Source organism: Polaribacter sp. Z022, from assembly GCF_023555495.1.
Lineage (GTDB): Bacteria > Bacteroidota > Bacteroidia > Flavobacteriales > Flavobacteriaceae > Polaribacter.
Window position 1 is genome coordinate 461,253 of the sequence record NZ_JALCZO010000001.1, and the last position, 57,671, is coordinate 518,923.

60 protein-coding genes and 1 pseudogene (1 of these 61 only partly in view) are annotated in these 57,671 nt (G+C 26.5%); 30 read left to right on the forward strand and 31 right to left on the reverse strand.

Annotation, left to right across the window (positions count from 1 at the left end):
* Window positions 1-24 precede the first annotated feature (24 nt).
* Complete coding sequence (locus MPF13_RS02060; protein WP_249980649.1) at window positions 25-1,020, reverse strand: NAD(P)H-dependent glycerol-3-phosphate dehydrogenase; 996 nt, start codon at window positions 1,018-1,020, stop codon at window positions 25-27.
* Window positions 1,021-1,113: 93 nt separating this feature from the next.
* Between MPF13_RS02060 and MPF13_RS02065 the strand changes: the two genes are divergently transcribed.
* Genes MPF13_RS02065 through MPF13_RS02080 form a run of 4 tightly spaced genes read left to right on the forward strand, consistent with a single transcriptional unit; the run spans window position 1,114 to window position 3,011 of the window.
* The gene (locus tag MPF13_RS02065) at window positions 1,114-1,989 is read left to right on the forward strand and encodes an alpha/beta hydrolase (RefSeq protein WP_249980650.1); all 876 of its coding nucleotides are present in this window, start codon (window positions 1,114-1,116) and stop codon (window positions 1,987-1,989) included.
* Window position 1,990: 1 nt separating this feature from the next.
* Window positions 1,991-2,422: a dUTP diphosphatase gene (dut, locus tag MPF13_RS02070; protein WP_249980651.1), complete on the forward strand. Its 432-nt coding sequence runs from the start codon at window positions 1,991-1,993 to the stop codon at window positions 2,420-2,422.
* A gap of 5 nt (window positions 2,423-2,427) precedes the next feature.
* Window positions 2,428-2,808 carry a hypothetical protein gene (locus MPF13_RS02075; RefSeq protein WP_249980652.1) on the forward strand — a complete coding sequence of 127 codons (381 nt, stop codon included), beginning with the start codon at window positions 2,428-2,430 and terminating at the stop codon, window positions 2,806-2,808.
* Window positions 2,809-2,861: 53 nt separating this feature from the next.
* Entirely contained in the window at window positions 2,862-3,011 is a 150-nt protein-coding gene (locus MPF13_RS02080) for a PspC domain-containing protein (protein ID WP_249980653.1), read from the forward strand.
* Here the strand turns inward: MPF13_RS02080 and MPF13_RS02085 are convergent.
* Window positions 3,004-3,543, reverse strand: a complete 540-nt coding sequence (locus MPF13_RS02085; RefSeq protein ID WP_249980654.1) for a GNAT family N-acetyltransferase — start codon at window positions 3,541-3,543, stop codon at window positions 3,004-3,006. The two genes, MPF13_RS02080 and MPF13_RS02085, sit on opposite strands and share 8 nt — an antisense overlap.
* 152 nt (window positions 3,544-3,695) lie before the next feature.
* Complete coding sequence (gene recA / locus MPF13_RS02090; RefSeq protein WP_249980655.1) at window positions 3,696-4,703, reverse strand: recombinase RecA; 1,008 nt, start codon at window positions 4,701-4,703, stop codon at window positions 3,696-3,698.
* A gap of 113 nt (window positions 4,704-4,816) precedes the next feature.
* On the opposite strand from recA, the gene MPF13_RS02095 reads away from it, so the two are divergent.
* From MPF13_RS02095 to MPF13_RS02110, 4 genes are all read left to right on the forward strand, one after another.
* A complete protein-coding gene (locus tag MPF13_RS02095; protein WP_249980656.1) occupies window positions 4,817-5,608 on the forward strand; it encodes an aldose 1-epimerase in 792 nt (263 codons plus the stop codon).
* A 23-nt stretch (window positions 5,609-5,631) separates the two neighbouring features.
* Window positions 5,632-6,426 carry a serine aminopeptidase domain-containing protein gene (locus MPF13_RS02100; RefSeq protein WP_249980657.1) on the forward strand — a complete coding sequence of 265 codons (795 nt, stop codon included), beginning with the start codon at window positions 5,632-5,634 and terminating at the stop codon, window positions 6,424-6,426.
* A 159-nt stretch (window positions 6,427-6,585) separates the two neighbouring features.
* Window positions 6,586-8,613 carry a T9SS type B sorting domain-containing protein gene (locus MPF13_RS15635; protein ID WP_249980658.1) on the forward strand — a complete coding sequence of 676 codons (2,028 nt, stop codon included), beginning with the start codon at window positions 6,586-6,588 and terminating at the stop codon, window positions 8,611-8,613.
* Window positions 8,614-8,618: 5 nt separating this feature from the next.
* Window positions 8,619-9,185 carry a pseudouridine synthase gene (locus MPF13_RS02110; RefSeq protein ID WP_249980659.1) on the forward strand — a complete coding sequence of 189 codons (567 nt, stop codon included), beginning with the start codon at window positions 8,619-8,621 and terminating at the stop codon, window positions 9,183-9,185.
* 1 nt (window position 9,186) lies between these two features.
* Here the strand turns inward: MPF13_RS02110 and MPF13_RS02115 are convergent, their stop codons facing one another.
* The 4 genes from MPF13_RS02115 to rpiB all read right to left on the reverse strand — a co-directional run bounded on the left by MPF13_RS02115 (window position 9,187) and on the right by rpiB (window position 10,885).
* Window positions 9,187-9,453 carry a hypothetical protein gene (locus MPF13_RS02115; RefSeq protein WP_249980660.1) on the reverse strand — a complete coding sequence of 89 codons (267 nt, stop codon included), beginning with the start codon at window positions 9,451-9,453 and terminating at the stop codon, window positions 9,187-9,189.
* Window positions 9,454-9,749: 296 nt separating this feature from the next.
* A complete protein-coding gene (locus MPF13_RS02120) occupies window positions 9,750-9,926 on the reverse strand; it encodes a hypothetical protein (protein WP_249980661.1) in 177 nt (58 codons plus the stop codon).
* A gap of 3 nt (window positions 9,927-9,929) precedes the next feature.
* A complete protein-coding gene (locus tag MPF13_RS02125; protein ID WP_249980662.1) occupies window positions 9,930-10,370 on the reverse strand; it encodes a GNAT family N-acetyltransferase in 441 nt (146 codons plus the stop codon).
* A gap of 80 nt (window positions 10,371-10,450) precedes the next feature.
* A complete protein-coding gene (gene rpiB, locus MPF13_RS02130; protein WP_249980663.1) occupies window positions 10,451-10,885 on the reverse strand; it encodes a ribose 5-phosphate isomerase B in 435 nt (144 codons plus the stop codon).
* A 638-nt stretch (window positions 10,886-11,523) separates the two neighbouring features.
* On the opposite strand from rpiB, the gene MPF13_RS02135 reads away from it, so the two are divergent.
* Together MPF13_RS02135 and MPF13_RS02140 are read left to right on the forward strand one after the other, a co-directional pair.
* A complete protein-coding gene (locus MPF13_RS02135) occupies window positions 11,524-14,100 on the forward strand; it encodes a T9SS type A sorting domain-containing protein (RefSeq protein ID WP_249980664.1) in 2,577 nt (858 codons plus the stop codon).
* A 152-nt stretch (window positions 14,101-14,252) separates the two neighbouring features.
* On the forward strand, window positions 14,253-15,701 hold the full coding sequence (locus MPF13_RS02140) for a T9SS type A sorting domain-containing protein (protein ID WP_249980665.1): 1,449 nt from the start codon (window positions 14,253-14,255) through the stop codon (window positions 15,699-15,701).
* Window positions 15,702-15,704: 3 nt separating this feature from the next.
* Here MPF13_RS02140 and MPF13_RS02145 read toward each other — a convergent pair whose 3' ends face one another.
* Entirely contained in the window at window positions 15,705-15,878 is a 174-nt protein-coding gene (locus tag MPF13_RS02145; protein ID WP_249980666.1) for a hypothetical protein, read from the reverse strand.
* 172 nt (window positions 15,879-16,050) lie between these two features.
* Window positions 16,051-16,959, reverse strand: a complete 909-nt coding sequence (locus MPF13_RS02150; RefSeq protein ID WP_249980667.1) for a diacylglycerol/lipid kinase family protein — start codon at window positions 16,957-16,959, stop codon at window positions 16,051-16,053.
* 111 nt (window positions 16,960-17,070) lie between these two features.
* Here MPF13_RS02150 and rnr point away from each other — a divergent pair, with 111 nt between their 5' ends.
* The 5 genes from rnr to tatA all read left to right on the forward strand — a co-directional run bounded on the left by rnr (window position 17,071) and on the right by tatA (window position 22,195).
* The gene (rnr, locus tag MPF13_RS02155; RefSeq protein ID WP_249980668.1) at window positions 17,071-19,290 is read left to right on the forward strand and encodes a ribonuclease R; all 2,220 of its coding nucleotides are present in this window, start codon (window positions 17,071-17,073) and stop codon (window positions 19,288-19,290) included.
* Window positions 19,291-19,404: 114 nt separating this feature from the next.
* On the forward strand, window positions 19,405-19,728 hold the full coding sequence (locus tag MPF13_RS02160) for a YbjQ family protein (RefSeq protein WP_249980669.1): 324 nt from the start codon (window positions 19,405-19,407) through the stop codon (window positions 19,726-19,728).
* A 91-nt stretch (window positions 19,729-19,819) separates the two neighbouring features.
* The gene (locus MPF13_RS02165; protein WP_249980670.1) at window positions 19,820-21,151 is read left to right on the forward strand and encodes a T9SS type A sorting domain-containing protein; all 1,332 of its coding nucleotides are present in this window, start codon (window positions 19,820-19,822) and stop codon (window positions 21,149-21,151) included.
* A gap of 106 nt (window positions 21,152-21,257) precedes the next feature.
* Window positions 21,258-21,947, forward strand: a complete 690-nt coding sequence (locus MPF13_RS02170; protein ID WP_249980671.1) for a head GIN domain-containing protein — start codon at window positions 21,258-21,260, stop codon at window positions 21,945-21,947.
* Window positions 21,948-22,003: 56 nt separating this feature from the next.
* Entirely contained in the window at window positions 22,004-22,195 is a 192-nt protein-coding gene (gene tatA / locus MPF13_RS02175) for a twin-arginine translocase TatA/TatE family subunit (RefSeq protein ID WP_249980672.1), read from the forward strand.
* A gap of 196 nt (window positions 22,196-22,391) precedes the next feature.
* On the opposite strand, the gene MPF13_RS02180 is transcribed toward tatA, so the two are convergent.
* The 7 genes from MPF13_RS02180 to gltX all read right to left on the reverse strand — a co-directional run bounded on the left by MPF13_RS02180 (window position 22,392) and on the right by gltX (window position 28,122).
* Window positions 22,392-23,270, reverse strand: a complete 879-nt coding sequence (locus MPF13_RS02180) for a LytTR family DNA-binding domain-containing protein (protein WP_249980673.1) — start codon at window positions 23,268-23,270, stop codon at window positions 22,392-22,394.
* Between the two features lie 7 nt (window positions 23,271-23,277).
* The gene (locus MPF13_RS02185; RefSeq protein ID WP_249980674.1) at window positions 23,278-24,153 is read right to left on the reverse strand and encodes a LytTR family DNA-binding domain-containing protein; all 876 of its coding nucleotides are present in this window, start codon (window positions 24,151-24,153) and stop codon (window positions 23,278-23,280) included.
* A 2-nt stretch (window positions 24,154-24,155) separates the two neighbouring features.
* Window positions 24,156-24,473, reverse strand: coding sequence for a heavy metal-binding domain-containing protein (locus tag MPF13_RS02190; RefSeq protein ID WP_249980675.1), 318 nt, complete (start codon window positions 24,471-24,473; stop codon window positions 24,156-24,158).
* A gap of 1 nt (window position 24,474) precedes the next feature.
* The gene (locus MPF13_RS02195) at window positions 24,475-24,981 is read right to left on the reverse strand and encodes a hypothetical protein (RefSeq protein WP_249980676.1); all 507 of its coding nucleotides are present in this window, start codon (window positions 24,979-24,981) and stop codon (window positions 24,475-24,477) included.
* On the reverse strand, window positions 24,974-25,903 hold the full coding sequence (locus tag MPF13_RS02200) for an SPFH domain-containing protein (protein WP_249980677.1): 930 nt from the start codon (window positions 25,901-25,903) through the stop codon (window positions 24,974-24,976). The genes MPF13_RS02195 and MPF13_RS02200 overlap by 8 nt, the downstream gene beginning before the upstream one ends.
* A gap of 155 nt (window positions 25,904-26,058) precedes the next feature.
* The gene (locus MPF13_RS02205; protein WP_249980678.1) at window positions 26,059-26,598 is read right to left on the reverse strand and encodes a hypothetical protein; all 540 of its coding nucleotides are present in this window, start codon (window positions 26,596-26,598) and stop codon (window positions 26,059-26,061) included.
* A 3-nt stretch (window positions 26,599-26,601) separates the two neighbouring features.
* Window positions 26,602-28,122: a glutamate--tRNA ligase gene (gene gltX / locus MPF13_RS02210; protein ID WP_249980679.1), complete on the reverse strand. Its 1,521-nt coding sequence runs from the start codon at window positions 28,120-28,122 to the stop codon at window positions 26,602-26,604.
* Between the two features lie 264 nt (window positions 28,123-28,386).
* On the opposite strand from gltX, the gene MPF13_RS02215 reads away from it, so the two are divergent.
* Complete coding sequence (locus tag MPF13_RS02215; RefSeq protein ID WP_249980680.1) at window positions 28,387-28,944, forward strand: hypothetical protein; 558 nt, start codon at window positions 28,387-28,389, stop codon at window positions 28,942-28,944.
* Here the strand turns inward: MPF13_RS02215 and MPF13_RS02220 are convergent.
* Window positions 28,941-29,777 (reverse strand): hypothetical protein, encoded by an 837-nt coding sequence (locus tag MPF13_RS02220; protein ID WP_249980681.1) that lies wholly within the window; start codon window positions 29,775-29,777, stop codon window positions 28,941-28,943. The two genes, MPF13_RS02215 and MPF13_RS02220, sit on opposite strands and share 4 nt — an antisense overlap.
* Before the next feature lie 112 nt (window positions 29,778-29,889).
* Here MPF13_RS02220 and MPF13_RS02225 point away from each other — a divergent pair, with 112 nt between their 5' ends.
* Genes MPF13_RS02225 through MPF13_RS02240 form a run of 4 tightly spaced genes read left to right on the forward strand, consistent with a single transcriptional unit; the run spans window position 29,890 to window position 36,531 of the window.
* Window positions 29,890-33,282 (forward strand): DUF4175 family protein, encoded by a 3,393-nt coding sequence (locus tag MPF13_RS02225; RefSeq protein WP_249980682.1) that lies wholly within the window; start codon window positions 29,890-29,892, stop codon window positions 33,280-33,282.
* Between the two features lie 2 nt (window positions 33,283-33,284).
* The gene (ybeY, locus tag MPF13_RS02230) at window positions 33,285-33,698 is read left to right on the forward strand and encodes an rRNA maturation RNase YbeY (RefSeq protein WP_249980683.1); all 414 of its coding nucleotides are present in this window, start codon (window positions 33,285-33,287) and stop codon (window positions 33,696-33,698) included.
* A 44-nt stretch (window positions 33,699-33,742) separates the two neighbouring features.
* On the forward strand, window positions 33,743-35,620 hold the full coding sequence (gene mnmG, locus MPF13_RS02235) for a tRNA uridine-5-carboxymethylaminomethyl(34) synthesis enzyme MnmG (protein WP_249980684.1): 1,878 nt from the start codon (window positions 33,743-33,745) through the stop codon (window positions 35,618-35,620).
* A 53-nt stretch (window positions 35,621-35,673) separates the two neighbouring features.
* Window positions 35,674-36,531 carry a class I SAM-dependent methyltransferase gene (locus tag MPF13_RS02240; protein ID WP_249980685.1) on the forward strand — a complete coding sequence of 286 codons (858 nt, stop codon included), beginning with the start codon at window positions 35,674-35,676 and terminating at the stop codon, window positions 36,529-36,531.
* A gap of 144 nt (window positions 36,532-36,675) precedes the next feature.
* On the opposite strand, the gene MPF13_RS02245 is transcribed toward MPF13_RS02240, so the two are convergent.
* The 5 genes and pseudogenes from MPF13_RS02245 to panB form a co-directional block, all read right to left on the reverse strand.
* A complete protein-coding gene (locus tag MPF13_RS02245; RefSeq protein WP_249980686.1) occupies window positions 36,676-37,074 on the reverse strand; it encodes a DoxX family protein in 399 nt (132 codons plus the stop codon).
* Window positions 37,075-37,374: 300 nt separating this feature from the next.
* A pseudogene (locus tag MPF13_RS02250) lies at window positions 37,375-37,758 on the reverse strand (VOC family protein); the annotation flags it as partial.
* 3 nt (window positions 37,759-37,761) lie between these two features.
* Entirely contained in the window at window positions 37,762-38,220 is a 459-nt protein-coding gene (locus MPF13_RS02255; RefSeq protein WP_249980687.1) for an iron chaperone, read from the reverse strand.
* Between the two features lie 136 nt (window positions 38,221-38,356).
* Window positions 38,357-39,295 carry a 2-hydroxyacid dehydrogenase gene (locus tag MPF13_RS02260; protein WP_249980688.1) on the reverse strand — a complete coding sequence of 313 codons (939 nt, stop codon included), beginning with the start codon at window positions 39,293-39,295 and terminating at the stop codon, window positions 38,357-38,359.
* 9 nt (window positions 39,296-39,304) lie between these two features.
* Complete coding sequence (panB, locus tag MPF13_RS02265) at window positions 39,305-40,123, reverse strand: 3-methyl-2-oxobutanoate hydroxymethyltransferase (RefSeq protein ID WP_249980689.1); 819 nt, start codon at window positions 40,121-40,123, stop codon at window positions 39,305-39,307.
* A gap of 139 nt (window positions 40,124-40,262) precedes the next feature.
* Here panB and MPF13_RS02270 point away from each other — a divergent pair, with 139 nt between their 5' ends.
* The 4 genes from MPF13_RS02270 (at window position 40,263) to MPF13_RS02285 (ending at window position 42,423) form a co-directional block, all read left to right on the forward strand.
* The gene (locus tag MPF13_RS02270) at window positions 40,263-40,742 is read left to right on the forward strand and encodes a nuclear transport factor 2 family protein (protein ID WP_249980690.1); all 480 of its coding nucleotides are present in this window, start codon (window positions 40,263-40,265) and stop codon (window positions 40,740-40,742) included.
* A gap of 28 nt (window positions 40,743-40,770) precedes the next feature.
* Window positions 40,771-41,337, forward strand: coding sequence for a sigma-70 family RNA polymerase sigma factor (locus tag MPF13_RS02275; RefSeq protein WP_249980691.1), 567 nt, complete (start codon window positions 40,771-40,773; stop codon window positions 41,335-41,337).
* A 3-nt stretch (window positions 41,338-41,340) separates the two neighbouring features.
* A complete protein-coding gene (locus tag MPF13_RS02280; RefSeq protein ID WP_249980692.1) occupies window positions 41,341-41,604 on the forward strand; it encodes a hypothetical protein in 264 nt (87 codons plus the stop codon).
* A gap of 177 nt (window positions 41,605-41,781) precedes the next feature.
* Window positions 41,782-42,423 carry an O-methyltransferase gene (locus MPF13_RS02285; RefSeq protein WP_249980693.1) on the forward strand — a complete coding sequence of 214 codons (642 nt, stop codon included), beginning with the start codon at window positions 41,782-41,784 and terminating at the stop codon, window positions 42,421-42,423.
* A 1-nt stretch (window position 42,424) separates the two neighbouring features.
* Here MPF13_RS02285 and MPF13_RS02290 read toward each other — a convergent pair whose 3' ends face one another.
* Window positions 42,425-42,706 (reverse strand): Sec-independent protein translocase subunit TatA/TatB, encoded by a 282-nt coding sequence (locus MPF13_RS02290; RefSeq protein ID WP_249980694.1) that lies wholly within the window; start codon window positions 42,704-42,706, stop codon window positions 42,425-42,427.
* A gap of 92 nt (window positions 42,707-42,798) precedes the next feature.
* Here MPF13_RS02290 and MPF13_RS02295 point away from each other — a divergent pair, with 92 nt between their 5' ends.
* Together MPF13_RS02295 and MPF13_RS02300 are read left to right on the forward strand one after the other, a co-directional pair.
* Entirely contained in the window at window positions 42,799-44,064 is a 1,266-nt protein-coding gene (locus tag MPF13_RS02295; RefSeq protein ID WP_249980695.1) for a D-alanyl-D-alanine carboxypeptidase/D-alanyl-D-alanine-endopeptidase, read from the forward strand.
* 223 nt (window positions 44,065-44,287) lie between these two features.
* Entirely contained in the window at window positions 44,288-44,995 is a 708-nt protein-coding gene (locus MPF13_RS02300) for a redoxin domain-containing protein (protein WP_249980696.1), read from the forward strand.
* 444 nt (window positions 44,996-45,439) lie between these two features.
* Here MPF13_RS02300 and MPF13_RS02305 read toward each other — a convergent pair whose 3' ends face one another.
* Together MPF13_RS02305 and mutS are read right to left on the reverse strand one after the other, a co-directional pair.
* Window positions 45,440-45,895: an RNA methyltransferase gene (locus MPF13_RS02305; protein ID WP_249980697.1), complete on the reverse strand. Its 456-nt coding sequence runs from the start codon at window positions 45,893-45,895 to the stop codon at window positions 45,440-45,442.
* Between the two features lie 159 nt (window positions 45,896-46,054).
* Window positions 46,055-48,628, reverse strand: a complete 2,574-nt coding sequence (gene mutS, locus MPF13_RS02310) for a DNA mismatch repair protein MutS (RefSeq protein WP_502924068.1) — start codon at window positions 48,626-48,628, stop codon at window positions 46,055-46,057.
* 124 nt (window positions 48,629-48,752) lie between these two features.
* On the opposite strand from mutS, the gene MPF13_RS02315 reads away from it, so the two are divergent.
* The 3 genes from MPF13_RS02315 (at window position 48,753) to MPF13_RS02325 (ending at window position 52,103) form a co-directional block, all read left to right on the forward strand.
* Window positions 48,753-49,286: an RNA methyltransferase gene (locus MPF13_RS02315; RefSeq protein ID WP_249980699.1), complete on the forward strand. Its 534-nt coding sequence runs from the start codon at window positions 48,753-48,755 to the stop codon at window positions 49,284-49,286.
* 203 nt (window positions 49,287-49,489) lie between these two features.
* Window positions 49,490-51,436 carry an ATP-binding protein gene (locus tag MPF13_RS02320; protein ID WP_249980700.1) on the forward strand — a complete coding sequence of 649 codons (1,947 nt, stop codon included), beginning with the start codon at window positions 49,490-49,492 and terminating at the stop codon, window positions 51,434-51,436.
* Window positions 51,426-52,103, forward strand: coding sequence for a response regulator transcription factor (locus tag MPF13_RS02325; RefSeq protein ID WP_249980701.1), 678 nt, complete (start codon window positions 51,426-51,428; stop codon window positions 52,101-52,103). The genes MPF13_RS02320 and MPF13_RS02325 overlap by 11 nt, the downstream gene beginning before the upstream one ends.
* A 200-nt stretch (window positions 52,104-52,303) precedes the next feature.
* Here the strand turns inward: MPF13_RS02325 and mgtE are convergent, their stop codons facing one another.
* The 5 genes from mgtE to MPF13_RS02350 are packed head-to-tail and all read right to left on the reverse strand — an operon-like array spanning window position 52,304 to window position 56,759.
* Complete coding sequence (mgtE, locus tag MPF13_RS02330; RefSeq protein ID WP_249980702.1) at window positions 52,304-53,653, reverse strand: magnesium transporter; 1,350 nt, start codon at window positions 53,651-53,653, stop codon at window positions 52,304-52,306.
* A complete protein-coding gene (gene rsmA / locus MPF13_RS02335) occupies window positions 53,643-54,446 on the reverse strand; it encodes a 16S rRNA (adenine(1518)-N(6)/adenine(1519)-N(6))-dimethyltransferase RsmA (protein WP_249980703.1) in 804 nt (267 codons plus the stop codon). Before rsmA ends, mgtE begins: the two co-directional genes overlap by 11 nt.
* Window positions 54,447-54,452: 6 nt before the next feature.
* On the reverse strand, window positions 54,453-54,635 hold the full coding sequence (locus MPF13_RS02340; RefSeq protein WP_249980704.1) for a hypothetical protein: 183 nt from the start codon (window positions 54,633-54,635) through the stop codon (window positions 54,453-54,455).
* A gap of 2 nt (window positions 54,636-54,637) precedes the next feature.
* On the reverse strand, window positions 54,638-54,967 hold the full coding sequence (locus tag MPF13_RS02345) for a DUF4286 family protein (RefSeq protein ID WP_249980705.1): 330 nt from the start codon (window positions 54,965-54,967) through the stop codon (window positions 54,638-54,640).
* A gap of 22 nt (window positions 54,968-54,989) precedes the next feature.
* Window positions 54,990-56,759, reverse strand: coding sequence for a tetratricopeptide repeat protein (locus tag MPF13_RS02350; RefSeq protein ID WP_249980706.1), 1,770 nt, complete (start codon window positions 56,757-56,759; stop codon window positions 54,990-54,992).
* A 124-nt stretch (window positions 56,760-56,883) separates the two neighbouring features.
* Here MPF13_RS02350 and MPF13_RS02355 point away from each other — a divergent pair, with 124 nt between their 5' ends.
* The gene (locus MPF13_RS02355; RefSeq protein WP_249980707.1) at window positions 56,884-57,027 is read left to right on the forward strand and encodes a hypothetical protein; all 144 of its coding nucleotides are present in this window, start codon (window positions 56,884-56,886) and stop codon (window positions 57,025-57,027) included.
* A 66-nt stretch (window positions 57,028-57,093) separates the two neighbouring features.
* Here the strand turns inward: MPF13_RS02355 and serS are convergent, their stop codons facing one another.
* On the reverse strand, window positions 57,094-57,671 hold the 3' portion of the coding sequence (gene serS, locus MPF13_RS02360) for a serine--tRNA ligase (protein WP_249980997.1). The gene runs 697 nt beyond the window's last position; 578 of the gene's 1,275 nt are visible here — the last part of the coding sequence; its start codon lies off the right edge, out of view; its stop codon occupies window positions 57,094-57,096.

Below are 57,671 nucleotides of genomic sequence, written 5' to 3' on the forward strand. Positions count from 1 at the left end.
ATACGAATGTTCAAATTTAAACAATTAATCTAAATTATCTGTCAATTTTTTAAATTCTTTTTTAGGGTTTTTATGATTATATAAAATATTATAAACAGTATCTATAATAGGTGTTTTTGCTTCATTTTCTTCTTTCATTTTAAAGGCGCTTTTTGTTGCGTAAAAACCTTCAGCAATCATACTCATTTCCATTTGAGCAGATTTTACTGTATATCCTTTACCTACCATGTTTCCAAACTGTCTATTTCTACTAAATATAGAGTAACCTGTAACTAACAAATCTCCTAAATAAGCAGAGTTATTAATGTTACGTTTCATTTTATGTACTTTTTTAATAAAGCGTTTCATTTCTCTAATAGCATTACTCATTAAAACAGCCTGAAAATTATCTCCATAACCTAAACCATGAGCAATACCTGCAGCAACAGCATAAATATTTTTTAACATTGCAGCATATTCTGTTCCAATAATATCATCAGAAATTTTAGTTTTTATATACCAACTTTTTAAAGCATTGCTAATACATATTGCCTTTTCTTCATCTTGACATGCAATTGTTAAATAAGATAAACGTTCCATTGCAACTTCTTCTGCATGACAAGGACCAGTAATTACACCAATATTATTTAAAGGAATATTGTATTCTTTATTAAAATGTTCGCCAATAATTAAACCTGTTTCTGGTACTATACCTTTAATTGCAGAAAAAATAATTTTATTTTCTAAAGAAGTAGTTAACTTTTTTAATTCGCTAGTTAAAAAAGCAGAAGGTATTGCAAAAATTAATACATCGTAATTATCTATTGTATAATTAATATCACTAGACAAATCTAACTGATGTGCATAAACATCTGCAGATTGTAAATAGTTTGGATTGTGATCATTTTCTTTTATATGTTCAATTGCTTGTTCATTTCTCATGTACCAACCAATTGTATCTTTATTTTCTGATAACATTTTAACAATGGCAGTTGCCCAACTTCCTCCACCTAAAACTGCTATTTTCTTTTGTTCACTCATTAAAAAATTATTTTTATAAAATCAAAAGTAATAAAATTAGTATCTATTGATGAATGCTTTGCTAATTATTATATTTGTGATAATTCAATTCTCATGACAAAGAACAAAATATTATTATTTTTATGTGGTTTTTTCTTAATAATATCTTGTAAGATAGCACCAGTTAAAGTAGAAAAACAGTTGTTAAAAACTGAAAATAATAATTCTACAAAATCTGCAAATGTTTCTATTTTAAAAAAGGAATTTATAGTTGAAGGTTTAAACAATATAGCTCATAAAGTTTGGGTGTATTTACCTCCAAACTACCATTCTACTTCAAAAAAGTACCCTGTTATTTATATGCATGATGCCCAAAATTTATTTGATGTAACTACAGCTGCTTATGGAAAAGAATGGGGTGTAGATGAAACATTAAATCAACTTTATAAAAATACAGGTAAAGGTTTTATTGTAGTGGGAGTTGAAAATGGAGGTGATAAAAGAATTGAAGAATATACACCTTGGACACATCCAAAATATGGAGGAGGTAAAGGAGCAATTTACATAGATTTCTTAGTAAAAGAATTAAAACCTTATATAGATAAAAATTTCAGAACAAAAACAAAAGCAAAACATACTGCTATTGTTGGTAGTTCTTTAGGAGGCTTAATTTCTTTTTATGGTGGACTTAAATATCCTGATATTTTTGGTAAAATAGGGGCGCTTTCTACCTCTTTTTGGTTTTCTAAAAAAGTAAATAATTTTGCAAAAGAAAATGGAAATCAAAAGAAAATAAAACTCTATTTATTAATTGGTGGTGATGAAGGTTATACAATGTTACCTGATACTCAAAAAATGGAAAAATTATTAATTAAAACTGGTTTTCCTATAAAAAATTTAAAAACTAAAATTGTTCCTAAAGGACAACATAATGAGACTTTTTGGAATGCAGAATTTTTAGACACAATAACTTACTTATATAATTTATAAAATGAACGTACAAATAATTAACAAATCTAAACACGCAACTCCAAGTTACGAAACAGAAGGAGCAGCAGGAATGGATTTAAGAGCAAATATTAATGAAGCAATAACACTTAAACCTTTAGAAAGAGCTATTGTAAAAACAGGTTTATTTATTGCTTTGCCTGTTGGTTTTGAAGCTCAAGTTAGACCAAGAAGTGGTTTGGCTGCTAAAAAAGGAATTACTGTTTTAAACTCTCCAGGAACTGTAGATGCAGATTATAGAGGAGAAATTGGAGTAATTTTAGTAAACCTATCTAATGAAGATTTTGTTATAAATGATGGAGAAAGAATTGCACAATTAGTTATTGCTAAACATGAAAGAGCTGTTTGGAAAGAAGTTGAAGTGTTAAGTGAAACAGAACGTGGTGCTGGAGGTTTTGGAAGCACAGGTGTATAAATAAAATGGAAGAACCTAAATTACAAGCTTTAAGAATTTCTGCTAGTTGGCATGTAGAATGGAATCTTTTTTATGAAGTAGATCCTTCTAAAGAAACTATGGTTTATTTAGATTCTAGCTCTCTTTTACATTTAACTAATTATGCTTTAATGAGAGCTATAAATTTAGATTTTAGACCTGAAAATGATTTGAATGGCCATTTTTATTTAAGAGTTATAAATTTAACTGAAGTAATAAATAAAAAAGGTAATAAAATCTATGAAGGAGATTGGGAAAATTTATATTTTGAATTTAAATCTAAAAACAGATTAGAAATTGTTAACGAAATAGAACGATTGCTAATAGAAATTCCACCGTTTAAAAGTAAACTTTCACCGAAAAAATAATTTCTTTTTTTAGTCCTTCAATATTTTTGTTTTTTAATTAAAAAACAAAAATTATGATTTTAGGAGTTTCTGATTGGTTAAGTACAAAAATAAATGTTGAAGCAAAATTTATTAGAATTGGTTTTGTAGTAGCTGTATTACTAGCTGGTTTTGGTATTGGATTATACCTTATTTTATGGATTATAAAATTACTTTCTAAGTAATCCTTTTATAAACCTGACTCATCTTTCTTACTTTATCAAACAATAAATTATAAGGTAAGAAAGTATGAGAATAATACTTAAACCCTTGTTTTTTATAAAATAAAAAAGCTTGTGGTTGCTCATCCATAGTATCTAACCATATAATTTCATATTCTTTTTTAATAGCTTCTTTTTCTAACCATAAAAGAATATTTTTTCCTATTCCTTTACCTTGTGTTTTTTGATGCAAATAAATTCTATGTAATTTTACTTGTTTTTTATCTGCTAAACCTTCTAGTTTTTCATCCCAAATAATTCTTAAATTTCCTATAATTTCATCATTATATATTACAAAATAATAATCTGCATTTTCTTGAGATAATTCTTTTAAAATATGGTCTTTAGAATATTGAGAATTAATATACCAATCTCCTTTATCTTTCCAAAAATGACTGTAAGCTAAAGGATAAATTTCTTTCATTAAAGCAAACAAATCTGTATAATTTTGTTTGTTAATGTTTTGTAAAACAATTTGTTGCGTAATATTAATCATATATCAAAACTATTAAAGTTGGTTGGTTTTGTAAAAAAAACAGAAGTATTATACAATAAAAAAAAGTCTGTGGTATTTTATTGATAAAAAAAAACTGCTATAGATTGATTATTTCTATAGCAGTTAATAATAATAGTTAGAACTTTAAGTACTTATTCTTGATTTTCAATAGCAACTTTAATTTTTCCTTCTAGTTCTTCTGCTAATTCAGGATTGTCTTTTATTAATCCTTTAACAGCATCTCTACCCTGACCTAGTTTTGTTTCACCATAACTAAACCAAGAACCACTTTTCTTTACAATACCTAATTCTACACCTATATCTAAAATTTCTCCAACTTTAGATATTCCTTGTCCGTACATAATATCAAATTCTGCAATTTGAAAAGGAGGTGCAACTTTATTTTTTACAATTTTAACTTTGGTTGAGTTTCCAATAACTCTATCTCCGTCTTTAATTTGCGTTCTTCTTCTAATATCTAAACGTACAGAAGCATAAAACTTTAATGCATTACCACCAGTTGTTGTTTCTGGGTTACCAAACATTACACCAATTTTTTCTCTTAATTGGTTAATAAAAATAACAGTACAATTAGTTTTAGAAATTGTACCTGTTAACTTTCGTAAAGCTTGCGACATTAAACGTGCATGAAGACCCATTTTAGAATCTCCCATTTCTCCTTCAATTTCAGATTTTGGAGTTAATGCTGCAACAGAATCAATAACAACAATATCTATTGCTCCAGATCTAATTAAATTGTCTGCTATTTCTAACGCTTGCTCACCATGATCTGGTTGAGAAATAATTAAGTTATCTACATCTATACCTAAATTTTCTGCATAAAATTTATCGAATGCATGTTCTGCATCAATAAAAGCTGCAATACCACCCGCTTTTTGGGCTTCTGCAATTGCATGTAATGTTAAGGTAGTTTTACCTGAAGATTCTGGCCCGTAAATTTCAATAACTCTTCCTCTTGGATAACCACCAACACCTAAAGCCAAATCTAACCCTAAAGAACCAGATGAAATAGCATCTATATCTTCTGTTACTACATCTCCTAATTTCATTACAGAACCTTTACCGTAAGTTTTATCTAGTTTATCTAGAGTAAGTTGCAGTGCTTTAAGTTTCGCTGCTTTTTCTTTATCTTTCGCCATAAATCTTGCTTTTAAATTTTTAAAATAAGTGCGACAAGTTACAAAAATATAAGATTAATTTCCTAACAAAAAACAGTCAAATTTTTAGTATTTTTATACAAAGTACATGATCTATGAATTCTATAATTAATTTACAAAATAAAGAGTCTTTCGTTAAAATTGAAAATGGCGAATTAATTAGTTTTATTAAAAATGATAAAGAATATATTCATCAAAAAGGAAATAAAGGTTGGAGAAATTCTGACGATGAAATGTTTCCTGTAATTGGTCCAACTGTTAAAAATAATTTTAGAGTTCATACCAAAAATGGAGATGCTATTTTAGACCAACATGGTTTATTACGTGAACTTGATTATTCGTTAGTTTCTTCGGATGAAAATTCGGCTAAATTCATAAAAAAATATCTAAAAAACACTGCTGTTAAGAACAGTAAATTTCCAGTAAAATCTACTGAAGAAAATTTGTTTTGGCCTTTTAATTTTTCTTTTGAAAAGAATTTTACTTTAGAAAATAATATTTTAACTATAAAATTTATCATCAATTCTGAAGAAGGAATGCCTTTTATGTTAGGTTATCATCCTGCATTTATGTTATCTGATACAGGTAAAGAAACTTTAGAATCTGGGAAAGAAAAAATTACTTTATCAGATGTTTACAAAGCTGGTTCTAATGCTTTTCCGGTTTTAGGAACAAACAAAATTGTTTTAAAAAATATTGATAAAAACAATTTAGAAATAACCACAGAAGGTTTTCATAATTTTATGCTTTGGACAGAAGTTGATAATATGCTTTGTATTGAACCAATTACACAATATACTTCATATACAGATCAGAAATTTTCTGAAAAAAATATGAGTATTTCTAAAGGACAAAATATATTTACTGTAGCTATTAAAGTTTTATAATTTGATTAAAAATTTTAAATAAAATGATAAAATATACCTTAATTCTTAGTGTAATCTTACTTTTTTCTTGTAAAAACCAACCTACTAATAAAACAAAAATAGTTTCAAAAAATACTATAATAAAAAAAGAAAAGAAAATTTTAGAAAAAGAAACAATTACTTTTCCATCTAAAGATAATTTACCAATTACAGCAGATATTTATAAAATTAAAGAAACACCTATAACAATTTTATTGTGTCATCAGGCTGGTTATAGTAGAGGAGAATATAAAGATTCTGCTATAGAATTAAATAAATTAGGATATTCTGTATTAGCAATAGATCAACGATCTGGAAATACTGTAAATAATATAAATAACCAAACTGTAATAACTGCTAAAACAAAAGGTTTAGGTATTACTTACTTAGATGCTAAACAAGATATTGAAGCTGCTATAGATTATTTATATGAACAAAATGGAGGAAGAGAAATTTTGTTAGTTGGTAGCTCTTATTCTGCTTCTTTATCGCTTTTAATAGGTGTAAATAATTCTAAAGTTAAAGCAGTTGTAGCCTTTAGTCCAGGAGAATATTTTAAAAGTATAGATATAAATAAAAGTATAAGTAATTATAAAAAACCAATTTTTGTTACATCTTCTAAAAGTGAAAGTGCAAGTGTAACTACTTTAGTAAATAAAATAAACCCTATTTATTTAACGCATTTTATACCAAAAGTAAAAGGAATACATGGCTCTAGAGCTCTTTGGAAAACTACTGAGGGGAATGAAACTTATTGGACTTCTTTTAATAGTTTTTTATCTACTTTAAAAACTGAATAAATTGAAAGTAGAACATCGTCATTTTATTATTCACAAACCTTGGGGTATGATTTCTCAATTTGTAAATCCCCATTAAGTGGAAATAAATTTACAAGTTAAATGGTTTAAATTATATTACTTTGAAGGTAATTTTATTTAAAGTATTTTTGAAATAAAACTGTGAAAAGACATTATTACCTCTATTTATTATTTCTTTTTAGCTTAAATTTAATATCTCAAAACACTTACATCCCTGATAATAATTTTGAACAACAATTAATTAAATTAGGGTATGACTCTGGTCCATTAGATAATTATGTACCTACAAACAATATAAATGGTATTAAATATTTAAAATTAAACGTTGAAAATGTCTCAAATTTAACTGGGATACAAGATTTTATAGCCTTAGAACAATTTGAATTTACTTTAAGCAAAGTAACTGAGGTAAATTTAAAAACTTTAGTAAATTTAAAATACCTGTATTGTAGTGGAAATAATCTATTAAACATAGATATTTCAAACAATAAAGAACTTTTAAATTTATATATAGGAGAAAACTCTATTTCCGAAATTGATATTTCTAATAACATTAAATTACAAAAGTTAGACATCTCTAATAATAATTTTAAAGAAATCGATATTTCTAATAATCCAGAACTTGTATATTTAAATATTTCTGATAATAATATATCTGAATTAAATATAAACAACAATTTAAAATTAATTTATTTTTATTGTTTTAATAATAACATATCAAGCTTAGATTTAAAAAATCATAAAGATTTATTTGATATATCTTGTGGTAATAATCCATTAAATGCTATTTCTTTTTCACCTAATGGTAAACTAAATAACATAAATATTCAATCAACTTTAATTAATGAATTAGATTTGAGAACTCAACCAAATTTAATAACTCATATAGCATCATTTTTAAATATAGAAAATAACCCAAATTTAAAATGTGTTTTTGTAGATGATGTAAGTAGATTTAATACAGATATTTGGGATGCAATAAAAAAAGATGCACATAATACTTTTGTCTTAAATGAAACAGAATGTACTAAAATAACTTGTAATATTAATGTAGATATACTTAATGATGTTTCTATATGTGATAATTTTGAACTACCAACTTTAACAAATGGAAATTATTATACACAATCTAATGGAAATGGTACAAAACTAAATGCTGGAGATATTTTAACTTCATCACAAACTATATTTATTTACAATGAAGACCCTTCTAACAGTTTATGTTTTAATGAAACTAGTTTTATAATAACAATATCACAAACTCCTTTGGTAGATAGTTTAAGTGATATTACAGAATGTGAAAATTTTGTATTACCAAACTTAGTAAACGGAAACTATTATACACAATCTAATGGAAATGGTACACAATTAAACGTTGGTGATATTATAACATCATCTCAAACTATATTTATTTACAATGAAGACCCTTCTAACAGTTTATGTTTTAATGAAACTAGTTTCATAATAAATATTACACAAAAACCTTTAGTAGATAGTTTAAATGATGTTAATGAATGTGATAATTTTGAATTACCTAATTTAATAAATGGTAATTATTATACACAATCTAATAAAAATGGTACAAAACTAAACGTTGGTGATATTATAACATCATCTCAAACTATTTTTATTTACAATGAAGACTCTACTAATACAACTTGTTTTAATGAAACCAGTTTTAAAATAAATATTACACAAACACCTTTAGTAGATAATTTAAGTGATATTACAGAAATTAATAGTTATAGATTACCAAGTTTAACAAATGGTAATTATTATACAGAATCTAATAAAAATGGAACACAATTAAACGTTGGTGATCTTATAACTACTTCACAAACAGTTTTTATTTATAATGAAGATTCTTCTAATACAAACTGTTTTAATGAAACTAGTTTTAAAATAAATATTATTATAAAATTAGATATTCCAAATTATTTTACTCCTAATAATGATGGAATTAATGACTATTGGGTAATAAAAGATAACTATCAAATTAATGAAATTTTTATCTATAATAGGTATGGTAATTTAATAGCAAAACCAAATATAAATATAGGTTGGAATGGATATAGTAATGGAAAATTATCAATATCAAATTCTTATTGGTATTTGATAAATTTAAAAGATGGAACACAACAAAGAGGCTACTTTTCTTTATTAAAATAATGGTAATGAGTAAACATCGTCATTTTATTATTCACAAACCTTGGGGTATGATTTCTCAATTTGTAAATCCTGCAAAGCGTAAAAAAAAATTATTAGGAGATTTATACAATTTTCCTGATAAAACTATGGCTATAGGACGTTTAGATGTAGCTTCTGAAGGTTTACTTTTATTAACAACAGATGGTAAAGTTTCTGCAGAAATTAGATCTCAAAAATATGAGAAAGAATATTATGTACAAGTAGATGGAATTATAACTAAAGAAGCTGTAGAAAAATTAAAAACAGGTGTAGAAATTGGTTTTAATGGAAAAAAATATACCACAAAACCAGGAAAAGCCTTTTTAATAAACGATCCTAAATTTCCTTTAAGAAGTCAGAAAATTAGAGACGAAAGACATGGACCAACTAGTTGGGTTTCTATTATAATTAGAGAAGGTAAATTTAGACAAGTTAGAAAAATGACTGCTGCTGTGGGTTTTCCAACTTTACGTTTAATACGTGTTAGAATTGGAGAAATTAAATTAGATAATTTAGAAGTTAGTGAAGTAAAAGAAGTTACTACTTTAATGTAATTTATTTTTCTTTTAAATTGTATTTACTTTTTATATGCTTAATATCTTTAGCTTTTAAAATTGCATAAAATTTTCTAGGAGAAATTTTTAAATCTTTAGTAATATCACTTACTTTTTTCTTCCCTTTTTTATATAATTTTAAATTTTTATTTACTTTTTTATTAAAGTAAAATGCTTTTAATTTTTCTAAAACCTCTAATTCAGAAGTATTAGAATTATTCACATATTCTTTAATTTCTAATTTGATGTTAGATAAACTTTTTGCCATTTTTTTAAATTTTTAATTATTTTTTTTCTTTTTCAAATAGCAAAATATCTAAAAATATATTTTTAGATACATAATTATTAAATAGTTAACCAATATAATATATTTTTTATAAAGGATTACTTTTAATATTTATAGTGAATGTAACATTTATCACAAAATTAAATTTTGATTCTTTTTAATTTTGCTTTATGGACAATTCTAATACAACTTTATATATAGTAGCTGCAGTAATTATTTTACATTTTGTAGTTGGTTTTGGATACTTAGCTTATAAATTAATGAATAAGAAAAAGTAATTATTTTTCTTTCTTATTACTATAATTTTCAAAATACAATACACCTAATAAACTAGCACCAATTAAAATACCTCCTAAAGCATCAATTATTTTTTGACCTTTATAAATTGCATAAAAAGAAAACAATATTGATGCAATACTTATTATAATTATTAAATATTTTAATGGTTTACTCATAATTTACTTTTTATCCATTCTTATATGCGGAATTCCATCTTCTAAGTACTCCTCTCCTACTTGTTTAAATTGATGTGTTTCGTAGAATTTCTTTAAATATTTTTGAGCAGAAATAGTGATTTCATCAACATTAAAATGAGTTTTTATAGCTTTTATAGATGCAATCATAATTTTATGACCATAACCATACTTACGTTCAGAAGCTGCTACTACTACTCTACCAATACTAGAATTTTTAAAATAATCTCCTGGTTTAAAAATACGAGTATAGGCTACAATTTTATCGTTTTTATAACCAAAAATATGTAAAGATTTTTGATCTTTATAATCTACATCTTGGTATACACAATCTTGTTCTACAACAAAAACTTCAGATCTTAACTGAAGTATATTGTAGAGTTCTGTTGTATTTAATTCTGAAAAAGATTTTATAAAAAATTTCATTTAAAAAAGAGATTTCTCGATACAAATTTTCTCATACTTCGAAAATTTACTCGAAATGACATACTTAATAAATTTTTTATTTAACCAGCACAAGAAATTTTACCAACTCTGTTTTGGTGTCTTCCTCCTTCAAATTCAGTATTTAAAAATACATCTACAAAACCTATTGCTTGTTGTAAAGAAACAAAACGAGCAGGAATGGTTAAAACGTTAGCATTATTATGTTGTCTTGTTAATGCAACCAATTCATTATTCCAACAAAGTGCAGCTCTAATACCTTGGTGTTTATTAGCAGTCATTTGTGCTCCATTACCAGAACCACAAAGAATAATACCTAATGTTGCTTTTCCACTTTCTACAGCAACTGCTGTTGGATGTATTGAATCAGGATAATCCATAGAATCATTTGTATCGGTTCCAAAATTTAAAACTTTGTATCCTTTTTCTTCTAAATGTTTTATAATTTCGAATTTGTATTCTGTACCTGCATGGTCATTACCTATGGCAATTGTCATAATATTATAGTTTTATATTGTCATTTCAACTTTATGGAGAAATATTTATACTATTATAAATAGATTTCTCAATTCTACTACGTTTCGTTCGAAATGACAGCTAGTTACGTTGCAAAAATACAGAAACTAACGGTTATCAACAGTTATAAACAATCAAAAAAATAACTTTTTTAATAACCTTTTAATTTTTAGATAATTAGCAATATTACCTAAATGTTAAGAAGTATCAGTAAAGTTTTAAAACTATTTTTGGTAATTTAAAATATTATTACAATACAAGAAGTACTTTAACATATGCAACTTTTTTTATGAGTTTTTGATAAAAGTTTATCAACATAAAATTTACAATTTGTTTACATAGATTCAGTTATTAACTATTAAGAATTTTTGTTAATTTATGTTTATAACTATTGTTAATAACTCTAAATTTAAATTGATCTTTAAGCTTTTATGTTACTAATAAGTTGTCAATGATTTTTAATAACTCAAACAAAAAAATAAAAAGGTAAAATTTTATAGTAACTATTAACATACTATTATAACCATTATAGTTTTTTTAAATTTTTAAAAAGAAAAATAATTATAATATAGAATGTTGATAACTGTTAAAATAGTTAAATTTGTAGAAAAAATATATTATGAAAAAAATACTACTTTTTATTATGTGCCCATTCTTTCTTTTTGGGCAAACTCAGATAGGTGATAAAATTAATCAAAAATTAATTGGTGATAAATTTGGACAATCAACTAGTATATCTATAGATGGAAGTATTGTTGCAATAGGAGCTCCAGGTAATGATAGTAATGGTTCAGATTCTGGTCATGTAAGAATTTACAAAAATGAATCAGGAGTTTATACTCAAATAGGAGATGATATTAATGGAGAAGCTGCTGGAGATAACTCAGGTTTTTCAATCAGTTTATCTTCAGACGGATCTATAGTTGCTATAGGTGCTCCTGGAAATGATGGTAATGGATCAAGTTCAGGTCATGTACGTATTTATAAAAATATAAATAATGTTTGGACACAAGTAGGTTCTGACATTGATGGAGAAGCTGCTGGAGATAACTCAGGTTTTTCAATTAGTTTATCCTCAGATGGATCTATAGTTGCTATAGGTGCTCCAAATAATTCTAGTATTGGTTCCCTTGCTGGACATGTAAAAATTTACAAGTATAAATCAGGGGTTTGGACTCAAATAGGGAATAATATAGAAGGTAACTTACCGTTAAGTAAGGCAGGACAATCTGTAAGTTTATCTTCAGATGGAAGTATAGTTGCAATAGGTGCTCCTTTTAATTCACAACAAGGTTCTTTTTCAGGTTATGTAAAAGTTTATAAAATTGAGTCTGGAGTTTGGACTCAACATGGTAGTAGTCTCCATGGTATAGAAAATGATCAATTTGGTTGGTTTATTAATTTATCCTCAGATGGATCAACTATAGCTATTTGTTCTAATACTCAAAATTATGTAAAAGTTTATAAAAAAGAATCTAATGGTCTTTGGATACAAAAAGGAGAAACTATTAATGCTAATAATATACAAAATCAAGGAGGTTTCTCAATTAGTTTAAGTTTATCTTCAGATGGAAACATTTTATTATTAGGAGAACCTAAGAATAATAATTCTAAAGGAGATGTAAATATTTATAGATTTGAATCAGGAGTTTGGAATAAAAAAGGTAGTACTATTTCTGGAAGCTCGGAATCTGATAATTTAGGTTTTTCTGTAAGTTTATCAGAAAATGGAAATAATTTTATAACAAGTAGTATTAATTTTAATACAGATAAGAGTTATGTAAAAATATATAATTTAAATGATATTCCTTCTTATAATTATTATCCTTTTAATCAAATTGGTGCTTCATTAAATGGTGATAAAACTTTTGATAATTTTGGTACTAGAGTTAGTTTATCAGAAAATGGTAAAACACTTGCTATTTCTGCAGTTTTAAATGGTTTAAATGCTTTTAGTTATGTAAGAGTTTATAAAAATGAATCAGGAGTATGGACTCAAATAGGATCTGATATAAAAACAAATATAGAAGGAGATGGTGTAGGATTTAATTTAAAATTATCTGCAAATGGTAATGTTTTAGCTTTAAGTTCTATAAATAATACTGTTAGAATTTATGAAAATATTTCAGGTGAATGGGTACAAAAAGGGAAAAATATAAATGGTGATATTTTTACTCATTATACTCAAGATGGTATAGATTTATCTTTTGATGGTAATATTGTTGTTATAGGTGAATCAAGTAGTTATAATATAGATTTAGGTAGTGTAAAAGTATATAAATTTATTTCTGATACTTGGACACAGATTGGTAATTCTATAGAAGGAAAAGAAGGAAATGATCATTTAGGTTATAGTGTAAGTATTTCATCTAATGGAAATATTATTGCTATTAGTGCTCCTAATCTTTCACATGAAAATATTGGTTTTGTAAGAGTTTATAAAAATATTTCTAATTCTTGGGTACAAATTGGTAGTGATATTTTAGGAAATAATAATTGGGAATTATTTGGAAATAGAGTTCGTTTATCAGGAGATGGTAATGTTTTAGCATTATCTATTAATAATTATAATAATGATTTAGGACAAGTTAAAGTTTTTAAAAATGAATCTGATAATTGGGTACAAATAGGAGATAATATTAATGGAGAATTTACTAATGATAAATTTGGAAGTGATCTTAGTTTATCTGGAAATGGAAATATTTTAGCAATAAGTACTCCTTTAAATGATGGAAATGGTTCAAATTCTGGTCATGTTAGAGTATTTAAAAATGAATCAAATGCATGGGTTCAACAAAAAAATGATATAGATGGTATTATTGATAATGAAAAATCTGGTTCAAGTATAAGTTTATCTTTAGATGGAAAAACTTTAGCTATTGGTGCTCCAGGAAATAATATAATAGCTAATTTAGCTGGACAAGTAAGAGTTTATGATTTATCTTCAATAGTTTTATCTAACAATAAATTTCAAACAGAATTATTTAAAATTTACCCAAATCCTAGCTCTAAACAAATTACTATTCAAATAAATACTTTAGACTTTAAAAAAGCTAGCATTTATAACAGTTTAGGTCAGTTTGTAAAAAGTAGTAAAGAGCTAACTATAGATATTTCTAGTTTATCTAATGGTATTTATTTTTTACAAGTTGAAACAACACTATCAAAATCTAGTAAAAAGTTAGTTGTAGAATAATAAAATATGAATTTATAAAATGGTTTAATAGAAATGTTAAACCGTTTTTTTTTCAGCTTTAAAATATTTATTTTCTATAGAATTTTATTAATTATTTATATAATATTCTTTTATTTTTATTAAAAATAATATATTTATTAAAAATAAAAACTATGAAAGAAATATTATTACTTTTTATTTTATACCCTTTCTTTCTTTTAGGACAAACTCAAATAGGATTAGATATAAATGGAAAATCTGAATATAGCTATTTAGGTAAATCTATAAAGTTAAATTTTGATGGATCTAGAATAGTTATTATAGGTTCTGTTCTTAAAGATAATAATTTATATTCTAGCTACGCAAGTATTTATAAAATTGAAAATGGTAATTGGGTTCAATTTGGGCAAGATATTTTTAATAATTATTATGAAAGTGCTGGTTCTACGAGTACAATTAATTTAAATTTAAATGGAACTATTGTTGCTTTTGTAAATTCTTCAGATGTAAATGTATACAACAATAAAAATGGAACTTTAAGTAAAATTGGAGAAACATTAGAAATAGATATTAATTTAAATTATATAGGATTTCCTTTAGTTAGTTTTAACGAAGATGGTTCTTTATTAGCAATAAGAAGATTTTATAAAGAAGGAGTAGGTAGTAGTTCAATAATTAAAGGTATTATTAGAATTTATAAAAATAATAATGATAATTGGGTTCAAGTTGGAAATGACCTATATGGAGATTCTGATGTTTTAAATACTGGTTTTAATGTAAATTTTAATAATGAAGGTTCTATAGTAGCTATTAGTGCTATGAAAAATATAAATCAAGGTCAATTAGATTTAGTTCATGTAAATGTATATATAAATGAAAATAATCTATGGAAACAAATAGGAGAATCTATTAATATTAATGCTAATTATCCTCTAAATTCATCACTAAGTATAAGTGGAGATGGCAGTACTATTGCAATTGGAGCATATAATAGTTTAGATAAACCTAGAACAGGATACGTTCATGTTTTTGAAAATACACAAAATGAATGGATAATAAAAGGTAATGCTATTAATGGAGAATTTCCTCATGACCATTTTGGCTCATCAATAAGTTTAAATTCTGATGGTTCTATTATTGCAATTGGAGGAAAATATAATGATGAAAACGGAATAAATTCTGGTCACACAAGGATTTATAAATATAATAATAATTGGAACCAAGTAGGAGTAGATATAAATGGTGATTTTTCACAAGATGAATTTGGTAGTTTTGTAAGTTTAAGTTCCGATGGTAGTAAAGTAGCAATAAGCGCATTAAAAAATGATAGTAATGGTACTCATTCAGGTCAAGTAAAAGTTTATGATTTAAGTACAGTTTTATCAACAGAAAAAAATAGTATTTCAAACTTTACTATATATCCAAACCCAGCATCAAATCAAATAACTATTGAAATAAATAACTCTAATTTAAAAAAGTTATCTATTTATAATAGTCTAGGTCAGTTTATAAAAAGTAGTAAAGAGTTAACTATAAACACTTCTAGTTTATCAAAAGGAATATACTTTTTACAAATAGAAACAGAGAAAGGAAAAGCGTCAAAAAAGTTAATAATAGAATAAAACCTAAACCGTTTTCTTTTCAGCTTTTAAAAGGTATAAAGTATCTTTTTGAATATCTACCGTTTTTTCTGTAGTTTCAATTTTATTTAATGAAGTATTTACCGTTTTTACAGTAACTATAATTCCTGTAAGGAATATAACTGCAAATAAAACAATAATTTTACGTAGATTTTTCATCTTAATAATAGTAACTCTTTCTATAAAGACGCATCAATTTATAAAACGTTACAAATTTTTTAAGATTTTTTTAACTTAATGAGACTTAATTTTAAGAAGTCTTTATGACGAACTTAAAATTAAGTTTCATTAATCCTGATTTTAAGAGGGATCTTATCTTATTTTAAAGATATTAATTGATAATAAAGTTAATGGCTTTTTCTATAATTTTTACAGTTACTTTTCCTGTTCCAATTAATTCTCCATCTGCTTGAATAAATGGTTTTGTAGTTTGCGGAATTACAGTAATTTCTTTGGTTTTATAAGTTTCAATCTTTTTATGATGTACAATTTTACCAGAATATAATTTAGGTAAATTAAAAACCAAATCTAATAAATGTAATTTTTTTGCAATGGTTACATCAAATAAACCATCTGTAGAATTCACATTTTTTGTAAACTGCATTCCCCCTCCAGAAAATTTACAAATCCCAAAAATTGTCATTAAACAGTTGGTTTCAATTACTTTATCATCAAAAATAATTTTAAAAACAGATTTTTTATACAATAATAACCCTGCTAAACCACTTAATAAATACGCTATAGAACCAAAACGTTTTAAAGTTTTAAGTTTATTAACAATATAACCATCATAACCTAAACCAGCTACATTATTAAAATAAGAAACAGAATTATTATCAGTTTTTAAAACACCAATATCTTGTAAAATTGTTTTTTTCTGATGTATAATTTCTACTGCTTTTGCTACGTTATTTGGTATGTTATAGGTTTTTATCCAATCGTTTCCAGTTCCTTGAGGAATTACTGCAATAGTTATATCAGAAGTTTTTACATACCTTTGCAGCATTATTCCGTTAACAACATTGTGTAATGTTCCATCTCCGCCAACGGAAATAATATTTCTAAAACCATTTTGAATTGCTTTATCTACCAACTCAATTTCGTGTTTAGAAAACTGTGTAAAAGCAAAAGAAAAGTCAATTTTCTTGTTGTTTAATAATTGTTGAATTTCTTCCCATTGTTTAGAAAAGTTCCGATTTCCAGAAGTAGGATTAGCAATTATAAACCAAGAATTAGACATAAATAAAAATTAAAATTAAGCCAAAATACAATAATAGATTTATAACAATAATTTAATACATAAATCTAGTTTATAATTGTAATTTGGTAATTAAATAAGAAGTAAGAATTAATGACAAGAAAGAAGAAAAAAATATATAAAAAGAAAGGTAGAGTTATAAAAGACCTAACTAGAAACATATTTAAAATCTTAAATGAAGACAGCGAAAAGTTTTATAATTATAAACAAATTGCTGCCAAATTAAAAATTTCTGATACTGATGGTAAAACGCAAGTATTAAAGAAATTGGTAGAATTAACTGCTACCAAAAAAGTAAAAGAAATAGACAGAGGTAAATTTCAAATTAATGCAGACAGAAAATATTCTATTGGTACTTTAGATGTAACTTCTAATGGAAATGGGTATTTTATTTCTGATGATTATGAAGATGATATTTTTATACCAAATATTAATTTAGGAAAAGGTTTACATAATGATACTGTAAAAGCTTACGTTTATAAAAAACGAAATGGAAAAAAATTAGAAGCAGATGTTGTAGAAATTGTAGAACGTGCAAAAACTGAGTTTGTTGGTGTTTTACAAAAGAATAAAAACTTTGGTTTTGTTGTACCAGATAACAACAAAATGTATGCAGATATTTTTATTTCTAATAATAAAATGAATGGGGCAGAAGATGGAGATAAAGTACAAGCAACAATTACAGATTGGCCACAAAATTCTAAAAATCCTTTTGGAAAAATTAATAATGTTTTAGGGAAACCAGGAGATCATAATACAGAAATGCATTCTATTTTATTAGAATACGATTTACCTTATGAATTTGAACCTGAAGTAGAAAAAGAAGCAGAAGCTTTACCTATAGAAATTACCAAAGAAGAAATTGCAAAACGTAGAGACATGCGTAAAGATTTAACCTTTACCATAGATCCAAAAGATGCAAAAGATTTTGATGATGCTTTGTCGTTTACAAAACTAGAAAATGGTAATTATGAAGTAGGAATTCATATTGCTGATGTTTCTCATTATTTACAACCAAAAACTATTTTAGATGATGAAGCTTATGACAGAGCAACCTCTGTATATTTAGTAGATAGAGTAGTACCAATGTTACCAGAAATGTTAAGTAATGGGGTTTGTTCTTTAAGGCCTAATGAAGAAAAATTAACGTTTTCTGCTGTTTTTGAAATTAATGAAAAAGCACAAATAGTAGGAGAGTGGTTTGGTAGAACTGTAACCTATTCAGATCAACGTTTTGCATATGAAGAAGCACAGTCTATTATAGAAAATGTTAAACTTTCTAATGATATTAAATCATATACAATGCCATTAGAAACTTCAATTATTGATAAAGAATATACTGTAACTCCAGAAATTGTAGAAGCAACTTTACAATTAGATAAATTAGCAAAAATTCTTCGTAAAAAAAGAATGAAGCAAGGTGCAATTTCTTTTGATAGAGTAGAGGTGAAGTTTAATTTAGATGAAGAAGCAAACCCTGTTGGTGTTTTCTTTAAAACATCTAAAGATGCTAATAAATTAATTGAAGAATTTATGTTGTTAGCAAACAGAAAAGTAGCAGAATTTATTGGTCGTCATCAAGGAAAACCTTCAGGTAAAACATTTATTTACAGAGTACATGATGAACCTGATGTAGAGAAATTAGCTTCTTTACAAAACATCATCAGTAAATTTGGATATAAAATTAATACAGATACAAAAGAATCTACTTCAGAATCTTTAAATCAGTTATTAAATGATGTAAATGGTAAAGCAGAATCTAATATGATAGAAACTTTAGCAATACGTTCTATGTCTAAAGCTGTATATACCACTCAAAATATTGGTCATTATGGTTTGGCTTTTGATTACTATAGCCATTTTACATCACCTATAAGACGTTATCCAGATGTAATGACACATAGATTACTGCAACATTATTTAGATGGCGGAAATACGCCAAAAGCAGATTTATATGAAGAAAAATGTAAACATTCATCTAAAAGAGAAGAATTAGCTTCTAAAGCAGAAAGATCTTCTATAAAATATATGCAAGTTAAATACATGCAAGATCATAAAGATGAAGTTTTTGATGGAGTTATTACAGGAGTAACAGAATGGGGAATATATGTAGAAATTTCTTCTAATAAATGTGAAGGAATGGTTAGAATTAGAGATATAAAAAGTGATTATTATATTTTTGATGATGAGCAATATGCAATTGTAGGGCAGTCTACCAAACATTTATATCAACTAGGTGATGATGTACAAGTAAAAGTAAAACATACAGATTTAGAACGTAAACATTTAGATTTCTCTTTGATTGAAGACTAGAAAATTAATTTAGTTTGTCATTTCGACCTTGTGGAGAAATCTCAACTTACCAAAAATTTTTCTATTTCATTATATTTCGCTCAAAATAACAATACTTTAAAAACATTAAAAAATATGATTTTAACAACAACACATAATATAGAAAACTTTAAAATAGTAGATTATTTAGGTATTGTAACAGGTTCTGCTTACGATTCTAGTTATTCATCAAATGGAAAAAAAATGTCTTTTACAGATATGTTTAGCATGTCTAAATATAGAGAAATGTATACATTAGGTTTAGAAGCTATTAAAGAAAAAGCATTTCAGAATTTAAAAGAAAATGCAATAAAATTAGGTGCAAATGCAGTTGTAGGTATTCAACTAGATGTAGAACCGCTTGCAAATTCTAATACTTTATTAGTTTCTATTACAGGTACAGCAGTTAAAGCAGAATAGTTTTTAACTACTTAAAAATTAGAAAAATACGTCATTTGACGTATTTTTTTTGCTTTCAATATGATTCAATTTTGTAGAAAACTAAATCATCATGAAAACAAAACTACTTTTATTATTTTTCTTACCATTTATCTGTTTTTCTCAAACACAATTAGGTAGTCAAATAAATAACCCAGATGAAAATAATATAAAACCAAGTAAATTTGGAACTGGTGTAGCTGTTTCTGCTGATGGCTCTATAGTTGCTGTTGGTGCACCAGGAAATAATGAAGATAGTTTTGTAAGAGTTTATAAATATGAAAATAATGATTGGCAACAATTAGGATCTGATATTGTAAACGAATCAATTTTAGAAAAAGTTGGTAGCAGTGTTTCTCTTTCTTCAAACGGATTAACAGTTGCTATTGGTGCAGTAGATGGTGGTAATTTAGACGAAGGTCTTGTTAGAATTTATGAGTTTAAAGATAATAATTGGCAAAAAACTGGAGAAATTGTTGGAGATGGAATTCAATTTTATTTAGGATACAAAGTAAAATTAACTCCAGATGCTAAATTTTTAGCAGCATCTGCTTACAGAGATAAATCTTCTAAAAAAGGAACAGTTAAAGTTTATGAAAACATTGATGGAAATTGGACACAAAAAGGCACAAATTTACAAGGAGAATTTAATTACGATGCTTTTGGTATTACATTAGATTTATCTGATGATGGAAATACGTTAGCAGTAGGAAATAAAGGAAGAAAAAAAGTTGAGGTTTATAAATTTGAAAACAATGATTGGGTATTATCTGGAAATGCTTTTATAGGTCTAAATTCGCCAATTAGTGTTTCTCTTTCTTCTAATGCAACAAAAATTGCAGTAGGTTCTAGTACAGGAGTTTCTATTTATGAAAATAATGCTGGTTCTTGGAATTTATTAGGAAGTAAAATATCTTTTGGTAATTATACTGCACTTTCTCCTGATGGCACAAAAATAGCAATTGGAGATGCAGATGCTTATACTATTAAAAATTATATTTTTGAGAATAATACATGGTCTCAAAGAGGTGTAGATGTTAAAACCTGGAGAGGAAGTCAATTTGGTAAATCTATTGATATATCTGCTGATGGAGATACTTTTATAGCAGCAAGTGATACTGCTTTTCCTAGAATTTATACTTTTAATGATGCATTATTATCAACCAAAAATTATCTATTAAATAATGCAGTTAACATTTACCCAAATCCTATAAAAAACAGTTTTAATATAAATATTACTAATTCTTTAAATGTAAAAGAAGTAGTTATTTATACCCTTTTAGGTAAACAAGTATATAAAAGCTATTCAACAAAAATTAATATTTCTCACTTATCTAAAGGTATTTATTTATCAAAAATTATAACAAATAAAGGTTCAATACTTAAAAAATTAATAAAAAATTAAAGTTATAGTATTATTAATTTTTTCATCTTTGTCACAATAAAAGACTAAAAAAGTCTTTATAGTGGTATACTTATAAACATAAGTATCATAATCAAATTTATAAATGATGAAAAAATTAGTTTTTATATACTCGTTATTATTCAGTTTAGTATTAGTTGCTCAAACTAAGGTGAACAAAAATTTAGGAGATTTTACTACTTTAAAAGTTTATAATGGAATAGAAGTAGAGTTAATTAAATCTAAAGATCAGAAATTAGAAATTACTGGTGAAAAATCTGAATTAGTAAAGATTAAGAATGTAAACAATACTTTAAAAATTTCTTTACCTTTTTCTTTAAAACCAGAAAATAATGCAGCAAATGGTAAAGTTTTAGTAAAATTATTTTACAATAAAAGCATTGCTATTATAGATGCAAATGAAGGTGCAACTATTACAGGTAAAGATATAAACCAAGATAAATTAGAAGTAAACTCGCAAGAAAGAGCTTTTATAAACCTAACAACTAAAGTAAAATACTTAAAAGTTAGAACTTCATCTGGAGGTATAATTAAACTTTCTGGTACAGCAGATAACCAAGAAGTAGATGTAGATTTATATGGTATTTACAATGGTTTTAATTTAAAAACAATTGGTAACTCTAATGTATTTGCTGGTTCTGGTGCTAAAGCAGAAGTTTTAGCAGGACAAACTTTAAGCGCAAAAGTTAGTTTTGGAGGTTCTATTTTTTACAAAGGTGAGCCAGAAGTTGTTAAAGATAAAAAGGTAATTGGAGGTATTATTCAAAAAAGGAATTAACATCTGTTTACGTAATATGCTTTTTTGTATCTTTGTAGTATTAAATTAAAGAAAACATGTATAGTTTAGGAATATATTTTGGAATGATAGGTGGACCACAAGTAATTATTATTGTTGTGGTAATTCTTTTATTATTTGGTGGAAGAAAAATTCCAGAATTAATGAAAGGTTTAGGAAGTGGAATTAAAGAGTTTAAAAACGCTGCTAAAGAAGAAGAACCAGAAGAAAAAATAGAAAGCAAAAAGTAGTATAATTACTTACTTTATTATTAAAATAAAAAAAGCTCAACTGTAAATAGTTGAGCTTTTTAGTTTTTTAAATTAAAATATCCCCCAATATTTTTAATTTAATTTTGAATTACAAATATAAATTTCAATTTTTAAATTTTTAAAAATTTGTTGTAAACAGGAAGGTTTTAGAGGTTTTTGGGATAAATGGGAACATTTATCGTAATAAACTTTGCAAAGATTCTTTAGAAAAACTTCTAGAAACAGGAATTGTAATTGGTATACTGTCTGATTTTAACATATAACCTCTTGCATTTCCATATATATCATTTATAAAATTAGTATTTACAATATAACTTTTATGACATCTAATAATATTTTGGTAATCATTTAGAGAACTATTTATTTTAGATAATGTTACTCTTAATATTTTTTCTTTTAAATCATTATTTTCATTCATTAAAAAGAAACTTGCATAATTTCCTTGAGATGTTATATAAACTAATTCTTCTATAGAGAAGCTTATACATTCCTTTTTGTTATCAGAATAAATTTTAACTTTTAAAGGTAGCTCTATAACCTCCTTTTTTAATTTTTCTTTATTGTGTTTATTAATTTTTTCAGCTCTTTTTTCTCTTTTTTCTCTTACATTTTTTTCATTAATAAAAATAAAAAATACTACTGGTAAGGTTCCAACTAAATAAGTGTACCATAAAAAGGTTGTTAAACTTATATTCTTTAAATGATATTTACTTTTATAAATATTACCTAAAGACCAAATAAGAATTCCTGTTAGAAGTATACCAATAATAATTAAAAATAAATTTCTACCAATTGTCCAATTATCTTCGTTAAAATAATTTTTAAAGAATAATGCAGGTACATATAAAAAAAAGACAACTCCAAAAAAGGTAATAAACCCAATACCAAGTGTATATTCTAGTAAAATATTTTCTAATGATACTAAATAAAAAGGTTTAAATATGTATAAAAAGAGGAATACAAATAAACCTATGCACACTCCAATTTTAAATTTAAATTTAATTGAAGGGTTAAAATAGTATGGCGTAGATAACCAAGAAATAATTTTATTCATTCAATTTTTATTTAATTAAATCATTTAATTCAGCTTTTTTTATATTTCTAGAAACAGGTATTTTAATAGATAATAAATCTGACTCTAAATAATAACCTCTAGCATTACCAGAGATAGAATTTATAAATTTAGCATTTATTATATATGATTTATGACAACGTTTTATAGTATTATATGCAAATAAATCATTAGTAATATTATTTAAAGTTGTTCTTAAAATCTTTTCTTCTAAACCGTTTTTAGTTTTAAAGAAAAAACTTGCATAATTACCTTGAGAAGTAATATATATAAGTTTTTCTATATCAAATGTAATAGAATCTTTTTTGTTTTCTGCTAATATTTTAATTTCAGTTTTAAGTTTAGTATTTAATTTATCGCTTTTTTTAGAAACCTTAAGTTCCATTATTTTTTTGGAAGCTTTTTCTCTTTTTGTTGTGTATATTTTTTCACTAAAAAAAGTATATAAAAATATTGGAAAAATAGCGATAGAAAAAGTATATAAAAAAATGTCTTTTAAAGACAATACAAACCCGTTTTCTGAAATTTGAACGCTAGAATTATATAACCAATTACAAGTACTAATTAATGTTATAAGAATTAAAAGAAATAAGATATTTTTTCCTATTGTCCATTTTTCGTTTTTAAAATAATCTTTAAAAAAATATGGAATTACTATAAATAAAAAAGATTCTACACAAAATGTAACAACCCCAAAACCTAAACTATAAAAGAATAAATTATTTTTTACTTCTGCCATTCCAAATGGCTGAAATATATATATAAAAAGAAACACAAAACTACCTATAGCAATACTTAGTTGTAGGTGAATTTTTGGATCTGATTCAAAAAAATATGGTTTTTTAAGCCATTTTAAAATAGACATTTTTATAATTTTACAGCAGTACCAGAAGCTGTAACCATTAGCATACCTCCATTTGGGCCAACAGTTTCATAATCTAAATCTACAGCTACAATTGCTTCTGCACCTAAAGATAATGCATTTTCTTGCATTTCTTTTAAAGCTGCATCTTTAGCTTGCCTTAAAACTTTTTCATAAGAACCAGATCTACCACCAACAATATCTCTAATTCCAGCAAAAAAATCTTTAAATATGTTTGCGCCAATTATGGTTTCTCCTGTTACTATGCCTAAATATTGAGTAACAGGTTTATTTTCTATGGTAGGTGTAGTAGTTATTATCATTTTATAGTTTTTTTCTAGACATTGTTCCTTGAGGAATAATTAATTTGGTTTTAAAATTTGGTAAAACTTGACTCATAGCAGGATTTGCTAATTGTTTAGCTTCAATAAAAGTCCAGTATTTTTTACTTTCATTATAAATTCCTAACAAATAAGATACAGAGGTAATTTCTTCTCCATTAAAATTCATTACATAATTGTTTTTTATAAAACATCTGTATTGATTTTGTTCATTAACAATTTCTGAAACAGAAATTACATCAGCAACTTTAAATTCAAATCCTTGATTTTTCATTGAAATCATAGATTTAGAAATCATTTCTAATGCTTTTTCTTTACCACCCATTATTTTTATAACAGGTAAAAAAGTGTGTTTTACAACTGTTTTAAAATCTGAATTTAATGTAGCTTTTGCCGTTTTTTTAGCATCTCTTAATGCTTCATCTTTTGTTTGAGAAATTGTATTAAAACAAAAGATGAAGACAAATAAGAGGGTAATTATTTTATTCATTTAATTTTTTATTTTCTTTACTCTTTTTCATGGCTTCACCAATTTGATTGCTTGCTGTAAAACTTGCAACCATATCATTTAACATTTGGCTACCTGCTTGAGGTGAGTTAGGTAATAAAATTAAATTACTGTTAGTTTCTTGTCCTATAGATTGTAAAGTATCATAATGTTGTGTTACAACAATTAAAGCAGAGGCTTCTTGACTGTTAATACCTACTTTATTTAACACTTCTACACTTTCTTCTAAACCACGTGCAATTTCACGTCTTTGATCTGCAATACCTTGTCCTTGTAAACGCTTGCTTTCTGCTTCTGCTTTTGCACGTTCTACAATTAAAATACGTTGTGCATCTCCTTCATATTGAGCAGCTACTTTTTCACGCTCAGAAGCATTAATTCTGTTCATTGCTTCTTTTACTTGAGCATCTGGATCTATATCTGTAACTAAGGTTTTAATAATATCATAACCATAAGTCATCATTGCATCGTTTAATTCAGATTTTACAGCAATTGCAATATCATCTTTCTTTACAAAAACGTCATCTAATTTCATTTTTGGAACTTCTGCACGTACAACATCAAAAACATAAGAAGTAATTTGATCATGTGGATAATCTAATTTATAAAATGCATCATACACTTTATCTCTAATAACTTTATATTGTACAGAAACTTTTAATTTTACAAATACATCATCTAATGTTTTTGTTTCTATAATAACATCTAACTGTTGTATTTTTAAACTTAGCTTTCCTGCAACCCTATCTACTAATGGAATTTTTAATTGTAATCCTGAATGTCGAATACTTTGAAATTTTCCAAAACGTTCAATAACAGCAGCTGTTTGTTGCTTTACCATAAAAAAAGCAGCAAAAAGTATAAGTAATCCTAAGACAATAATAATTGGTAAAATTGGTGGCATAGTTATTTTTTTTAAGTTAAAAATTGTTTTATGTAAATATACTGAATTTCAGTAGTTATTTATAGGACGTTTTTTTATTAAAATGTTACAATTTAGAAATAAAAAAAGCCTTGTAAAATTTAATTTACAAGGCTTTAATTTTTTATTATTTAAACTTATTTGGTTTCTTTTGGAAAAACTTTATAAAGTTTTTTATTATACTTTATCCACTTTTTATATTGCTTTTCAGATAGCAAACCTTTAATAGATTTATCTAATTTTGTGTCTTCTTCTTTTAAAATTGTAGAAAGAGGTAATAAGTTTTCAATCATTTTTTTTCTAATTTTAGCTTGATTAGAAAAATCTCCACTAGCCATAGCTGATTTTTGAAAATTATCAACCATTTGTTTGGTACTTTTTATTAGAAAACTATTTATTCTTGTAATGTCTTTTATATCTTTATTATAAGTAGTTAAAATTTTAGAAAACTCTTTTCCTTCTTTAGAAGATAACTTAATACTAGATTTTTTAGCGGCTTTTTTAATATCATATTTAACTATTCCTAAATATTTTTCTATCGGAAAATCTGGATCCTGTGCTTTTGGTTGCGTTTGTGGCATTTGTCTTTGACGTTGATTTCTACCATTTCCATAACCATATTGTGCTTGTGCAGAAAAGGCACAAAATAGAATAATAAGTAAGATAATTTTTTTCATGATTTATATTTTTGAAATCGCGTTTTGTAATCTTTTAATTGTTTCTTCTTTACCAATCATAGCAATTATATCAAATAAATGAGGTCCTGCTAATTTACCTACTAAAGACAATCTTAAAGGTTGCATTACTTTACCAAAACCAATTTCCTTGCCAGAAATCCATTCTTTAACTTCTTTTTCGGTATTATCTGAAGAAAAATCTTCGATTGATGAAATTACGTTAATTAATTCATTCATTAAATCTGGAGTTCCTTCTTTCCAGTTTTTCTTAGATGCTTTTGCATCATATTCTGTTGGTGTTTCAAAAAAGAAACTAGATAAATCCCAAAAATCATTCACAAAAACAGCTCTTTCTTTTATAGCAGTAACAACTTTTAATGCATATTCTTTGGTTGTTGTAATCCCTTTTTCTAAAAGAATTGGTAAAAATAATTCAGTTAATGCTGCATCAGATTTTGTCTGCATGTATTGTTGATTGAACCACTTTGTTTTATCTGGACTAAATTTTGCACCAGATTTACTAACTCTTTTTAAATCGAAAGCTTCAATTAAACCTTCTAAAGAAAAGATTTCTTGTTCAGTTCCAGGATTCCATCCTAAGAAAGATAACATATTTATAAAAGCATCTGCAAAATAACCATCTTCTTTATAACCACGAGAAACATCACCAGAAACTTCATTTGTATATTCTAAAGGAAAAACAGGAAAACCTAATTTATCTCCATCTCTTTTACTTAATTTTCCTTTACCAACTGGTTTTAAAATTAAAGGTAAATGTGCAAATTTTGGAGCATCCCAACCAAAAGCTCTGTATAATAAAACGTGTAATGGCATTGATGGTAACCATTCTTCTCCACGAATTACATGTGATATTTCCATTAAATGATCATCTACAATATTTGCTAAATGATATGTTGGCATACCATCTCCTTTAAATAAAATTTTATCATCTAAAGTATTGGTATCAATTTTAATATTTCCACGAATTTCATCTTCCATTTGTAAGATTTCATCTTGTGGTGTTTTAAAACGGATTACATAATTTTCGCCAGCACTAATTTTAGCTTGTACTTCTTCATCGCTTAAAACTAAAGAGTTTACCAAACGTCCTTTTTCTCTGTTATGCCAGTTATAAATAAAGGTTTTACCTTCTGCTTCATGACCTTTTCTATGTCCATCTAATTGTTCTGCAGTATCAAAAGCATAATAAGCCCAACCTGTTTTTATTAAAATATCTGCATATTCTTTGTACAATTCTTTACGTTCTGATTGTCTGTAAGGTCCAAATTTTTCATTTTTTCCTGGTCCTTCATCAAAAGGAATATTACACCAATCTAAGGCATCAATAATATATTGTTCTGCATTAGCAACATAACGTGTTTGGTCTGTATCTTCTATTCTTAAAACAAAAGTTCCATTATATTTCTTAGCAAATAAATAATTGTATAAAGCTGTTCTTACACCTCCAATATGTAAAGGTCCTGTAGGACTTGGGGCAAAACGAACACGAACATTAGATTCCATTTTTTATATTTTTTAATTCTAAATCTCTAATTTTAATGTCATTTTGAGCATTACTTAAATCAAAATATATTTTGATTTAAAGTACTTAGCGAAGCTAAAATGAAGTTGAAAAATCTATTTATAAAAAGATTTCTCCATTTTAGTCGAAATGACAGACTGTTTTACTTATTTAATAATAAGCTTTTATTTTGCGCAAAGATAGTTTTTAAAAGAGAAATTGGAAATTAGACAAAAGAAAAAAGATTGTATTTTTATAAGATGAAAATGAAAAGGCATTGTGATTTATGCGATCATCAAAAATTAAGTCTACAAAAAGGAGATTTATGTGGGTTAACCAATCAAAAACCTGAGTTTAATAGAACGTGTACAACCATTGATTTTGGTAATAATTTATTAGATATTTTAGAAGATATTCTTGTTGATTTAGAAGAATTAAAAAACACCAAAAAGAAGGTTTATAAAAATGTTGTATCAGGAAGTATTGTAGGTGTTTTCTTGTTGATATGTGGTTATATAATTTTTGATTATTTTTACAACAACGAACTAAAAGCTATAATCTTAAAATTTGATAAAAGTAGTGTAGATTCAATAGGGTTTTTAATAATTGTTTCAGGAAGTGTTTTAATAACTGGATATCATTATTTAAAAAAAGCAATTAACAATTTTAGTAATCATAAAAACCAACTTATAAGCTTAGAAAATTATAAACTTGAAATAGACGAAGTTTTAAGTTTATACAACCAAAAGTATAAATACAAAATTACTTTTGATAAAGAAGTTCATGGAACTCAAGAGATAGATATTGAAATTGAGTTAACCTAAAACTTTTTATAAATTCCAACAGATAAAGCAACTTGTTTTGCCACATTATTTCCAAAAAATGCAGCAGGTAAACTTGCTGTCATTCCAAAATTATCAGAGAATTCTCCAATAGCTTTTACACCAACAACACCATATTCTTGATCATTAACATACAAACCTGTTCCTATATTAGAGCCTGTTAATACTACGTTTCCATTATTAAAAGATTTTTCAATATCTAAAAATCCAACTAACCATAAGTTTTTAGAAACTTTACGTCCATATTCTCCACCAACTTTAAAGTTAGAAGAATAGTTGTTTGTTCTAATTTTAGAACCAATAAATGTTTGTAAATAAGCTTTATTAAAACTTTTTCCTGCTATAAAAAGAGGAGTAAAAGTATATGCATTATAACCCGTTCTTATACCAGAATCTATATAAAAAGAACTTGTATTTGCTTCTACAGAAAATTGACCAGAAAACAACCAATCTTTTTTATAAAAGTTGTGTTTTAAACCAATTTCCAAATTTCCTAATGCAGTTTCTTTATGTTTTATTGGGTTACAAGGTGCTGTAACACACATAACATTTTGATTAAATGAAATTGATTTTAAAGGTAGATTTACAATTAAAGTGGTTTTATCTGAAATACCATATTCCCCATAAAATTGAAAAGTATTGTCTGTAACAGTTCCATTTATTACATACTCTGGGTCACCAAATAAAGTATCATAACTTGGTATTGTAGAATATGAAAATTGTGTATAAAATTTCCCTTTTTCTTGTGTCCAAGGTCCTTGTGAAAATGCTGAAATACTTACTAATAAAATTAAAAGTTTTACTATTTGTTTCATCTTTTTAGAATTTAAAACTTTAGTTGTAATAATCTTTAAATACTTACAAAAATCGTTTTAACAGTTATTTGATTGCGTATCAATGTAAAAATAGTATTTTTAAAAGTTAATTATGACTGGATTTAAGAGTATAGAGCAAAAATTACATCAATTTACGCGTAAATATTATATAAGTGAATTGATTAAAGGAAGTATTTTATTTCTTTCTTTAGGATGTTTGTACTTATTTTTCACCTTGTTTTTAGAGTATTTTTTGTGGCTAAAACCTACAGCAAGAACCGTTTTATTTTGGATGTTTTTAGTAGTAGAATTGTTTTTGCTCATAAGGTTTATTTTCTTACCTATTTTTAAATTAATTGGTTTAAGAAAAGGAATTAGTTATGAGCAATCTTCAAAAATTATTGGCAGTCATTTTCCAGAAGTTCAAGATAAATTATTAAATGTTTTACAGCTAAAGCAAAACTCCAATCAATCAGATTTGTTATTGGCTAGTATTCATCAAAAATCAGAAGAATTACAACCCATTCCTTTTGTAAAAGCAGTAGATTTTACAAAGAATAAAAAGTATTTAAAATATGCTATTATTCCTGTGTTAATTTGGTTAATTACTTTATTTACAGGAACTAATGGAGCACTAACTCAAAGTTTAAAACGTGTTGTAAATCATAGAGTTACCTACATTCCTCCAGCACCATTTTCTTTTTCTATAAACAATAGTAACTTAAAAGTAATTCAAGGAAAATCAATTACAATTTTGGTAGAATCAATAGGAAAAATTTTACCTAATGAAGCCAAAGTTCTATTTGATAATCAAGAATATTATTTGCAAAATAATGGCAATGGTTCTTTTTCGTACACGTTTTCTGACGTACAAAATCCTATAGATTTTTTTATTGCAGCAAATGGAGTTGAATCTAAAAATTATACAATAGAGGTTATTAAAACTCCTACTATAAATAATATTTCTTTAGATCTTAAATATCCTAGATATTTAAGAAAGAAAAATGAAACCATTACAAATTCTGGAAATATTGTTGTACCAGAAGGAACTACTATTATTTGGAATGTAAATGCAAATCAAACAGATTCTTTGTCATTTATAAGTAACAACAAAAGAGCATTTTTTGAAGCAGTTTCTGTTAATAATTTCAAATATGCTAAGAAAATTAAAAATGCAATTAATTATCAAATTGCCTCATCAAATACAAGTCTTAAAGATTTTGAAAACTTACAATTTGCTGTAGATGTTATAAAAGATGATGTTCCTTTAATTTCTGTACAATCTAATATTGATAGTATTTCACGTGGAACAGCACAATTTATGGGTCAAATTTCTGATGATAATGGATTAAAAAAATTACAAATTGTATATTATGATGATACCAATCCTGAAGTAAAAAACACTTTAGATTTACAAATTACTAAAGAAAACATTCAAACTTTTTTTTACCAATTTCCTGATGGATTAAAACTTACACAAGGAATTAATTATGAATTGTTTTTTCAAGTTTTTGATAACGATGCTGTAAACGGAAGTAAAAAAGCAAAGAGTAAAGTTTTTAATTATCGACAAAAAACAACAGAAGAAATAGAGGAGGAGTTGTTGCAAGAACAAAGAAATACAATTAACAATATTGAAAATTCTATTCATAAACAACAAAAACAAAATTTAGAATTAGACAAAGTTCAAAAAGATTTACAAGTAAAAAAGAAATTAAATTGGAACGATAAAAAGAAGATTCAAAAGTTTATAGAACGTCAGAATAATTATAATAAAATGATGCAACGTCAAACAGATAAGTTGCAAGAAAATCTTGAAGAAAATAAAGAAACAAATGAAAATCTTCAAAATAAAAAAGAAGAGCTTAAAAAAAGAATAGAAGAACTTAAAAAATTAGAAAAGCAACAAAAGTTGTTAGATGAAATTCAAAAAATGGCCGAAAAACTAAATAAAGAAGATTTAGTAAAAAAAGCCAAAGAATTAGCGCAACAAAATAAACAACAAGAAAGAAGTTTAGAACGTATTTTAGAATTAACAAAACGTTTTTATGTTGAACAAAAAACAATGCAAATTGCAGATAAAATTGATAAACTTTCTAAAAAACAAGAAAAGTTAGCCAATAAAAAAGAAAAAAATTTAGAAGCTCAAAAAGAAATTAAAAAAGAGTTTAACGAAATTAAAAATGAACTTAAAGAACTTAATAAAGATAATAACAAATTAAAAGAACCTTTAGAGCTTCCAGATGTAGAAGATGAAAAAGAAGACATAGATAAAGAATTAAAGAAATCAGAAGAAAATCTTACTAAACAAAATTCTTCTGATGCAAAAAAAAGTCAGAAAAAGTCTTCTAGTAAAATGAAAGAAATGAGTGCTAAAATGCAAAAATCTATGATGGAAATGCAAGAAGAATCTATGGAAGAAAACATGGATGATTTGCGAAAAATCTTAGAAAATTTAGTAACGTTTTCTTTTAAGCAAGAAACTTTAATGCATAAGTTTGAAGAAACGTCAACTTCTCATCCAGACTTTGGTAAAGACTTAAAAAAACAAAATCAACTTAAAACTTATTTTGAGCATATAGATGATAGCTTGTATGTTTTATCTATGCGTTTACCTAAAATTTCTGCAAAGATTAAAGACGATTTATCTACAACACATTATAATTTAAATTCTTCTTTAGACAATTTTTCTGAAAACCGTTTTTCTAACGGAATTTCAAATCAAAGATATGTAATGACTGCAGTTAATAATTTAGCAGATTATTTAAGCAATATATTAAATAGCATGAAAAATGCAATGTCTATGAAAATGGGCAAAGGAAAAAGTGGAAAAGGGAAAGGTTTTAGCTTACCAGATTTGATAAAAAAACAAGAAGGTTTATCAAAAAAAATGGAGAAAGGTATGAAGCAAGGAAATAAACCAGGTAATAAAACAGGCAAAGGAAAAGAAGGGAAAAAACCAGGTGAAAAAGGAAAGCCTGGAGAAACAGGTAATCAAGGAAAAAAAGGTAAAGGAAATAATCCTGGACAAAGTGGTAATAAAAATGGTAGTGGAGAAGGAGAATCTAATGATGATTTAGATGGTGAGATTTATGAAATTTATAAACAACAAAGTTTATTAAGACAAGAATTACAAAACCAGATTCAACAATCTGAAAAGGGTGGTAATGGTATAAATTCTGAAGCTAGAAAAGCTTTAAAAAAGATGGAAGATCTAGAAAATGAAATTTTAGAAAAAGGATTTAATGCAGGGACACTTCAAAAAATGCAAAATTTAAATTATGAATTACTTAAGTTAGACAAGGCATCTTTAGAACAAGGAAAGGATAAAAAGCGTAAATCTACTTCTAATTTAAAGGAATTTGAAAAAAGAAATATAAAAGCAATACAATTTAAAAAGCTGTTTTATAATCAAACAGAAATATTAAACAGACAATCATTACCTTTGCAGCAAAATTATAAAAATAAAGTTAGAGCATATTTTTCTAGCAATAAGAAAGATTAGGTATGATTACTTTTAATTACGAAACTTCATTTCAATTAAAAAATGAAAATATTTTAGAACATTGGATTGATACAGTAGCATCAAAACAAGACTTTAGTATTGGAGAAATTAATTATATTTTTTGTGATGATGATTACCTTCATAAATTAAATGTTGAATTTTTACAACATGATACTTTAACTGATGTTATAAGTTTTGACAATACTTTAGGGAAATTAATTAGTGGAGATATTTTTATTTCTATAGAAAGAGTTAAAGATAATGCTACAGATTTTAATGTTTCTTTTAATGACGAATTGCATAGAGTTATGATTCATGGTGTTTTACATTATATGGGTTTTAAAGATAAATCTGATAATGAAAAACAAGAAATGAGAAATCAAGAAAATAATGCATTATCAATTTTAAATAATTGATAATCAGATAAATATATTAAAAGTTTCACGTGGAACGTTAAATTATGAGTTTATTTACAACAACATATGATGTAATTGTAGTAGGAGGAGGTCATGCAGGTAGTGAAGCTGCTGCAGCTGCTGCTAATATGGGTGCTCACACATTATTAATTACAATGAATTTGCAAAACATTGCACAAATGAGTTGTAACCCAGCAATGGGAGGAATTGCAAAAGGACAAATTGTAAGAGAAATTGATGCCCTTGGTGGTTATAGCGCAATTGTTACAGATAAAACTGCAATTCAGTTTAAGATGTTAAACAAGTCTAAAGGACCTGCAATGTGGAGTCCAAGAGCTCAATCTGATAGAATGCAGTTTGCAGAATGTTGGAGAACAATGTTAGAGCAAACAGATAATTTAGACTTTTATCAAGATTCTGTTAATGGTTTATTGTTTGATGATAATAAAATTATTGGCGTAAAAACAGCTTTAGGTTTAGAAATAAAAGCTAAAACTGTAATTATAACAGCAGGTACTTTTTTAAACGGATTAATACATATTGGCGATAAAAGTTTTGGTGGAGGTAGAGCAGGAGAAGGGGCTTCTACAGGAATTACAGAAGACCTAGTTTCTAAAGGTTTTGAATCTGGTAGAATGAAAACAGGTACACCTCCAAGAGTAGATGGTAGATCTTTAGATTATTCTAAAATGATAGAACAACCTGGTGATGAAATAACAGAAAAATTTTCTTATTTACCAGTAACAAAACCACTTGTTAAACAACGTTCATGTTATTTAACGTATACAAATGCTGAAGTGCATAATTTGTTACGAGAAGGTTTTGATAGGTCTCCAATGTTTAATGGTAGAATTAAATCTACAGGACCTAGATATTGCCCTTCAGTAGAAGATAAAATTGATCGCTTTGCATCTAAAGAAAGACATCAAATGTTTATTGAACCAGAAGGTTGGACTACTTGCGAAATGTATGTGAATGGCTTTTCTACTTCTTTACCAGAAGATATTCAAGATAAAGCAATACGTGCTGTAGCAGGTTTTGAAAACGTAAAGTTTTTAAGATATGGTTATGCAATAGAATATGATTATTTTCCACCTACACAATTAACCCATTCTTTAGAAACTAAGTTAATTGAAAATTTATTTTTTGCAGGTCAAATTAACGGAACTACAGGTTATGAAGAAGCAGCTGCTCAAGGATTAATGGCTGGTGTAAATGCTGCTTTAAAAGTACAAGGTAAAGAACCTTTTATTTTAAAAAGAAATGAAGCTTATATAGGTGTTTTAGTTGATGATTTAATTACTAAAGGAACTGAAGAGCCATATAGAATGTTTACTTCTAGAGCAGAATATAGAACTTTATTAAGACAAGATAATGCAGATTTAAGATTAACTCCAATTGCATTTAAACTTGGTTTGGCTTCACAAGAAAGAATGGATCGTGTAATTGAGAAGCAAGAAAAAGCAGATTTATTAATTCAGTTTTTACAAAAAACAAGTGTTAAGCAAGAAGAAATAAATCCTATTTTAGAAGCAAAAAATTTAGCTTTAATTAATCAGTCAATGAAGCTTTATAAAATTGCAGCTAGACCTCAATTAGAGTTTTCTGATTTTAAATCAGTAAAAAAATTAAGTACTTTTTTAGAAGAAAATAATATTGATAAAGAAGTAATAGAACAAGCAGTAATCCATTTAAAATATTCTGGATATATAGAAAAAGAAAAAAATAATGCTGATAAATTAAATAGGTTAGAGAATGTTATGATTCCTTCTAAATTTGATTATCAAAAAGTAAAATCACTTTCATTTGAAGCTAGAGAAAAGTTGACTAAGATTCAACCTACTTCAATTTCTCAAGCGAGTAGAATAAGTGGTGTTTCCCCAAGTGACATATCTGTATTATTAGTTTATATGGGTAGATAAAAAAAGAAAAAATGCTATTGTTCCTCGTGGAACATTTTATAAAAAAAGAAAAAATGGGAAAAAAAAGAGAACTTCATAAAAGGTTAGAACCTTTTTTAAATTGTATCGATTTTACAGTTTCTAAAGAAACGTATGAGGTTATGTTAAATCCAGATTACGAGATGTTAGTTACATCTCCAATACCTGTAGATTTAGAAAATTATTATAAAAGTGAAGATTACATCTCTCACACAGATAGTAAAAAATCTTTATTTGATAAAGTTTATCAATCTGTAAAAAACTACACATTAAAAAGAAAACTATCATTAATTAATTCTTTTAAAACGAGTTCTAAAAGTATATTAGATATTGGTGCAGGAACTGGAGATTTTTTAAAAGTTTGTAAAAATAATGGTTGGACTACAGAAGGAACAGAGCCTAGTATAGATGCTGTTAATATTGCAGCTCAAAAAGGAGTGTTTCTTAAACAAAGTTTAGATGAAATAGAAAACAAAAAATACGATGTAATTACACTTTGGCATGTTTTAGAACATGTAGAAATGTTTTCTGATTATGTAACAAAATTAAAAAACCTTTTAAAAGAAGATGGTAAATTAATTATTGCTGTTCCAAATTTTAAAAGTTACGATGCAAATTTTTATAAAGAGTATTGGGCAGCTTTTGATGTACCAAGACATCTTTGGCATTTTTCTCAAACATCAATTCATAAAATATTTTCTGAAGAAGATATGATTGTAGAAAAAACAATACCAATGAAATTTGATTCTTATTATGTTTCTCTTTTAAGCGAAAAATATAAATCTGGAAAAATGAAACCTTTTAATGCCTTTTATAGAGGTTTTATATCAAATTTAAAAGCTAGAAAGACTTCTGAGTATTCTTCTCTTATCTATGTAATAAAAAAGTACTAAAAACGTATTTAAAAGCGTTTTAATATATGTTTATTAATGTAAACGTAATAATTACTTACTAAAATAATAAACCCTCTTAAATCGCATATTTTAAGAGGGTTTATTATAAGTAAAATTTATGAAAACACGTACATTTGATAAAAATTAACTATTTAACAAGTATACACCACAAAGTGTAATAATAAAATACACACCTAAAGACATTGCTCCTGGATAATCTTTTGCCAAACGTTGTCCTATTAACATAAAAATAATTGAGACCGCAGAAAGCTCTAAACCTAATAATGCAATTTCTTTTAAGCCTAAAGTGTAAATTTGATAAACTCCAATAATCATTAAAACACTAGCAATAATTTCTATAATTAAAAGAATTGCTAATAAAAACGGAACATTTTTTTTTAAAGGAGAATTTTTAAAGTGTTCTGTAATATAAGTAACACTTCCTTTCCAGTCAGAAATTTTTTCTATAGCAGATATAACATATGTAATTATTAAAAATATTAAGATTAATATTTCTGTAGGATGATTAGAAAGAAATTTCATTGTTTATTTTCCTGTTATATTTTTTAAGAAGTTTTTTACTTTAGCAGTAGCTTCTTTAATATCATCTTGTGCGTCTTCAGCTAAATCTGCTAAATGTTCTGCAGCTTCACTTGCAAACTCAGATCCTTTTTCTGATATAATATCAAAAGCTTCTTTTGCATCTACTGTAAATTCTGCAGCTTTTTCTTTTGCATTTTTCTTATAGGTTTCTGCTTTTTGTTTAGCTTTTTCTACATTTTCATCAAAAAAAACATCATTTATTTTCTCTTTTGTTGAACTTAAAATTTCTTTAACTTCTTCTTTAAAAGCTGCATCTACTGGTTCCCAAAGTTCAATTTTATTTCCTTCATTATCTAATATCCAAGCAAATTTTCCGTAATCAAACTCTTGTGTTTCTCCAACAATTGTTACTCCTTCTTTTTTTAATTCTTCTAATAATTCAGCTAAATTTTCAACTCTATAATTAAACATAAAGTCTTTTTTAGAAGGTTCAAAATAATCTGTATCATTTGCAAAAGGACTCCATTGAGTTGAGCATTTATTTCCTTTATTGTCTCTCCACCAAAAAGTACATCCCCAATCATCAGTATTAAAACCTAAGTGTTTTTTATACCATTCTTTAGATGCTTTAGAATCTTCAGATTTAAAAAATAAACCTCCAATACCAGTGACTCTTTTTTTCATAATTTACTTCTTTTTAATGTTTGTTTCGTAAATATTTATCCAATCTTTAACACTTAATTTTGTGCATAATTCACCAATTAAATCAAAAGGAATTTCTTCCAATTTTTTAAAACGGATACAACTTTTACCCATGTCTAATTTTCGTTTACAATATTTTGGATATTCATTTACAAACCAATCATGAATTTCTGGTACTGCATAAATACCACTATGATATAAATTCACAGAATTTTTTTGAGAAGCAAAACTCATAAAAGGCAAAGGTTCTTCTGGTTTACAATGGTAACCATCAGGATAAATTGAATGTGGCACATAATAACCAATCATGCCATATTGTATTCCTTCTTCGAAATCTTTAGGTAGATTATCTTTGATAGTTTTACGTAATTTTTTTAAAGTTTCATGTCGTTCTTCAGGAACTTGATTTATATAATCTTCTGGTGAAGTGGCTTTGTATTGCATAACATCAAAATTTGATGGTTACAAGTTAGTAATTTTTTTTTGAGTCTGTTATTTTGTGTAATACAAAGTGTAGTAGAAAAAATCTATGAAAACTGTTGAGATTTCTCTATAACCTTGAAAAAACAAATGAAAGAAATTAACAAAAATGTGCTTTAATCTTATTTACAATTGTTTGTGCTAAACGTTCTTTACTTTCAATAGTCCAACCTGCAACATGAGGAGTTAGTAAAACGTTTTCTGCATTGATTAAATATTTAAAGGCCTCTGGCATTTTATCATCAGAAAAAAGGTTTTCGAAAGATGATTTTTCATACTCTAAAACATCTAAACCAGCTCCTAAAATTTTACCTGATTTTAAAGCTTCAACTAAATCTTTTGTAACAACAGATTTTCCACGAGCTGTATTTATCAACCAAAATGATTTTTTAAATCTGTTGATGAAATCAGCATTTATCATGTTTTTGGTAATTTCGGTTTGTGGAGTATGTAAACTTAAAACATCTGCTTTTTCTTGCAATTCTTTAAAAGAAACTTGTGTGCAATTTTCATCTCCAACACTTGGTTTTATATCATAACACAAAACTTTAACATCAAAACCGCGAAGTTTTTTTGCGAAAGATTTTCCCATATTTCCATAGCCAATTAAACCAACAGTTCTTCCATCTAGTTCAATTCCTCTATTTTCTTCACGCAACCATTTTCCATTTCTAACTTCTTTATCGGCTTTATTTAACTTGTTAAAAAGCGATAAAAGCATACCTAAAGATTGCTCTCCAACTGCATTTCTATTCCCTTCTGGTGCAGCAATTAATTTAATGCCTTTACTTTCTGCATACTCACAATCTATATTTTCTAAACCAGCTCCAACACGTCCAATAAACTTTAGGTTTGTTGCTTTGTTTAAAAAAGCTTTATCAATAGAAAAACGACTTCTAATAATAAAACCATCATATACATGAATTTTATGTTCAATTTCTTCTTTTGATGATGTATAATCTTCATCATTAGAAAACCCTAAATCGTTTAGTTGATTAATTAGAAGAGGGTGATTTGAGTCTAGGTGTAAGATTTTCATAAATCTAAATTAATACTGCTCTTTTTCACTTGGAAAGTCGCCACTTTTTACATCATCAATATAAGATTCAAAAGCGCCAGTCATGTCTTTGTATAAATCTAAATATCTACGTAAAAAACGAGGATTAAACTCATGTGTCATTCCAATCATATCATGAGTTACTAAAACTTGTCCATCAACTCCATTTCCTGCACCAATACCAATTACAGGAATAGAAATAGCATCTGCAACTTGTTTTGCTAATTTAGCAGGCACTTTTTCTAATACTATTGCAAAGCATCCTAATCTTTCTAGCATTAAAGCATCTTCCATAAGTTTTTCTGCTTCTTCTTCTTCTTTTGCTCTTACTGTATAAGTACCAAATTTATAAATAGATTGTGGTGTTAAACCTAAATGACCCATTACAGGAATTCCTGCATTTAAAATACGTTTTATAGACTCTTTAATTTCTTTACCACCTTCTAATTTTATAGAATGACCACCAGATTCTTTCATAATTCTAATAGCAGAACGTAAAGCTTCTTTTGGGTCAGATTGGTAACTACCAAAAGGTAAATCTACAACAACCAAACACCTATCAATTGCTCTAACCACAGAACTTGCATGATAAATCATTTGATCTAAAGTTATTGGTAAAGTGGTTTCATGACCAGCCATAACATTAGAGGCAGAGTCACCTACTAAAAGTACATCAATTCCAGCACCATCTAAAATTTTTGCCATTGTAAAATCATAAGCAGTTAACATAGAGATTTTCTCTCCATTTTTTTTCATATCTACTAGAGATTTTACGGTAACTTTTTTATATTCTTTCTTTGCTACTGACATACTTTTTAATTTATTTAATAATGTAAATGTAAGAAATCTCGTTTAATAGTATACAAGTTAATATTTAGTTAATCTTAGGTTATTTTTTATAGAAATTCCTTTTTTTGGTTAGTTTTAGCTCTTTAAAAATCAAACTATTATGCTTAGAATTATAACATTTGTTATTGCAGTTATTTTTTCAATAACAATATCAGCTCAAAAAAAAACAGAAGAAAAAGCAATACAAAGTGTTATTGAAACCTTTTTTAAAGGTTTACATAATGGAGATAGTGCAGTTATAGGTAGTACATTACACAAAAACATTAAAATTCAAACTACGTTTACAAATAAAAAAGGAGTAAAGGTTTTAAAAACCGAATCTAAAGCCCAATTATTACAAAATATTGCAAAAAAGAAAAAAGAAGACATTTATTTAGAAAAACTACTTTCTTATACTATTAAAATTGATGGAAATTTAGCATCAGTTTGGACTCCTTATGAGTTTTATTTTAATGGAAAATTTAGTCATTGTGGTGCCAATTCTTTCCAATTATTTAATAATAATGGTGTTTGGGAAATTATTTATTTAGTAGATATGAGAAGAAGAGCAAAATGTAAAGCTATAAATCAAAAAAAATAGCATTATATTTGGTTTTTTTAAATCTAAAATGGCAGAAGAACAAGTTGTATTAAATACAGACAAATGGATTGATAATTATGCAGATTATATGTATAATTATGCTGTTGTACGTGTAAATAATAGTGATTTAGCTAAAGACTTAGTTCAAGATACTTTTTTTGCAGGCTTAAAATCTGCTAAAAATTTTCAAGGTAAATCTACAGAAAGAACTTGGTTAGTATCTATTTTAAAAAGAAAAATTATAGATCATTATAGAAAAATAAATTCTAAAAAAGGACAAGCAGAAGTTAGAATGAATTTTTATGATGATGGAGAAAACGAAGGGAGTTGGTTAGAAGAAAGAGTGCCACAAAGTTGGGATAATGCTTCAGAAAAATCAATAGAAAACAAAGAGTTAAAATCTCAGATAGATGCTTGTATAGATGCTTTGCCAGAAAAATATGGTATGGTGTTTAGAATGAAAACAATACAAGAGTTTGAAACTGAAGAAATTTGTAAGGAGTTAGATATTACAGCGTCAAATTTATGGGTTATTATACATAGAGCAAGAACACAGCTTAGAAAATGTATGGAAGATAACTGGTTTAATATTTAAAAAATGTTTAAAAGTTTAAGAATTACTTGCGATGAAGCTACAACCATATGTGACAAAAGTCAGTATGGTGCTGCAACATTATTAGAAAAATTGAAATTAAACCTTCATTTTCTTGGGTGCAAAATATGTTCTCTTTATACCAAACAGAATAACACGCTTACAAAAATTTATAAAGGGCATGCAAAGAGCTGTAAAGATAAAAAAGTTTGTATGAGTAAAGAAGATAAAGAAGCGCTTAAAAAAGAGTTAGAAAAAATAAAATTATAAAGATATTTTCGTGATTTTTAGAAAATCACATTTTTGATTTTTTGTTAGATTGAACGGAATTTATAGAAATGTAAATTCCGTTTTTTGTATTTTTGAAGTTCAGATTATTAGTAAATTCGATTTTAATATTTATAGATTAAAGCAAAGAAACCAACTTATTAAACAAGCTTAATTAACATGCATTTTTTACCAGAAAATATAGACAATTATGTAGTTGATCACTCTCAGCAAGAACCTACAATTCTTAAAGAATTAAGCAGAGAAACTTGGCAAAAAGTATTAAATCCAAGAATGTTAAGTGGGGCTTTTCAAGGAAGAGTTTTATCTATAATCACTAAATTAATTCAACCAAAAAATATATTAGAAATTGGTACTTATACAGGGTATTCTGCATTATGTTTAGCAGAAGGATTACATCCTAAAGGAAAAATATTTACAATAGATAAAAACGAAGAATTAGAAACTTTACAAAACAAATATTTTGAAAAGTCTAGTTACAGAAACCAAATAGAACAATTTGTAGGAAATGCTTTAGAAATTATACCTACAATCAATGAAAAATTCGATTTGGTTTTTATTGATGCAGATAAATCTAACTATATCAATTACTTTCATTTAATTATTGATAAAATGAATCCTGGAGGAATTATTTTATCTGACAATGTACTTTGGAGTGGGAAAATTGTTGAAGAATTAAACCCAAAAGATAAAGACACAAAAGTACTTTTAGAGTATAATAAATTGTTAAATGAAGATGCTAGATTAGAAACTGTTTTGTTGCCAATTAGAGATGGATTAACAATAAGTAGGGTAAAATAAATTAAAAGTTTCTTTTGATAGGACCAGTAAGGTCATCAATATTATCTTTTACGCTGTTAATTTCTTTATTAATACTTTTAGTTACATCAGTATCAATACCATTTTTTTCAGAACTTTCTTTAATTTCTTTTTTAATATCGTTAGTTGCATCTTTTACTTGACGCATTCCTTTTCCTAAACCTCTAGCAATTTCAGGAATCTTATCTGCACCAAAAACCATGACTACAATTAACATAACCACCATAATTTCTGGACCACTAATAAATAAAAAAGTTGTATTCATACTGTTACAAAGGTAAATATTTATCAGTATATAAACTTCACAAATTAAAATATTTGTAATTTAGAATTCAGAATTCTAAAAAAAAGCTATTTATGCTTAAAAAAGCACCTTTATTTTTGTTGTTAATTGTATTTTTTATCGGTTGTAAAGCTACTAAAATAACTAGAAATATTGATAAAAGTCTATCCAGTTCATTTTTCGAAAATCAGTTTACGGGTATTTATATTTATGATGTTAATGAAGATAAAGTGTTATACAATTATCAAGGAGAAAAATATTTTACACCTGCAAGTAATACCAAAATATTTACACTTTTTACAGGATTAGAAATGTTGCCAGATTCTATTCCTGCTTTTAAATATGCTATCAATAAAGATACAATCACAATTCAAGGAACTGGAGATCCAACATTATTTCATCCGTATTTTAAAGATAGTACAGCTTTAAAAATGATGCAAAAATTTAAAAAAGTACATTTAATTACGGATAATATTTCTGACAAAAGATATGGTGCTGGTTGGGCTTGGGAAGATTTTGATAGTTATTTTAGTGCAGAAAAAAATGCTTTTCCTGTTTACGGAAATGTGGTAACAGTTAGCAATCAAGATTCTTTAAAAGTATTTCCAAATTATTTCAAAAAACGATTAAAAATTACCGAAAAAGGGTATGGTAGAAAAGAGTATACAAACTCTTTTTATTATGGTAAAAATAGAACTAGAGAAACAGAAATACCTATGATTATGAGCGATTCTTTGCTCTTAAATCTTTTTAATGATATTATTCCAAATAAAGTATCCATTATAAAATCATCAACAATAAAACCAACATCAATTGCTTATAGTATAAAAAGCGATTCTTTGTTTAAAAGAATGATGATAGTGAGTGATAATTTTTTAGCAGAACAAATTTTAATTTTAGCATCTTCAACTTTATCAGATACTTTAAATTCATCAAAAGTTAGAAAGCATATTTTAGAAAATCAGTTAAAAGATTTACAACAAAAACCAAGATGGGTAGATGGTTCTGGGTTGAGTAGATACAACTTATTTTCTCCTATTTCTTTTGTAGATGTTTTATCTAAAATGTACAAAAAATACCCTCAAGAAAAATTGTTTCAATATTTTCCTGTTGGCGGAAAATCGGGCACACTAAAAAAATGGTATGCAGGCAATCTAAAACCCTATATTTATGCAAAATCGGGCACTTTAGGCAATAATTACAACCTAAGTGGATACTTAGTTACCAATTCTGGAAAAGTCTTAATCTTCAGTTATATGAATAACCATTATTTGCATTCTAACAATGCTATTAAAGAAAAAATGCAAACTACTTTTAAGTGGTTAAGAGATACTTATTAGTTTTTTAAATTTTCCATTTTAGATTAACGGAAAACCGTGAGATAAAAATTTCACTGTTTTCAGGGATTGACCAGTGTATTTTTATAATGTAATTTTATTTCGTAAAAAATTGCTAAATCTATATATAAAGTTAAAACTTTTATAACCCTTTATAATTATGGGATACAAGAAGTGTTTGTTGATATATAGATGGTTGGCTGTAATAAAAAAATTGAACATAAATATGAAAAACAAGTTTCTAATTATCTTAATGCTATTTTCTGTAATGGTTGGCTTTTGTCAGAACGAAACGATTACAAAAAATTTTACAAGGACTAAAACTGAGAAAATTGACTTCTCAAAAATTTATTATAAAAAAACAGGAAAAAAAATAGAAAAAAATGAATTCATTAAATTGGTTAAAAATAACCCTAATCTTCAAATAGAAAACATTATTGGAATAGATGGCGAGATTAAAAAGTATTTAGTCTTTTTTGAAAAAGGAAAAAAAAGCATAAAAAACAAAAGAAACAAACCTATTACCAAAGGAGATTTATTTCCTAATTTCATTGCAAAAACAATTGAAAATGAAAAGATTCAACTAAAAGATCATAAAGGAAAAATTATAATTTTAAGATTTGAACTAGAGGCAAATACTTTTAGATTTAAAAAAGAAGAAATTAAACAAATTGATTTATTAATAAATAAAATTGAAAAAAAGGAAGAAAAGATTAAATCAATAATATTCTTTGCTTCAAATGAATTAGATATTAAAGAAGGATTTGATTTACAAAATTCAAATTTTGAATTAATACCAAATAGTTTAAATTTTCACCAAAAATTTTCTATAACAAGATTTCCAACTACAATCATAATTGATAAAAACGGAAAATTAGTTGATTACTTTAAATATATGGAAGATATTAATTTAAATAAGTTAATTAAAGAATAAACTACAGCCAACACCGTACAAAATTAATTGCTTACTTTTTGCCTACTTACGAAAATCCTATCGGATTTTCTTTGTCAGTAATTATTTAGTAAATTCATTGCTTAAAAACGCAACTAACCTTGTACAAACACGTTAAAAATTAAACTTCACCAATCTATCATACATACTACTACTACTACAAACAATAGATATGTTTAAACTTTATTTCCATTTTAGATTAACGGAAAACCGTGAGAAAAAAAATTCACTGTTTTCAGGGATTGACAAGTGTTAATGTCTTAGTTATATTTACTGAAAAAAAATGGAAGAAACATTAAATGATATGAGTGTTCCTATTATCTTGTGGCATTCTTTAGAAATAGTAATTTTACTGGCTATTTTATATTTTTTGTATAAGCTTTATAAATACGTTAATAAAAAGAATATTTAAGCTTATTTAAAGCATTAAAAATGTAATTTAGCTTGTCTATCATACATTACAATACTACCAGCTACAGAAACATTTAAACTCAACTCAGATTTAAATTTTACCAAATGGTGCGATTTTTCTAAGGCAGTTTTAGACATTCCATGATCTTCTGCACCTAATAAATACACACAACGTTTAGGATGTGTAAAAGTTTCTAATTGTACCGCTTTTTCATCTAATTCTACACCAACTAACATGGCTCCTTTGGGTAGATTTTTAAAGAAATCTTCAAAAGTTTCGTAATGAAAATAAGGCATTGCACCAATAGCTTTATGTGTATCACAAGCTTGTTTTGCATAACGATTGCCAATGGTAAAAATAAAACTAGCGCCCATATTTTGTGCAGACCTCCAAAGTACACCTAAGTTTTCTGGTGTTTTTCCATTCTGAATTCCTATTCCAAAAAAACCTTGTTCTAAATTGTTTACCATTATTATTTTCTTTTCACCCTAATTTGTCATTTTTACCTTGTGGAGAAATCTCACAAATAAAAGATTAATTGAGATTTCTCAATTTCGTAAATTTGTTTCACAAGCTACCTTCAATAAAAAATATTTTTTGATATCAGTAATGTTCGAAATGACAATGTATTACTTTTTAATCAACATTCGCTTAATTTCATTCAACTTCATTAAGGCTTCAATAGGGGTTAACGTATCAATATTTGTGGCTAATATTTCTTCTTTAATGTTTTCTAATAAAGGATCGTCTAATTGAAAGAAACTCAATTGCATTTCTTCTTCCTGCGTTTGTTTTAAAACGTCTTTAACTTCTGTATTTTTATTGTTTTTTTCTAGTTGAGCCAATATTTTATTAGCTCTATGTATTACCATATTTGGCATTCCTGCAAGTTTAGCAACATGAATTCCAAAACTATGATTAGAACCTCCAGAAACCAATTTACGTAAGAAAATAATGGTATCTTCCAATTCTTTTACAGACACATTAAAGTTTTTAATGCGCTCAAAAGTGGTTGTCATTTCATTCAATTCATGATAATGAGTTGCAAACAATGTTTTTGCTTTGGTTGGATGCTCATGCAAGAACTCAGAAATTGCCCAAGCAATAGAAATTCCATCGTAAGTAGAAGTTCCACGTCCAATTTCATCTAACAAAACTAAACTGCGTTCAGAAATATTATTTAAAATAGATGCAGTTTCATTCATTTCTACCATAAACGTAGATTCTCCCATAGAAATATTATCACTAGCACCAACTCTGGTAAAAATCTTGTCTACAATACCAATTTTTGCATTTTGAGCAGGCACATAACTTCCCATTTGCGCTAATAAAACAATCAATGCAGTTTGTCTTAAAATGGCAGATTTACCAGACATATTGGGTCCTGTAATCATTATTATTTGTTGCTGATTTCTATTTAAAACAACATCGTTTGCAATATAAGTTTGATCTATTGGTAGTTGTTTTTCTATAACAGGATGACGTCCGTTTTTAATGTCTAAATCTGTGCTTTCATCCATAATTGGGCGCACATAATTGTTGTCAATTGCTAAAACAGAAAAAGACAATAAACAATCAATTTTTGCAATAATTTGCGCATTTTCTTGCACTTTTTGTACAAAACCAATGATATATTGCAATAATTTAGAAAATATTTCTTGCTCTAATTTGGCAATTTTTTCTTCAGCTCCTAGAATTTTGGTTTCATATTCTTTAAGTTCTTCAGTAATGTATCTTTCTGCAGAAACCAAAGTTTGTTTTCTAATCCATTCTTCTGGCACTTTGTCTTTATGCGTATTTCTAACTTCTATATAATACCCAAAAACGTTGTTAAACGCAATTTTTAAACTTGTAATACCTGTTCTCTCAGTTTCACGAGCTAACATATTATCTAAATACTCTTTACCAGAGTTAGATATGGCTCTTAAATCGTCTAATTCTTGATGAACACCATTTGCAATAGCATTTCCTTTATTAATGTTTACAGGAGCATCATCAAATAAAGTTTCGGAAATTTTATCAATTAAAACATCACAAGAATGCAATTGATTTCCTAATTCTTTTACAGTATTATTTTTACTTTTTTCAGCTTCATTTTTTATAGGTAAAATTGCTTTTAAAGAATTTTTTAACAAAACAATTTCTCTAGGTGATGCTTTGCCTGTAGCAACTTTAGAGATTAATCTTTCTATATCAGAAATTTGTTTTAATTGGTAAGTTACTGTCTGAGAAAATTCATCAGAATCTATAAAAAACTTTACCATTTCATGACGGTTTTTAATCTCGTCAATATTTTTTAAAGGCAATGCCAACCAACGTTTTAACAAACGTCCACCCATTGGTGAAATGGTTTTATCAATTACATCTAAAAGCGTTACTGCATTTACAGAATTAGGATTGTACAATTCTAAGTTTCTAACCGTAAAACGATCCATCCAAACATAATTGTCTTCTGCAATTCTGTTAATTCTTTGAATATGTTTTAATTGATTGTGTTGTGTTTCAGATAAATAATACAACACTGCACCAGCAGCAATAATTCCGTTTTTTACATCTTGAATTCCAAATCCTTTTAAGCTTTTTACCTCAAAATGATTGTGTAAAGTTTCGTTTGCATATTCTTTTTGAAAAACCCAATCATCTAAATAAAAAGTATAATATCTATTTTCAAAAAGTTCTAAAAATTGTTGCTTGTGTTGTTTTTGAACCAACACCTCACTAGGAGAAAAATTTTGCAACAATTTGTCTATGTATTCTGCATTTCCTTGTGCCACTAAATACTCTCCTGTAGACACATCTAAAAATGAAATTCCGAGTTGTTTTTTATCAAAATGAACCGCTGCTAAAAAGTTGTTTTTTTTAGTTTGTAAAACTTCATCATTTAAAGAAACTCCAGGAGTTACTAACTCTGTTACACCACGTTTTACAATGGTTTTGGTCATTTTAGGATCTTCTAATTGATCGCAAATGGCTACACGCATTCCTGCTTTAACCAACTTTGGCAAATAGGTATTTAAAGAATGATGTGGAAAACCTGCCAAAGCAGTTTCAGAATCTGAACCAGCACCACGTTTTGTAAGTGTAATTCCTAAAATACCAGCTGCTTTTTTAGCATCTTCACCAAAGGTTTCATAAAAATCTCCAACTCTAAAAAGCAACATTGCATCAGGATATTTATTCTTGATAGCATTGTATTGTTTCATTAAAGGAGTTACCTTTTTAGCTTTTGATTTTGCCAAGTTTTTGGAAATTTTCAGTTAGTTTTGCGAAGATAAAAATTAGTAAGCAGTTATTAGTAGCAGTTTACAGTGAACTTATTCACAAGATATGAGAAAATTAAAGAATAACGAATTAGGTAGAATTTCGGTTGATGAATTTAAAACCGTTAAAAAAACACCTTTAATTGTAGTTTTAGACAATATTAGAAGTTTAAATAATATTGGTTCTGTTTTTAGAACTAGTGATGCTTTTTTGATAGAAAAAATATATTTATGTGGTATTTGTGCAACTCCGCCAAATAAAGAAATTCATAAAACAGCTTTAGGAGCAACAGAATCTGTTGCTTGGGAATATGTAGAAGATACTTTGATTTTAGTTGAAAAATTAAAAGCAGAAAACATTAAAGTTTTGGCTATTGAGCAAGCTGAAAATTCAACAAAACTCGATACTTTTTATCCTAAGAAAGATGAAAAATATGCCATTGTAATGGGTAATGAAGTAAAAGGTGTACAACAGGAAGTGGTTAATGCTTCTGATTTATGCATTGAAATTCCACAATTAGGCACAAAACATTCATTGAATATCTCTGTAACTACTGGTGTTGTTTTGTGGGATTTGTTTCAAAAAATGAACAAATTATAGTTTTTTTAAATCTAAAATTCTATTTTTAGAATGTTAAACAAAAAAGCATTTAAAATGAATTTACAAGAAGATTACCTAGAAGAGCTAGTGCTATCATTAAACCCAGGAGGTTCTGAAGAAGAAGATGAAGGAAATGATGAAATTGATAATTCCTAAACTAATTTAAAATTATACCCTGAATTAAAATCAGGGTATATTACTTTATGCATAATAAATATTTAATTCTTTTTTTATTTCTAAGTACTACAATATTTTCTCAAAACACCAATTTTGATAAAACCGTAGACTCAATTACAGTTTTGTATAAAAACTACAAAAAAACGCTAAATCCTGAGATTTCTAAAATAGCTATTAATCTGGTTGATAAAACACAATCAGATAGTTTAATTTCTAAAACATATAAAAAATTTGGATTAAAAAGTTTTTTTAAGTCAGATAAAAAAACACTTATTTTAATTAAAGAAAATCTTAAAAAGTTATATAAAAAAAACAAAGACTCTTCTGTTTTAGCACAATTTTATTACATAAAAGGATTAGAATATAGACTTTTATACAAACCAGATAGTGCATTTTATTACCTTAATCGTTCTAAAAATATTTCTATTGCATTAAAAGATTCTTTAAGTGTTGGTGAAAAATACTTTAGAATGGGAATAGTACAATATAAAGTAAGAGATTATATAGGAACTGAAGCAACAGTTATAGAAGGATTAAAATATGTTGAGCCATTAAATGAAATTTATTTTACAGTATTTTTATATAAAAAATTAGGAAATGTTTTAATGATTACTGATAGACAAAATGAAGCTAGAGAGGTTTTTAAAAAAGCTTATTCTTTTGTAAAGAACAATAATAATAACTTTGACCTTGCAAAATTGTATGCTTCATTAGGAAAAACATATGAAAGTGAGGGAAACAATCTTAAAGCAAGTGAGTATTATTATAAATCATTACAGGTAGACAGTTTAGCTATTAAAATTCCTCATAGCTATGATTTAGCTTTAGAAGGATATTCTTACAATAACTTTAAGTTGGGCAATAAAGAACTTGCATTAAAAGGATATTTAGAAGTTTTAAAATCTCGAATAAAAAGGAAAGATGTAAATAACTACGTTTTTTCTTATTCTTTATTAGGAGAACTTTATGCTTCAACAAATCAAATAAAAAAAGCAATTTATCATACAAAAGAAGGGCTTAGAATTGCAAAAAAAATAAATCATAGTGAGCGTATTTTAGAAAATTTATTTTTACTTTCTAGGTTGGTAAAAGGAGAAAAAGGAAGACTATATTTAGAAGAACATTTTAAATTAAATGATAGTCTTTTTAAAAGAGAAAGATCTATTAAAAATCAATTTGCAAAAATTAGATTTGAAACAGAAAAAAAAGACAAAGAAAATAAAGAATTAAAAATAGATAATGACAGAAAACAATTACAGCTAGAAAGCGAAAAGCAACAAAAAACAATTGGTTGGTTAATTGCTGGTGCAGGTATTATGTTTATTGGTCTTGGTACAACAGTTGTTTTAAATAGAAGAAAAAAACTGCTTTTTGAAAGCAAACTTTTACAAATAGAAGCTAGAGAAAAAGAACGCCAACAAATAGCAAAATCATTGCATGATGAAGTTGCAGGCGACATAAGAATATTGCATAAAAAATTAGAAAAAAATAAATTAGTAGAAGAGTCTAAAGAATTAGATAGAGTTAAAGAAAATGTTAGAAGTTTATCACATCAATTAAGTAGTGTTTCTTTTGATGAGGTGTCTTTTAAAAACCAAATTGTAAATTTAGTTTCAGATTATTTTGAAGCAGATTTTAGAATTAAAATTAAAGATATTAATACAGTTAAATGGCAAGATGTTAATAATTTAATTAAAAGAACATTATTTTTATCTATTAGAGAAGCTTTGCAAAATATTGATAAATATGCAGAATCTTCAAACGTAATTATAAGCTTTAAAGAGTCTAAAAAGTCATTGTTTTTAACCATAAATGATAATGGAAAAGGATTTGATACTTCTTCTAAAAAGAAAGGTATTGGCTTAAAAAACATGAAAGAAAGAATAGAAGAAATTAATGGTGTTTTTTCTGTGGATAGTTTAAAAGAAAAAGGAACAACTATAAATATTGAAATCCCTAAAAATGGAAACTAAAATAAGAATTTTAATTGCAGATGATCATCAATTAGTAATACAAGGAATTACTTGTTCTTTAAAAGAAGTTGGAGATTTTGATATTGTAACTGCAACTACTTGTGATGAAGCTTTTCAATTGATAAAAACAAATCAAAATGCTAATCCATTTCAATTATTATTTACAGATTTAAGTTTTGATAATACAACAGAAGATTCTCTTTTAGATGGAGGAGAAGAGTTAATAAAAGCTATTAGAAATAATGATTTTGATGTAAAAATTGGCGTAATAACAGGGCATACAGAAACCAATAGAGTGTATAATGTAATTACAAACTTAAATCCGAATGCATATTTATTAAAAAGTAAATGCGATGCTAAAGAAATAGGTTTTGCAGTACAAAAAATGTTGGCAAATGATTATTACTATACACATGAAATTCATCAAAAAATAATGCGTAGAAACATTATTCAAATTCAAATGGATGATGTAGCAATACAAATATTAAAAGAATTGCCAAATCACCCTAAAATTGCCAATTTAGAAGGAGTTATTACCAAAGGAGATGGCTCTTTTTTAAAATTACGTTCTATAGAAACTAAATTAGGTAATTTAAGAACAGATTTAAATGCTAATAACAATACAGATTTGGTTTTAAAAGCCAAAGAATTAGGTATAATCGATTAAATTTTTCGCTTTTGCGGAAATCTACATTTTAAACTGCGGTTTTTTACGTTTTTAAACATTGTTAACAATGTACATTTGTAGTGTAATATTTAACCAAAATACTACAAAAAAAGGGATTAATTGCAGATATGAGATTAGGGGCTTATATCTAACATTAAGAGAAAAAGGAAAAAACCTTTCAGTTTTACTGAGAGGTTTTTTTATATGCCTAAAATCATTTTTGCAATCATAAAGTAAATTAGAATTCCAAAAATATCATTTGAAGTTGTAATAAAAGGACCTGTTGCAATTGCTGGATCTATACCTCTTTTGTTTAAGAAAAGTGGTACAAATGTACCTATTAAACCTGCTACAATAATTACAATAACTAATGAAACTGAAATTGCCATAGCTAAATTCATTTTACCTTGATATGCCCAAACAAAAAGAAATAAAAATAGTGCTAAAATTATTCCGTTTAAAGCCGCTAAAAGCATTTCTTTAAAAAGCCTGCTATTTATACTACCTTTTACATCATCATTAGCTAAACCTTGTACAATAATTGCAGATGATTGTACCCCAACATTACCTGCCATTGCTGCAATTAAAGGTGTAAAAAAGAACAATGCTGCGTACTTAGCAAATACACCATGAAAACCTTCCATAATTAAAAAAGCACCAACACCACCAATTAAACCTAAAAACAACCAAGGTAATCTTGCTTTTGTTAGTTCTATAATACTATCATCAGAATCTACATCTTGTACTAAACCTGCAGCTAATTGATAGTCTTTTTCTGCTTCTTCTTTTAAAACATCTACAATGTCATCAATTGTAATTCTTCCTTGTAAAACATTATTTTCATCTACTACTGGTATAGCTTCTAAATCGTACTTTGCCATAATTTTAGCAACTTCTTCTTCATCTTCATGTACGTTTACAGCATCTACTTTAGGAATGTATATTTCAGAAATTTTTTGTTCGTTTTTGGCAATAATTAAATCTTTTAAAGACAATCTACCAATTAATTTTTCTTCTTTATCTACAACATAAATAGAGTGTACCCTTGTTACATCTTTGGCTTGCCCTCTAATTCTTCTCATACAACCAGCAACTGTCCAAGTTTCATAAACTTTTACAAGTTCTTTTGCCATTAAAGCACCTGCTGTATCATCTTCATAAGATAATAGTTCTTTAATATCTGCAACTAATTCATCATCTTCTAAAGCAGAAATTACTCTTTTTTGTCTTTCTTCAGAAAGTTCTCCAATAATATCTGCAGCATCATCAGAATCCATTTCTTCAACTTCTTCTGCAATTTCTTTTGCTGATAAATTTTCTAGAATTTTTTCACGAATATCTTCGTCTAATTCCATTAAAATTTCAGACGTTTTTTCGCTATCTAAAAGCTTTATTATATAGATAGCTTCATCAAAATTTACTTCATCTAAAACCTCTGCTATATCTGCATAATGCACCTCTTTAAATAATGATCTAACTTCTTTGTCATTATTAGAATTTATAAGGTTTTGTAGGTTTTCTAGATAGTATGGAGTTATTTCAAATGCCATTTTCTGCGAGTTTTTTCGTCAATTCTATAAAGTCATTTACAGATAGTTGTTCTGGTCTTTTTGTAAAGATAAGTTCTTCTTTTAAAGAATCCGAAAGTTTAAACGATTTTAAACTAGAACGTAGCATTTTTCTTCTTTGATTAAAAGCAGTTTTTACTACTCTAAAAAATAATTTTTCGTCAACAGGTAATGTATAATTTTCTTTTCTTATTAATCTAATTACACCAGAATCTACTTTTGGAGGTGGATTAAAAACTGTTGGCGGAACTGTAAAAAGGTATTCTACATCATAAAAAGCTTGTGTTAAAACTGAAAGAATTCCATATACTTTACTTCCTTCTTTTTCAGCAATTCTCATGGCAACTTCTTTTTGAAACATGCCTGCAAATTCTGGCACAAACTCTCTGTTTTCTATGGCTTTAAAAACTATTTGAGTAGAAATATTATATGGAAAGTTACCAATGATTGCAACTTGCTTTTTATGAAAAGTTTCTTGTATGTTTTTCTTTAAAAAATCTCCCTCAATAATGTCAAAATTTTCTTTTGATGTGTCTAATTTAATATGCTCTAAAGGAAACGTTTCATGTAAATAAGCAACAGATTCTGTATCTAATTCCATAACAGTAACTTTTGCCTTTTTTTCTAACAAGTATTTAGTTAAAACCCCCATTCCTGGGCCAATTTCTAAGACATTATCATAACCGTTTTCAGTTAAAGCATCTGCAATATCTTTTGCAATTGTTTCATCTGTTAAAAAATGTTGACCTAAATGTTTTTTTGCTTTTACACTCATAATTTCTTAGGGTTTTTTAATTCCAAAACCAATAATTGTTAAAGATAAACCCAATCCGCATAAAACTCCTGCAATAGTTTCTTGGGGTTCAATACCCCATTTTAAATAGGCAAGCATTACACCTAAAATAAACAGAAAAACACCAATAAATGGAATTTTTTTTCTGTGTATGTAGAGTAGGTTGTTCATATTTAATTTTCTGAACTTGTTGGATAAAACTCTTTTATTACTTTTAACTCTGTAGTAAAAGTTAACATTTTATCTGCAAATTTTTTAAGACCTTCAATTCTTAAACCATCTGCTTCTTCTTTGTAAAAATCTTCTAAATCTTCGCGCGTATTTGCAGTATATTGTACAGAATACGTTCTTCCTCCCATTTCTTCTTCTACCAATACTTCTGTAAATTTTGCAGAAGAAAATTTACCTGTATTTAACACATCTAAAATATGGGTTTCCATCCATGTTAGCCATTCATTATGAACACTATCATCTATATTTATAGTTACGTTATATATGTACATTTTTTTGTTTTAGGTTTTTAAATTAAACTTTATCACCTCTTATTTTTCTATATTTTTTTCTAGCATCTACTAAATAGATACTAGAAGAATAATCAAAAATAATCTTTTGATAGTATTCTGATGCTTTTTCTGGGTTATTTAATTGATTATTATATAACTCTGCCATTTCATAATAAACATCATCAATTAAGATTCCATCTGAAAACAATGAAATTATTTTTTCAAAATTTGCAATAGCAGCTTCAAATTGATTTATTTTAATAAATAATTTTGCTTGTTTAAACAGTGCTTCATCTTCTATGGGTTGACCTTTAAATTTTTTATTTATAACATGTAAAGTATCAATAGCTTGTTGCGTTTTGTTTTGAAAAGCCAACAATTCTGCTTTAGAATATTCTTTTAATCCAGAAGGAATTGAATCTACAGGTTCATTATCTGTTATAATTAAAAACAACTCTAATGCGTCGTTAGCAATTAATTGAGTTGTAGAACCTTTTAAGACTTTTAATTGTGCTTTAGCCCAAGTAAAATCGCTTTTAAAATAACTAGTTTGAGCAACTTTAAAACGTGCTTGTTGTGCTAATTCGTGGTTTTTTAATTTAGATTGAATTTGAGAAAAATAGATTAATGCCTTGTTGTATTTGCCTGTAAAAACTAAAATATCTCCAAGTTTTAATTTTATTCTAGCTTCATTAAATTTTGATTGAGAAAAGGTTAAAGCATGTTCTAAAATTTGTTTTGCTTGTTTAGGTTTGTTTTCTTGAAAGGTTAAGAAATCTGCATATTCAACTTGTAATTTTATTGTTGATGGATTTTTACCAAATTGATGAAAAAGAGATTGAAATAAGGTTTCTGTTTCTGGGTTTTTAGTAGCAATATAAATTTTTGAAATGTATAAATAGGCTTCTATCTTTTCTTCATTTAAAGTTGATTTTTCTATGATATAATTAAAACAATTTTTTGCAGAACTATAACTTTTGTTTTCAAATGCTATTCTTCCTATTCTAAAAAAAGAACCTAAATCTGTTGGGTTTCTTTGGTATAAGGCTTTTTCTTGTACCAAGGCTTTTTCATAATCTTTTTGTTGCGTAAACAACCAACTTAACAAAACATTCCAAACATCTTTTGGGTTACTTGCAGATTTTCTTAAAAGTGTTTTTCTAAATAAAATGTTTGCTTCATTTTCAGAATCATCTGTAATGTATTTACTAGCATATCTTTGTACTAAATTAAAATAGTTTTCACTTTTATCTACTAGATTAATGTAAGATTCAAACATTTTTTTAAAATCTCCTTTTTCTCCATATATCTGAGCAATTTGAAAACTATAGTTGGCATTTTTGTTTTTAGCCATTACTTTTTGATATGCTAAAATTGCATTATCTAAAAGATTGTATTCTTTAAAAATACGACCCGTTATTCCTCCATAAGAAGCATTTTTATCTAAAGAATTTAAGGCTAGTTGATAATTGCTTTCAGCTAGTTCTTTTTGTTGTTGACGTTCGTAATTATATCCTAAATAAACATATAAAAATCCTTGTTTAGAATTCTGATTAATTTTAGATTTTAATAATTTTTCTGCTTCTAAGAATTGATTTGTTTCTTGGTAGCAAGAAATTAATCTACCTAAATAAGAGGTGTTAAAAGGACTTTTAGAATATAGTTTTTTAAATACTTGAGCTGCTTTTTCATAAGCACCTTCTCTATAATAACTTTCTCCTAGTAAATAATCGTTTTGAGAGAAGCTAATGCTAGTAATAGTAAGAAAAATAAGCAAAAATATTTTTTTCATCTAAATCAAAGATACTTAAGAAATATGTTAAATTTTTATTAAAGATAGATATTAAAAGAGCTTTCTTGTAACATTTTGGCACGAAACTTGTCTACTATATAAATAACCAATCAAATTTAAAGTTATGAATACATTTTCTAAAAAATACGAAACAGCAAAAAATAACTCAATAGAGTTTATGAAAAACGGTCAAATAAGCGCTTATTTTAATGCACTTTTAGAAATGAATAAATATAAAAGATTAATGGTAGCAGTAGTTGCTAATTAGTATACAGTAAAACAGTGTTTTTAAGCAAAAAAGCTAACAAAATACTGTAAACTAAACACTAATATGTTAATCAATCATATCAAACCCACAATAAGGCACCAATACTTCTGGTATTTTAATTCCTTCTTCTGTTTGGTAATTTTCTAAAATTCCTGCTAAAACACGAGGTAAAGCCAAAGAACTACCATTTAATGTGTGTGCTAATTCGCTTTTACCTTCTTTATTTTTAAAACGAAGTTTTAATCTATTTGCCTGAAAAGTTTCAAAGTTTGATGCAGAACTAATTTCTAACCACCTGTCTTGAGCAGTAGAAAATAATTCGAAATCAAAAGTTAATGCAGATGTAAAACCTGTATCTCCTCCACACAAGCGTAAAATTCTATAAGGTAATTTTAATTCTCTTAAAATATCTTTAATATGTTCTACCATTCCGTTTAAAGCTTGGTAAGAATTATTAGGATGTTCTACTCTTACAATTTCTACTTTATCAAATTGGTGTACTCTATTTAAACCACGTACATGCGCTCCATAACTTCCTGCTTCACGTCTAAAACATGGAGTATAACCAGTATATTTTATAGGAAAATCTGCCTCTTGCATTAAATTTCCACGAAAAATATTCGTAATTGGTACTTCTGCAGTTG

Coding starts and splice junctions, on each gene's coding strand:
- MPF13_RS02220 (WP_249980681.1), bottom strand. CDS start 29,777: ATGAAACAAATAGTAAAACTTTTAATTTTATTAGTAAGTATTTCAGCA.
- MPF13_RS02275 (WP_249980691.1), top strand. CDS start 40,771: ATGGCAGAAGAACAAGTTGTATTAAATACAGACAAATGGATTGATAAT.
- MPF13_RS02060 (WP_249980649.1), bottom strand. CDS start 1,020: ATGAGTGAACAAAAGAAAATAGCAGTTTTAGGTGGAGGAAGTTGGGCA.
- MPF13_RS02300 (WP_249980696.1), top strand. CDS start 44,288: ATGAAAAACAAGTTTCTAATTATCTTAATGCTATTTTCTGTAATGGTT.
- MPF13_RS02110 (WP_249980659.1), top strand. CDS start 8,619: ATGAGTAAACATCGTCATTTTATTATTCACAAACCTTGGGGTATGATT.
- MPF13_RS02125 (WP_249980662.1), bottom strand. CDS start 10,370: ATGAAATTTTTTATAAAATCTTTTTCAGAATTAAATACAACAGAACTC.
- rsmA (WP_249980703.1), bottom strand. CDS start 54,446: ATGAGTGTAAAAGCAAAAAAACATTTAGGTCAACATTTTTTAACAGAT.
- MPF13_RS02200 (WP_249980677.1), bottom strand. CDS start 25,903: ATGCCACCAATTTTACCAATTATTATTGTCTTAGGATTACTTATACTT.
- MPF13_RS02160 (WP_249980669.1), top strand. CDS start 19,405: ATGATTTTAACAACAACACATAATATAGAAAACTTTAAAATAGTAGAT.
- MPF13_RS02170 (WP_249980671.1), top strand. CDS start 21,258: ATGAAAAAATTAGTTTTTATATACTCGTTATTATTCAGTTTAGTATTA.
- MPF13_RS02355 (WP_249980707.1), top strand. CDS start 56,884: ATGAATACATTTTCTAAAAAATACGAAACAGCAAAAAATAACTCAATA.
- MPF13_RS02350 (WP_249980706.1), bottom strand. CDS start 56,759: ATGAAAAAAATATTTTTGCTTATTTTTCTTACTATTACTAGCATTAGC.
- MPF13_RS02305 (WP_249980697.1), bottom strand. CDS start 45,895: ATGGTAAACAATTTAGAACAAGGTTTTTTTGGAATAGGAATTCAGAAT.
- mutS (WP_502924068.1), bottom strand. CDS start 48,628: ATGAAACAATACAATGCTATCAAGAATAAATATCCTGATGCAATGTTG.
- MPF13_RS02095 (WP_249980656.1), top strand. CDS start 4,817: ATGAATTCTATAATTAATTTACAAAATAAAGAGTCTTTCGTTAAAATT.
- MPF13_RS02065 (WP_249980650.1), top strand. CDS start 1,114: ATGACAAAGAACAAAATATTATTATTTTTATGTGGTTTTTTCTTAATA.
- MPF13_RS02280 (WP_249980692.1), top strand. CDS start 41,341: ATGTTTAAAAGTTTAAGAATTACTTGCGATGAAGCTACAACCATATGT.
- MPF13_RS02140 (WP_249980665.1), top strand. CDS start 14,253: ATGAAAGAAATATTATTACTTTTTATTTTATACCCTTTCTTTCTTTTA.
- MPF13_RS02270 (WP_249980690.1), top strand. CDS start 40,263: ATGCTTAGAATTATAACATTTGTTATTGCAGTTATTTTTTCAATAACA.
- MPF13_RS02325 (WP_249980701.1), top strand. CDS start 51,426: ATGGAAACTAAAATAAGAATTTTAATTGCAGATGATCATCAATTAGTA.
- MPF13_RS02165 (WP_249980670.1), top strand. CDS start 19,820: ATGAAAACAAAACTACTTTTATTATTTTTCTTACCATTTATCTGTTTT.
- MPF13_RS02135 (WP_249980664.1), top strand. CDS start 11,524: ATGAAAAAAATACTACTTTTTATTATGTGCCCATTCTTTCTTTTTGGG.
- recA (WP_249980655.1), bottom strand. CDS start 4,703: ATGGCGAAAGATAAAGAAAAAGCAGCGAAACTTAAAGCACTGCAACTT.
- MPF13_RS02315 (WP_249980699.1), top strand. CDS start 48,753: ATGAGAAAATTAAAGAATAACGAATTAGGTAGAATTTCGGTTGATGAA.
- MPF13_RS02225 (WP_249980682.1), top strand. CDS start 29,890: ATGACTGGATTTAAGAGTATAGAGCAAAAATTACATCAATTTACGCGT.
- MPF13_RS02180 (WP_249980673.1), bottom strand. CDS start 23,270: ATGAATAAAATTATTTCTTGGTTATCTACGCCATACTATTTTAACCCT.
- rpiB (WP_249980663.1), bottom strand. CDS start 10,885: ATGACAATTGCCATAGGTAATGACCATGCAGGTACAGAATACAAATTC.
- MPF13_RS02120 (WP_249980661.1), bottom strand. CDS start 9,926: ATGAGTAAACCATTAAAATATTTAATAATTATAATAAGTATTGCATCA.
- MPF13_RS02245 (WP_249980686.1), bottom strand. CDS start 37,074: ATGAAATTTCTTTCTAATCATCCTACAGAAATATTAATCTTAATATTT.
- ybeY (WP_249980683.1), top strand. CDS start 33,285: ATGATTACTTTTAATTACGAAACTTCATTTCAATTAAAAAATGAAAAT.
- MPF13_RS02290 (WP_249980694.1), bottom strand. CDS start 42,706: ATGAATACAACTTTTTTATTTATTAGTGGTCCAGAAATTATGGTGGTT.
- MPF13_RS02215 (WP_249980680.1), top strand. CDS start 28,387: ATGAAAAGGCATTGTGATTTATGCGATCATCAAAAATTAAGTCTACAA.
- MPF13_RS02185 (WP_249980674.1), bottom strand. CDS start 24,153: ATGTCTATTTTAAAATGGCTTAAAAAACCATATTTTTTTGAATCAGAT.
- MPF13_RS02085 (WP_249980654.1), bottom strand. CDS start 3,543: ATGATTAATATTACGCAACAAATTGTTTTACAAAACATTAACAAACAA.
- MPF13_RS02260 (WP_249980688.1), bottom strand. CDS start 39,295: ATGAAAATCTTACACCTAGACTCAAATCACCCTCTTCTAATTAATCAA.
- MPF13_RS02320 (WP_249980700.1), top strand. CDS start 49,490: ATGCATAATAAATATTTAATTCTTTTTTTATTTCTAAGTACTACAATA.
- mnmG (WP_249980684.1), top strand. CDS start 33,743: ATGAGTTTATTTACAACAACATATGATGTAATTGTAGTAGGAGGAGGT.
- MPF13_RS02145 (WP_249980666.1), bottom strand. CDS start 15,878: ATGAAAAATCTACGTAAAATTATTGTTTTATTTGCAGTTATATTCCTT.
- MPF13_RS02080 (WP_249980653.1), top strand. CDS start 2,862: ATGATTTTAGGAGTTTCTGATTGGTTAAGTACAAAAATAAATGTTGAA.
- rnr (WP_249980668.1), top strand. CDS start 17,071: ATGACAAGAAAGAAGAAAAAAATATATAAAAAGAAAGGTAGAGTTATA.
- dut (WP_249980651.1), top strand. CDS start 1,991: ATGAACGTACAAATAATTAACAAATCTAAACACGCAACTCCAAGTTAC.
- MPF13_RS02190 (WP_249980675.1), bottom strand. CDS start 24,473: ATGATAATAACTACTACACCTACCATAGAAAATAAACCTGTTACTCAA.
- mgtE (WP_249980702.1), bottom strand. CDS start 53,653: ATGGCATTTGAAATAACTCCATACTATCTAGAAAACCTACAAAACCTT.
- MPF13_RS02205 (WP_249980678.1), bottom strand. CDS start 26,598: ATGAAAAAAATTATCTTACTTATTATTCTATTTTGTGCCTTTTCTGCA.
- MPF13_RS02340 (WP_249980704.1), bottom strand. CDS start 54,635: ATGAACAACCTACTCTACATACACAGAAAAAAAATTCCATTTATTGGT.
- gltX (WP_249980679.1), bottom strand. CDS start 28,122: ATGGAATCTAATGTTCGTGTTCGTTTTGCCCCAAGTCCTACAGGACCT.
- MPF13_RS02295 (WP_249980695.1), top strand. CDS start 42,799: ATGCTTAAAAAAGCACCTTTATTTTTGTTGTTAATTGTATTTTTTATC.
- MPF13_RS02240 (WP_249980685.1), top strand. CDS start 35,674: ATGGGAAAAAAAAGAGAACTTCATAAAAGGTTAGAACCTTTTTTAAAT.
- MPF13_RS02115 (WP_249980660.1), bottom strand. CDS start 9,453: ATGGCAAAAAGTTTATCTAACATCAAATTAGAAATTAAAGAATATGTG.
- MPF13_RS02285 (WP_249980693.1), top strand. CDS start 41,782: ATGCATTTTTTACCAGAAAATATAGACAATTATGTAGTTGATCACTCT.
- MPF13_RS02345 (WP_249980705.1), bottom strand. CDS start 54,967: ATGTACATATATAACGTAACTATAAATATAGATGATAGTGTTCATAAT.
- MPF13_RS02195 (WP_249980676.1), bottom strand. CDS start 24,981: ATGAATAAAATAATTACCCTCTTATTTGTCTTCATCTTTTGTTTTAAT.
- tatA (WP_249980672.1), top strand. CDS start 22,004: ATGTATAGTTTAGGAATATATTTTGGAATGATAGGTGGACCACAAGTA.
- MPF13_RS02075 (WP_249980652.1), top strand. CDS start 2,428: ATGGAAGAACCTAAATTACAAGCTTTAAGAATTTCTGCTAGTTGGCAT.
- MPF13_RS02100 (WP_249980657.1), top strand. CDS start 5,632: ATGATAAAATATACCTTAATTCTTAGTGTAATCTTACTTTTTTCTTGT.
- panB (WP_249980689.1), bottom strand. CDS start 40,123: ATGTCAGTAGCAAAGAAAGAATATAAAAAAGTTACCGTAAAATCTCTA.
- MPF13_RS02255 (WP_249980687.1), bottom strand. CDS start 38,220: ATGCAATACAAAGCCACTTCACCAGAAGATTATATAAATCAAGTTCCT.
- MPF13_RS02150 (WP_249980667.1), bottom strand. CDS start 16,959: ATGTCTAATTCTTGGTTTATAATTGCTAATCCTACTTCTGGAAATCGG.